The sequence below is a fragment of the Veillonella parvula genome, assembly GCF_042850485.1.
Classification (GTDB): domain Bacteria; phylum Bacillota; class Negativicutes; order Veillonellales; family Veillonellaceae; genus Veillonella; species Veillonella parvula_Q.
This window is the reverse complement of record NZ_AP031417.1, coordinates 1521783-1579453: the sequence shown is the minus strand read 5'-3', so window position 1 is coordinate 1579453 and position 57671 is coordinate 1521783. Positions and strand designations below refer to the sequence as shown.

Below are 57671 nucleotides of genomic sequence, written 5' to 3'. Positions count from 1 at the left end.
CCCTTCTGGGTCACCAAATCATTTAAAAGCGAACTTTCAAGAGTTTTATCATGGAACTCTGAAAGTTCGTTTTTATAATTAAAGACAATTTCAATGTGATCTTCATATATAGTTACATGATGAACAAAAGCCTCTATAATCCTAGCACGCCCACGTAGGGTGCTAGGATTTTCTTTTGCCATTTTTAGCAAAAAGAAACGGATATGATCTTCAGTAAGTTCTACAGGGATAATGGTATTTTCGAGGTTCGTTTTTATCTCAATTTGGTCTTTTAATTCTTGTTCGGTAGTTTCAATTCTGTGTTTTAATACATCAGAAATGAATCCATTTGCAATGGCTGTCATATAATTGTCTAATGATTTTTTCAAATCACGAATATGGGCGTCAATTATATCAATTTGTGCAACAGTTTCGCTTTGAAGATTTTTACCTGAGCTGGCAGCATATTTAGCTATTTTATTAACCACATTAGGTTTATTTAGTATCGCAAGGGTTTGGCTTATGACAATATCATCAAGGGCATCTCGTCTAATATTTTGAGCCTTACAAGCATTTTTGCGACGTCTATTGCTGCATACGTAATAATGGTGCAGGGCACCTGTTTTAGATGTACCCGTTGAGCCCACATAATTTCCTCCGCAACGTCCGCATTCTAGCTTTCCGCATAGTTGGTATAGCTCACTTCGATTGCCTTTCTTTTTAGCACGTAAATTTCGTTTGTGCTGTGCTTTTTCAAATATATTTTTATCTATGATAGGGGGAATAGCATTTTCTATGCGTTCTGATCCCCAAGAATAGACTCCTATATATTTTTCATTGCTAATAATGGCCTTAATGCTGTTTGTATTGAATGGCTTGCCTTTATGGGTTAGATGTCCATTTGCATTCATATAGGACGCCATTTCGCTAAGTGTATGACGTTGTAAATACATATCAAATAATTTACGTACAACATTGGCTTCATGTTCGTTGATTTCTAGCTGCCTATTATTAGATAATTTGTATCCATAGGGGACAACAGTGCCTACCCATTTACCCTGTAATACGTTGTCAGTCATTCCACGCATTACTTTTTGTGACAATTCTGCTGAATAATATTCGGCCATGCCTTCTAATACCGATTCAAGGATGATACCACTAGGGTCATCTTTAATATTTTCTTTAACGGATATAACTCGTATCCCATTTTTTCGTAACTTTGCTTTATATATAGCGCTATCATATCGGTTTCGACTGAATCTATCTAATTGATATACCAGCACATAATTAAAGGCTTGCTTATTGCTATCTAAGATCATTTGACGAAATTCTGGTCTATCATCCGTTTTAGCACTCAAAGCACGGTCTATATATGTATTTGTTATTGTGATTCCTTCACGCTCCGCATAGGCCATGCATTCTCTTATTTGGCCGTCTATAGATTCATCCCGTTGTTTGTCCGAGGAATACCGGGCATAAATAACACCTATTTGAGTAGTTTCGCTCATATGTTCGCTCCTTATGACAAATAAAAAAAGATAAGGCCTTGAACGTATAAGAACAAGACCTTATCTTTTTTGCGGCTAAACCGCTTATAATAATTTTAGTTTGAGGCTTAACCTCTTTGTTCTTATATTATAGATTTTTTGTATAAAAAAATCAACAAATTTGTCAATTTTTCTGTAGAAAATTACAACTTTTATTGCATTTTTTCTATTTTATACCGTGAATTTCCTTAATTGCTTGGCGGATTTTGTCCGTTACATGCTTCTCCACTCGCATATTAAAAAGGGCATCTTGTTTACATGTAGGGTTTTGAATTCGTATTTTGCTAACTGTGCGAACTTGTGAGGCCACAGCTACTGTACCTGAATTTAATCGTGCCACTTCTTTCATAATTATTTCGTGTTTAATTAACATTTTATGTGCACTTTCAATCTGTTCAGTGAGAGTGTGTAATTGAGATTTGGATAATGTTCCAACTTCGATATTTTCTAATCGCCTTACCTCTGCACTACATGTATCTAGTAATTTCCCTGCTGTGGAAAATAAAACTGTAAATAATTCAGATCCCAAATAAATGTCTGTTTTATATAATGTAGTTGGTTTTTCTTTATGTGGTTTCAGTGATCTTAGAGGCACAACGGTAACCATACCACTCTTGTTTGTGCTTGGACTTAATACTATTGCATAATGAAGTCCACCAAATTCATTACCTATTCCAAAGCCAAAATCTACTTTTACAATATGACCGGGTTGAAATGCTGGAAAATACTTAGCGTCGAAAGCCTCCTCTTGTTTTATGTATTGTAAATAATTACGTAACCAATAGTACATTAGGGCCGCTTTATGGTGATCTTGATTTACTAAGACAATCAAAAAAGTACGTATATCATTTGCTAGAGTTTTAATTTTATCAATTAAGGTAACCTTGTTTTCTGGCCTCTTTAAATCCATATAAATCTCCCTTTTATATGCTCCACTTGTGCCCGCATTTTAAGCATACGCCTTTTCGTTTGTTTTTACCATGAAATCCGGCAACCAATCCTATACCACTTGTTAATAATCCGCCAACTAATGCTTTGGTTCCGCTAAAACCCTGTTTATCAATTTCGATTTGTGTTGAATGGCATTTCGGGCACCGTATTTGTCCGTCATCAACGTTAATATTTATAGATAGGGGCTGGCCGCTTTGATATGCCATAACAATACTTTTTAATGATGAATCATTAAACATTTGGGTCGCTGCATTTGAGGATTTTAGCATGCCCGCTCCTGTAATTTTCTTAATCTCGTCAGCTGTTTCTATTGTGGCGGTAAATCCGGACTTTTCGAATAATCTAGTATCTAGTGCCACCTGTACTGCATTGAATGTTACCCCGTTAACCTCTTTTGGATACTCCGGCATAGATGGCATCTCATTCACTGGTTGTACATTCGGCAATGGAGCAGGTGGGGGATTACCCGTTACAGGTGTCCCACAATTAGAACAAAATTTTATATTATCATCTAGTTTAGAACCACAATTTGAACAATACATAAACATTTCCCCTTTATTAACGATGATGTCTTAATGATTCTATATAATTGACCTTATGCGGTGAATCATGATCTGCAAAATTAATATGGCTCAGTTCATGCAAATAAGTTTTTTGATTTTCTGCATGCGATAATTTTGCATTCAGTATTACTGTATAGGTATCATCTTCGTTTTTTCTAACATATCCCCCGCAGCCAGTCGGTAAATTTACTAGCTTAACTATAATCACTCGTAATCGTCCCCCCGCTCCCTTTGTAATAACGACTTCGTGATATTTATAATACTTTCCATCTCGCTTTTTGATAGGCTCCGTTTTGCGTCTAATAACAACCGCAAATCGGGGTCATTTTTTATTTCCTCCGCTAATTCCGCCACCTCCGGATCATAATAATATCCATCATCCGTAGTAGGGTGTTCACCCGTTAGGAGGTAATCGATAGAAACGTTGAAAACGTTGGCAATTAATTTAATCATTTCAGCAGAGGGCATTCTTGCATCTGTTTCCCAAAGTGAGATTGCTGAACGGCCTACATTTAATTTTTCACCAAGCTCATCGCCTGTTAAATGTTGAAATTTTCTTAATTGCTTGATGCGTTGGCCTAATGTTTTCATTTAGAACACCTCCTTAGGTTGATTGTAACAAATTGTAAACAAAAATAAAACTACTCATTGAAAACTTTTATAAAAAGTTTATTTGACTTGTTACTAATTGCAAACTATAATGAGGTCATAAGATGTTACAAAATGAAAACAAAAAAGGAGGTGAGATAATGTCATATAACAAGCTGGCTGTGTTTAGACGAGAGCTGAATTTTAGTCAGCAAGAAGTTGCAAATATGCTTTCTATTTCAAGAGCTGCATACTCTTTAAAAGAAAATGGACACCGCAAGTTTAGTCAAAAGGAAATGGGAATTATATTTACAAAGTTTAAAGAAAGATATCCTAAATTAAATATGCAAGATATTTTTTTAACTTAAAAGTTTACTAATTGAAACTATATTCAGGAGGGTGATATGAATTACAAAGCAGGTTGGGGCTTTAAAACCGTGAAAGAAATGCAATATAAACATTGTGATTTTCCACCGATGGATTGCATCAAGGATTATTACAAACGTACAGGGATGATTGTTGTTACTCACTGGGCTTATACCAAAAGCGAATTTGAAAAAATCGTCACAAAGATAGAAAAGGTAATCGTAGATATTAAAGAAGGAATTTACGATTACAATTACCCTACAAAGAGGTCAAAGCAAGAGACTCTTGAACGAAATCAAGAATACTTGCATCGACTGTACACTATTAAATTTGAACTTGATTTATAAAAGGAGGTGAACATTATGTCGTTAATCGATTTAGGCATGAATATTACGCTAATTACAGCATTAGTAGCTAGCATATTGTCATTATTGGGTATGTAAGGAGTGTAAAATGTCGAATTTAAAGAAAGATTTGAAGATGTCAGATGCTTTAACAATGCTTGGCGATTTACCACTTGGAACGCTGGATCAAATGAGTGATATCCGAGATACGCTCAAAGCATTTGGCAGAAATGATATTCAAATCATTATTACTGCTACGAATATTGATGTAAAACCAATCAATGCAGGTGGTGATTTTGAATGAGTTGGGATGTAAGGCCGTGGCTGGTTGAAGATATGATTGATTTTTTTAGCCAGCCCGGGATATTAGAAGAATTTGAAGAATGGAGGGAAGAATATCATGCAAATGGTGGACAGAACGGAAGCATTGAAATGGCGACATTACCGAATTACACAATATCGACGTCGCAGATCCGAGAGGCGGAATATGATGGCCCCTCAGCTTGCTGACATAGTTGAAGGCTTTATCTTTGGTACGTTGTTTATGTTGCTAGTATGGGGCATTGCATATTGGTGGGTAACCGGGGAGGCGTTAATTCGATGGTGAAACGTTGTTATCACTGTGGGTGTAAGCTTACCCCAAATATAACCTATAGCCTTTACAATACAGCCATTGGCAAAGTGGTTACTGTATGTAAAGACTGCCACTCCTCTCATTTACGAATGAGAGCTAAGCAAAGAAAAAGGGCTGCACTTGCTGGAACAAGCACAACCCTAGGTAAATAATAACCTAATCACATTATATCATAAGAAAATTTTAATAGGAGTAATATCATGAACCAATTTACAATCGAATTCAAAAATCCAAAAGATTTAGCAAAAAAAATTAGCGAGTACAACGAATTAATGAATGGATCTATTACAGAAGCTGAGCCTACTAAAAAAGCTAAAACAGCAGCAAGTACTTCCCCTAAAGAAGTAGTAACGCCACATTGTGATGTAGCTAAATTAACCTCAATGGAAGCCACTCCGGGTGAGCCTACAGAGATTAAGCAGCCTATTGTAGAAGAGGTAACCGACATTAAATCTGTTGAAAAAACAACAAATGATGCAAAATCAAAAGAAGATCCCGTAGTAGAGCAAGAACAGGTAGAAGTTAAGGAGCCCGCTCAGGATGCAGTTGAAGATGATAAAACTGCAAAGAAACAGGCCTTAATTGATAAGGCAAAAGAATGGTTATTAGCAGACCAAGCAAATCGATTAACACCATATATGGCGTTAATGGGCAAACATAAAGTACCGGGCAATAAAATTACAGTTGATAATTTAACAAAAGAATTAGCAGCTGAACTAATTACATTAATTGGTTAATTTTTGTTTAAGAAGGAGTATATACATGAACAATAAGAGCAATTACACACGAGTTGTGGAAATATTAAAGGCTGATAATAAAACATTGGAACGGGCGATGCAATTATCGCCTGAGGATGCTAATGAGTTCCAAGAGGCCCTAGATTACAATAATGCGGTTATTAAAGCATCACAATCTATTATTAAGGCTATTGATATAGTTAGTGAAGCCGATAAAAAGGCTGCAGCTAATGACAAGCAGGCTGGTGGAAAGAAGCGAGCTGCAGAGTTAAAAGAAAAAGCGAATAGTAAGCCTAATGATTCTACGCCAGCATCTGAACCAGCTAAAGCAGAAGTAAATACTGATATTGATATTAACGATTTATTTGGTTGATGCTATGGAAATATTGTATTCATTTGAAATTCCCAAATTACATGATAGTGTAGTTCGCTATCAGGGATGGCAAGCGCCCAAAACTGTAATCTATCATGCTGATTGTGACGCCTCATTCTCTGCTACATGGCCTGAATATTACCATCCGGGCAATGGGTACTGTACACGAGCACACTATTATGTATGTCCTTTCTGTGGGCATCGTTCCAATCCTTCTCGTGAACATGTAGGGCTTATTATTAATGAATCTGATGCAATTCCTATTGATATTAGATTCTCTATTGTTTCCTGTAAAGAATGGGTTGATCTTCAAATGCAAGGACATCAGGTTGTATTGATGGGCGACCAGCTCATCAAACAGCCTAAGCGCTTTTATCAAACTATCCGGTTTGATTTTAAAAATTTGAGGGTTCTTTTTATTGATGATGTAAAAGGTGAAAAGAAAGTCAAGATTTATGATTTAGAGCATATTTCAGGCACTACAAATAATCTATATGGATATGTTGGCATGCTGCATCAATGTAGAACTAGATCTGCAGCGATTAATTATGCTAAGCAATTTAGAATGTTGTTTAAAGTACTTCGTTTAGAGTTTGAAAAACGAATGTCAAATATTACCAATTACAGGGTTAAGGATGTATATCAAGCAACAGGAGTATCTAATGAGCATGGGTATGGTGCTGGAATGATTTTCAATATGGCATGGCGAATGGCATTTCCTGATGGTCCTGCATTAACAAAACCATTGTCCTTTCAACTTTGGGAATGGAGCAGAGCAGGTAATAAAGCCATTAACACTGATGTTATTAACTTAGGGCGCCGTTATCATTCGTTCTATGATGCTTTAATTATGGGGCATAACATAACAGATTTAAAGCCATTCATGCGTCGCTGGCTACATAAAAATCCGGGTTCAATCACAGCTTTTAAAGGGATTGTCATGTTAAGTGATGATATAAATGAGCAACGATTATTGTTAGATGTACTCAGCCGAAAACAACATGTCTTACTCAGAATATTTGATGATGCCCAAGCGTTAGTATTTTTGAAACGGTTTAGACAGGAATATAAAAATCAGCTTATTCCGTTTTTAAGCAACCATTTTGAATGGGACATTATAACTATGTATTCACAGTTAGACGCTGAAAACAAAGCATCATTCTGGGAAACACATCCCAAATTAAGGGATGTACATGATGAGCTGGTTAATATTCTAAATAAACAACGTTTTGAATATGTGGAGTTACTAAAGGCCGATGGATTAGCTGAAAAGTCAAACGGATTAGAATTCGTTATCCCTGAAACGGGGGCAGATTTAGTGAACATTGGTGTTGCACTTAAAAACTGTGTTAGATCTTACACGAATAAGATTCAGCAGGGGCAATGCATTATTGTGGGTGTTAAGAAAGCCAATAAATTTGTAGCTTGCTTGGAATTAAAACCCCTGAAAGGCAATGGGGCATTGCTAGTGCAAGCAAAATTATATGCTAATAAATCAGTGCATACTAACAAAACTATCAATAATAAGGTTCTTTCATGGGCGTATCGCCATAGAATTGCACCTAATACTTCGGATATTGATGTTAAATTGTTTGAAAAGCAGAAGGGAGCTTAATTATATGGCTTACAAAAAGGTGTTTGATGCTAATAAAGCCACTCGTGAGGAATGGTTAGAGTTTCGTAAGAGTGGTATAGGTGGCTCAGATATGGCCGCTATTCTAGGCCTAAGTAAATATAGATCCGCACTTGATGTGTGGATGGATAAGACTGGTCGGACAAAGCCATCTGAGGAAGATGGAAACCGATTTACATATTGGGGTACGAAGCTTGAAAGCATTGTTGCAGACGAATTCGCTATTCGTACCGGGTATAGTGTCAGAAATAATAATTTCACACTACAATCCGTTGAATATCCGTTTTTATTGGCGAATATTGATCGGGAAATTGTAGGAATTGATGCGGGGCTGGAGTGCAAAACAGCCTCCGCATTTAAAGTGGATGAATGGCAAGGGGACAGCGTCCCCGATGCCTATTACATTCAGTGTCAGCACTATATGGCTGTCACTGGTAAAAAGAGTTGGTGGATTGCTGCATTAGTTGGTGGCAATGATTATTATTATAAAGAAATCCCTCGTAACGATAACGTTATAGAAGCAATTATTGAAGCGGCGCAAGAGTTCTGGTCTTTTGTATTAACTGACACTATGCCAGCTATTGATGGATCTGATTCATGCCAAGAGGCATTGCGACAACTATATTCCAGCACTCAGCCTGAATCAGTTCAATTAGAAGATACCGCCGATATTTATGCTGAAGAGTATTTAAAGGCTAAGGCCGATAAAAAGGACGCTGAGGAACGGGCTAAAGAGGCTCAAAATAATCTATGCCAGCTATTAGCCAATAATGAAGTGGGCTATACCCAAAATCATAAAATCACATGGAAATATAAAAAGGCCATTGATGGATTTGATAAAAAAGGGCTGGCAGCAGATTACCCAGATATTTTTAGCAAATATGTAATTAAAAATGATCCAGTACGGAATCAATTCAGTTGTAAATAATGGAGGCTATATTATTATGACGGCAGAATGGCTTAAATCATTACTTGAAAAAGTCGATGATGATTATGAAGTTAAAATTTTAGATTTTCGCAGTGAATTAGAGCTAGATATTAGCAATGTGCGAATTGATCTTGATAATAAAGTAATCGTATTTGAGGAGGATATTAAATAATGGCGACAACTAAAGATGTAACACTAAAAACAAGCAAATTAACACCTGCAAAGCAGGATAATTCTCTTAAAGGTATGTTGTCAAACGACAATATTAAAAACCGATTCAACGAAATTCTTGGTAAAAATTCGGCAGCTTTTATTTCCTCTTTATTGGCAGTAGCTAATAATAACGAATTATTGATGAAGTCCGACCCAGCCACCATTATTGGTGCTGGTGCCACGGCGGCTGCAATGAACTTACCTGTAAATCAGAATTTTGGGTTTGCTTATATCATTCCGTTTCACAATGGAAAGACTAACCGTTATGAAGCTCAATTTCAGTTGGGCTACAAAGGCTATATACAACTAGCCATGAGAACCGGGCAATATAAGGCTATCAATGCCGCACCTGTATATGAAGGCGAAGTAAAGTGTGTTAATCGCTTTACAGGCGAATATGAATTCGGCGAACGTACCGGTAATGATGTGATAGGATATATGGCTTATTTTAAGCTCATCAATGGGTTTGAAAAGTTCCTATATATGGATATTGAGGAAATGCAAGCCCATGCTAAAAAGTACTCTAAAAATTATAAGGGCGGTACAGATCGATGGGGCTTAACTGACTTCCATACGATGGCTGTTAAGACTGTACTTAAACGATTACTAAGCAAATACGGTATCTTGTCCATTGAAATGCAAGGATCTAATGCGTTAGCTACTGCATTAGAAAATGATGGCGGTGTTATTACGATTGACAGTGAAGGTCATACGGTTACTGACTTTGATGGCGAAACATTAGATACGGCTGGTGATACTTTTATGGTTGGTAATGATATTGTTGATGCGGATACAGGGGAAGTAATTGATGATAATAACATCAATGAAATGTTTGATAAATAAGGGGGATATATGTTTTTACGGAGTGATGTATTTCACCGCTTATTACATAATAAGCAAATGACGTTACTGGATTTTATGAAAGAGGCGCATTGTTCGCCTCTAACACTTGTGAAGGCGTTGAGCGGTAAAGATGTGGTTCAATCTTCAACTCGATTTCGATGGGCACAGGCCTTGGGGTGCTCGGTTATGGATATATTTGTTACTAGATGGAAGTAGAGGGATGATGTTATGGCTAAGTTGACAAACTATTTTAGCCACGATGTAAGCGCATTAAGTGACCCTAAAATCATGATTATGATTTCGCTACATGGCATGGTGTCCTATGCGTGGTGGTGGATTTTAATTGAACGCTTGGCTGTTGAGGAAGATTGCAAACTTCCTTATAACAAATTCACCTTTGCTGGGCTTGCTATAGCGTTTCAAATCTCAGACAATTTGGCTTTTTGGAAGCAAAATATAGCAAATGCTAAGCAAAACGTAGCAAATATAGCAAGTGCTAATTTGCCAGATTTGGTAGAAAAATTTATACGATCATTAATTGAAGATTGTAATTTATTAGATACTGATGGCACATATTTTTGGTCTCCATCTTTACAACGTAGAACTGCAGAACGTTTAGCAAAAACCAATGCAATTTTGGAAAAACGTAGAGAGGCCGGGCGTTTAGGCGGTTTAGCAAAAGCTAGCAAATACTTAGCAAATGCTAAGCAAAATATAGCAAATGCTAGTGATGGGCATAGCAAAAATTCTAGCAAGCTAGCAAACCTGCCTAAAGAAAAGAAAGAAAAGAAAGATATTATATTCTATTCTACTGATGAGCACGACGAAGTGAAGCAAAACGAAGCAAATGCTTCAGATGATATTGACATAAATGATCTGTTTGAAAAGTCCGATACTAAATTAAATGATACTCAATCTAAGGTTTATAGAGTCTATATGAGCGAGATAGGAGAAATTAGTTCGGTTACTAAAGAGCGTATTGATGATTTAGTCGTTGACTTTGGGGCTAATGAGGTAGTTAATGCCATATCTATTGCTAGTGAGCGAGGTAAAGGCAGTATAGGATATATAACAGCCATTCTTAACAATAAGGTTAAAGAGGAGGTGATAAAGGGAAATGGAAGCAATAGACGTAGCAAAGGAAATAGAACGCCTAAGGCAAAATCAGATGGCTCGGATGTCGACTGGGAAAATGAAACAGGCGAATGGCTATGAGTTTTACAAACCTGAATATGCTCCACCTATTGTAATTGAACGTCAAAAAGATCTGAGTCGGTATGGAATTAAAGGTCGTTACAAAGATATGGATTTTGACAAACTCAAAGAACTTGGGGCACCACCAGAGGATAAAGAGGCTTATAACAATGCCTTTAGATATTCCTTACATTTGAGTGAACACATTCGAAATGGTAAGGGGTTAATACTTATGGGGCCAGTTGGAACTGGAAAGACTTGTATAGCTATTAGTATTTTGAGAACTGCAATTAATCAAGGGTACAATGGCTATTTAATTTCCATGACAAGTCTGTTTGATACGTTAATGGTTTTAAGTAAAGGGCCATCCGAACACTTCCTTAAATTTGAGAACATGATAAAAAATACACCGTTATTGGTGTTAGATGATTTTGGTGCAGAGTATTCTAGCGAATGGGTAAAGCAAAAAGTAACATCAATTATATCTGAACGTGTAGAACGAGAAAAATCAATTATTATAACATCTAATTTATCTATATCTCAAATCAAAAATTCGTATGATGGCAGGTTATATGACAGATTAAAAGGTACTTCGTTTGTACTTAGATTTTGCGGTAAATCTAAACGGGATCCGCTGGATATTTCAAAAATTTGAGGAGGGATAGAATGAAACCAAATGCCAAGATTTAGATAGAAGTTTTTGATAATGGTTACATTAAAGTTGGCGTAGAGGGCCAATTCACTGATTTAACAGTTGGATTTTGTGCAGGTGTTGCTCAGGTAGTTCAATTAGCATCCAAAAATGTCAATAAAACACCGGAAGAACTTTTAAATATTGTTACTGCTGAAATGCGTCGTGCATTAGGTAGCGTATTAAGTGAAAAAGAAAGGGTTACGCATTAAAAATGAATAAGCTTGTAATCTACGGCCGACCAGCAACAAAAAAGAATAGTTCGCGAGTTGTATACGCTGGGAAATATCCTCGTGTCTTACCATCAAAAGCCTTTGAGGAATATCAAGCATTAGCGCTTAAACAGTTGCAATTCTATCGTAAACGAGCGTACCATTCTGGCCCTGTGTCCTTACGGTGCCGCTATTATATGCCTAATTGGGCGCATTGGCCTGACTTGGTTGGTCTATTACAAGCTACATCAGATATATTGACTGAAGCTGGCATTATTGACGATGACATGTGGGTTGCAAACTATGATGGATCTGAAATAGTTGGAATCGATAAAGCGAATAGTAGGGTCGAAATTGAATTTATACCAGTAAAGGAGGGAACGATATTATATGAGTTGCGAGACAGGAGGAATACAAAAAGAGCCAAACGATAGCTGGTTCTTTACTGATGAGCAAGGAAAATGTATTGTGCTATCTCCGCCTAATTATGTTATTGAATGTGAGGACTGTTAGTGGTGATTTATAAAATACTAGATGCATGTTGCGGTTCTAAGATGTTTTGGTTGCAAAGACACTGTATATATGGATAAGAGAACATTAGATACAACGCTATGTGATGGTAGGAAGTTAATTGTTTCTCCTGACATATTAGCAGATTTCCGTAGTATTCCATTTGATGATGAAACATTCCATCTTGTTATCTTTGATCCACCACATTTATTGAAAGTTGGTGATACATCATTTTTAAAATTGAAATATGGAAGATTAGATACATCATGGAAAGAAGATATTAAGCAAGGTTTAGCTGAGTGCTGGCGAGTTTTAAAGCGGAACGGAACCATGATTTTTAAGTGGAACGAGGAACAAATCACATTGCCAATGGTAAAAACTTTATTACCATGTGAACCGCTAATTGGTCAACGCAGGGGTAAGACGATATGGCTAGTATTTTTTAAGGAGTGAGTTAATGACAGAGCGTGATATACAATCTATTCTTGGGGAACATCTATTTTTACAAAATATATGTATTCCTAATGTATTGATGTATCAAAAAGGCAAAAGGGAATATGAGGCCGATTTAATTTATTTCGGTAGAAATTCGAATTATCTTACCGAGGTAGAAATAAAAATAAGCATTCAAGACTTTAGGGCCGATTTTAAAAAAGTAACTTTTCACGATCACCCTAATGTTAGAAATTTTTATTACGCCATTCCGTCTTGCGTTTATGATAAAAACAAGGACGAAATTGATAAGAAGTTAAATATATGTGGTGCTGGTTTAATATTGATAGATGAGACAGCTGTTAAATGTTTTTATAAAAAATCTAAACCGAGAAACAATGCAGTTGAGCTAACCGATCAAGATAAAATTAATTATTTACGAATTGGATGTATGAAATGGGTTAATAGGTGGCATTAGCATGACAGTGAAAGAACTAAAAGAGGCGTTAAATAAAGTTAAAAATGATGATATTGAAGTAATCATATATGATGAAATGCTCGGCGGTAACGAAATTGAGTATGTCGTGCATCAAAAAGACGAGCCTGAATTTAATTTTAAAGAACGTGTCGAGTTAATGGTTGGATGTGAGGTTGAATAATGCATTTAACAGATGAAGGAAGAATACATTTTTTAAAATATCTATACCAAAATGGCAAGTTTAATTTCTTGTTTAAGATGAGTGCAAATGGACCGATTTGTATCTGTGAGAACGAGCCTAGGTTTGATAAAAATGAGAATTGCCTTGAATATTATGGACTTTACAAAGTCCTTGATAGCTACCAAGAAGATTTGGCAAAAGAGCTTTTGGGCGATAAATATTTTATGATTGATATTCGCAAAAAGCTGGGAATAGTTGACTGGGAAAACATTCCTATTGATACACCTGTTCGTGTATGGAATCATGCATCAACGACAAAAGAAAAAAGACATTTTGCAGGATATAAAAATGGGTATGTGTTAACGTGGTCTCATGGCGGGACTTCATGGAGTAGCCCAAAACATTGCGTAAGTGAATGGGATCATGCTGAGTTGGTGGAGCTATGAAAAGAGCAATATATATAGCGTTGGTTAAGCTACTAAAATTATTAGATAGCCGATACAACATATCTGATGAGATGATTCTTGCAGGTGCTGTGTCGGTATTGGATGAAACACAAAATATGCTTGAATATGAAGCTAAATTACAATTACAGTTCTTGGATGATTTGCAAAAAGAAACTGCAGAGGACTTTACTCCGATTAGAGGGTTTTTAACAGGGTTTCATAACAGATCCATTAATTGGTGCAAAAAGCAGCGTAATACATTAGCTACACAAAGCAAATTATAGGGGGGGTGTTAGAATTGGAACAGGCGCAGGCGATAACTGATATTGATGCGGTTGTCAAATTAGCCACTGAAACGGCTATAGAAATTTATGAGCAGCGGATTGAAAAAGACCATGCTAAAAAGCGGGAGCAGGCAAGAAAGAATACAAAAAAGCTATTAGCTGGGTACAATGAGCTTAAAGAGCATTGTGAAAATGCCATAGCTGACATTGAAAGCAGTGTTCCGACTGATCTGCAGTTACTTTTAACGGAGTTGTTTAACCGTAGAGGAGTATTGCGTGTTGAATCTATTCTCGCTAGCAAGCGTCGTACAGAATTGATATTAGAGCATGTCGATAATATGCTTGATGTATATCGAAAACAATGTAATTATCGCAATCAACCGTACTTTAAATCGCTTGTGTATTTTTACATTGATAAGCTAGATGTCGATGCTGTAGCTGACAAATTGAATGTTGAAAAGCGGACAGTATATCGCTATTTAGAACAGGCGGAGAACGACATGGCATTATTAATATGGGGAATCCAAGCAGTTTAATTGTATGCAATCAAAACTTGACAAATTGTCACAAAACTGTCATTTACATGTCATTATGGGTGTTTTATAATGATAGTGTCGATAAATTGTAAGTGGCTCCTAATAACGAAATCGACACGACTATATACACCTTCTTGCATACAGTTTTGTGAAAAGGACACCGAATCAGGTGTCCTTTTTTCATGCCTAAATTTACATGGTAGAGTACCCAAGAGGTCAAAGGGGACTGCCTTGAAAGCAGATAGACGTATAATGCGTGCGTGGGTTCGAATCCTACCTCTACCGCCATATATTAAATTATAGAAAGGGAATCATCATGAATATTGTTGAAATGCAACTATCAGAATTAAAGCCATATGATAATAATCCTAGGCATAATGATGTAGCGGTGCAACCGGTAGCCAATTCAATCAGAGAATTTGGGTTTAAAGTGCCTATTGTAGTTGATGCAGAAAATGTGATTATTGCAGGTCATACTCGATACAGGGCAGCTCAACAGTTAGGATTGGATACAGTTCCTTGTATTGTGGCCGATGATTTATCTCCGCAACAGGTGAAAGCATTTAGATTAGCCGATAACAAAGTATCTGAATTCGCTACGTGGGATCCTGATGCTATGATGGAGGAATTGCAAGGAATCCTCGAAATTGATATGTCGGAATTCGGGTTTTTAGATAATACAGAGGTCCTTGATGAGGTTGATGATACCTACACTACTGATATTAATATTCCTCAATACGAGCCGTCAGGCGAAGTAGTACCGCTCGAAAGCTGTATTGATGATTTAAAAACAGAAGCTTTGTTAATGGAGATTGAAGATAGCAATCTGAGCGATACGGAAAAAGATTTTCTAAGGAAAGCGGCTCAACGACATAATCAATTTAATTACAAGCGAATTGCTGAATATTATGCAAACGCTAGTGCTGAAATGCAGGATCTTATGGAACGGTCAGCATTAGTTATTATTGATTATGATGATGCCATTAAAAATGGGTATGTACAGCTATCTAGCAGCCTTGAAGAGATTTTAGGTGATGAAAATGATGGACAATAATTTTGCAGCATTTATTTTGAGTCATGGTCGAGCTGGTAACGTTAAAACATACCAAACTTTAATTAATCAAGGGTATACAGGTAAGATATACATCATAATTGATGATGAGGACGATATGCGCAACTCTTACATTGATAAGTATGGTGAAGATATTGTGCGTGTGTTTAGTAAAAAAGATGCCGCAGCATTTGTAGACCCTGCTGATCTTGAACCGGAATTAAAAGGTGTTATCTATGCTCGAAATTATTGTCATACTATTGCCGAAGAAATGGGACTTATCAATTTTTTAGTGTTGGATGATGATTACAACCTTTTTGCTCATCGATATGAGTGCAATGGTAAACTATTGTCATATACAACAAAACGACTGGATGACATTTTTATGGCTATGATAAAATTTTTAGACCAAACAGGTGCAATTACAGTAGCATTGGCACAAGTTGGCGATTATATTGGCGGTGTAGATAATGGTAACTTCAAAAAGAAGTTACTACGTAAAGCCATGAATAGTTTTTTCTGTCGAACTGATAGGCCTTTCAAGTTTTATGGCCGTATTAATGAAGATACAACTATGTATGTTCGATATGGTGAAACTGGACATTTAATATTCACGACGATGGATTTTATGTTAAATCAAGGCCAGACACAAAAGAATAAAGGGGGCTTAACAGAAATGTACCTCGATAGTGGTACTTATGTTAAGTCGTTCTATTCTGTTATGTATTCGCCTTCATGCGTTAAAGTTGCTGCAATGGGTGATAAGCATATGAGGATGCATCATCGTGTTAATTGGGATTGTTGCACACCTAAAATTCTCAATCAAAGGTGGAAAAAATCGAAAGGGGGTTAAGAGATGGCAAGAACTGGTAGACCGAAAAAAGTCATTAAGCAGGAACAGTTTGAAGCTATGTGTCAGATACAGGCAACACAGGACGAAATTCTGCTTGTGCTCGGTATTTCTGATAAGACGCTCAATGCTTGGTGCAAGCGAACATATGGAAAGACTTTCTCCGACATTTTTGCAGAAAAGAGAAGTGCGGGAAAGATAAGTTTACGACGTAAGCAATGGAAACTCGCTGATAGATCTGCAGCAATGGCAATATTTCTTGGCAAGCAGTTCTTGGGACAAAAGGACCAAACTGAAATGGAACTTAAAGCTCAGGTCAATAACCCTTTCGATGGTGTATCTACCGACGATATTAAGAAGTTGATAGGCCATGACTAAACAAGATAAAATCATAGTCCAAGCAAAAAGAGAACTCGCACGACGTGAGTTCTTTTATTATTGCCATCTGCTAGAAGGCGATTTTTATAGGACTGACCGCCAATATTTAGTAGAGCTATGTAATGCCTTGCAAGAGTTCTATGAAAGCGACATTTATAATGTGCTTATCGTAAATCTCCCTCCTCGTCACGGCAAAAGCCGCACCGCTCAGAACTTGGTTAAATGGGCATTTGGTAAAAATCATAAAGAAAAGATTATGACTGGCTCATATAATGCCACGTTGTCAAAGTCGTTTGCAAAGGGTGTGCGTGATTCTATTAAAGAAATAAAGGCAGATGATAATATCACCGTATTTTCAGACGTTTTTTGTGGTGTAGAAATCAAGGAGGGCGACGGTGCTGCGCATATGTGGTCGTTAAAAGATGGCTATAATAGCTATTTAGCGACCTCGCCTGATGGTTCATCTACTGGCTTTGGTGCTTCGCTTTTAATTATTGATGACATCATTAAAAATGCTGAGGAAGCACATAATGAAAATGTTAAAGAAGCTCACTGGAGCTGGTTCACCAATACGATGCTTTCCCGTTTAGAGGAAGGCGGAAAAATAATCATCATTATGACTCGCTGGGCAAGTGATGATTTAGCTGGTCGAGCCATTGAACATTTTGCTGATGATCCCAAATTTAAGCCTAAAGTTATCATGATGAAAGCCGTGCAGGATGATGGCACTATGTTATGTGATGACGTGTTATCAAAAGACAGCTACCTTTCTAAAGTCAGAGCAATGGGCGAAGATATTGCATCAGCTAACTATCAGCAAGAGCCTATTGATGTTAAAGGTCGTCTATATACATACTTTAGTACTTACAAGGATATTCCAAGAGATGATAAGGGATATCCTTTATTTTCTGCAGTCAAGGCATATGTTGATTCTGCTGATACTGGTGAAGATTGGCTGTGTGCTATTGTGTACGGCGTTTATAACGATAATGCTTATATATTGGACATTCTTTTTACTGATGCACCCATGGAGGTTACCGAAAGGAAAACCGCAGAACTATTACATCGTAACGGGGTAAATGTTAGTGATATTGAATCTAATAACGGTGGCCGTGGATTTGCTCGTAACGTTAAGCGAATTCTTAAAGATGAATATCCCGGCAATCGTACTAAGATTGTCACGTTCCATCAAAGCAAAAATAAAGAGGCTAGAATATTATCTAACTCTACACAAGTTATGGATTACGTATTATATCCTGAAAACTTTAAAGAACTATGGCCGGAATATTATTCGGCCATGTACAAATATCAACGTAAGGGGAAAAATGCTCATGATGATGCACCGGATGCAACAACTGGTGTTATTGAGCGGTTAAATGCTCCAGTTATTAAGTCCATTAATTCCGATATTTATTAGGAGGTTAATCTATTCATGTATATTAGTAGCGAACAGAAATATGCATACAAGCTTTTACATGATGCATATTATGGTTCTGGGCTATTCTCGTTAGGACGAGGATTAAAACAGCACCCAAGAGAGAGCCTATATAATTATAATTTTCGGAAGGCATTGTCTAGCTATTCCAATCATATTGCCCCTATTATTAATGCTAATGTTGACCCAATTTTTAATGATGAGATTAGACGTGAGTATAATCCTACAGCAAAATTTGATGTATTTTTAAAGAATGCCGATAGATTGGGAACATCATTACAAGAATATATCCAACAACAGGCTTTAATTGCAAAGCTATATGGCGTGGTTTATGTTATTGTTAACAACGTGGCTGAATTTGGTGCGAGTGTTGCCGACAATGTGAAGAATAGACGACTTCCTTATTTGCTATCTGTTGAACCTGCTGATGTAACTGGTTGGAAATTAGATAATGAGGGGCGTATTATTCGTTTTGAATATAAAGAGTCAATCATTGATGATAATGGCGGGACAAAGATTATTTATCATGAGTGGACTGACACCGCTTGGAGAATTCGAGATAAAGGGAAAGGCATTATTGCAGAGGGCGAGCATAATCTCGGCCGTGTGCCAGTAGTCCAATGGTTTGGTCGTAGTACTAAAAAAACTACAGTATTACCTCATCCAGAGTTTTACTCACTAGCACAAAAGAATTATCGCCTATATCATTTAGATAGCTTATTAACACAAATCCTTAATTCTCAAACCTTCTCTACTTTAACAATGCCTTCAGATGAAAGTGTTGGGGATCTAACCCTTGGGGTTAATAATGTATTGTTGTATCCGTCTGAGTCTAGTCATCCGCCAGCATATATTGCGCCGGATAAAGGACCAGCTGAGATTATTATGGAAGAAAAAGCCTCCGAAATTAAAGAGATGTACCGTATTGGTGGAGTTGATTCTGTAGTAGGGGTTCAGCAAGAAAAATCCGGCGTAGCAAAGCAATGGGCGTTTAAACGAACCAATCAAAGACTGGCAAATTTTGCAGTACAATGTGAGAATGCGGAAAAAGCAATTATTGAACTATATGAATTGTGGACAAATGAGCATTTATCCTATAAATGTGAGTATCCAAGAGACTTTGATATTAATGATGTAGCTGATGTATTATCGCAGGGGCAACAAGCATTAGATCTTGGCTTTAAATCTAAAACATATTATACGGAAGTTGTTAAAAGAGTTCTCGATGGATATATGCCAAACATCGATGACGAGGTTTATGACGATATCATTAAAGAAATTGAGGATTCAACACAACAAGATGTTCTTGATGTCACATATTCAAACAGTAGTGAGGGCGATGATGTAGATGAATAAGACTACAGAACAAACTATTCAGGATACCATAGATAAGTTTGAAAATGAAATTCGACGACTATTAGAAGCTGGTTATGCCCCACAAACTGCAGTACGAAAAGCGTATAATAAATACCCCGTTATGGATGCCATGCGGGGTATTTTAATATCTGAATTAATTCGTGAATGTGTTAAAGGATATGGGGTCGATATTGGTGTAACCGGTAATGCAATTAAAAGTGCTATTATAAAAGGTATGCCATATGATCTAAAAACGATTTCTAAGGCTATGCAAGATGCGTGGGCACCTGATGGCTTAAACTTATCTGAACGGCTACATAATGCGTCTAATCGTGTCAAAAACGATGTTGCAGAAGCAATATCCGATGCAATGAAGAAAGGGCAGGATACATTAACTACAGCAAAGGCTATATTCGATGGCTATGGTGGCAATTCTGTAATTTCAAAAGCTGATTTGCCTGATTTTTTGGAGAAGCTTCGCAAGTTGCCCATTCCATTGCCTAATGATGAAGCTGGGAAAGATATTCTTAAATATCAGCTTCGTAAAGTCCGTCGATTAGTTGAGCAAGAAACTACTCCGGGACTTAGAGCCGCATATAGTGAGTTGATTGGTGCTGTTGAAAAGAGCAATACAGCAGCTTTAAATCATGCCATATATGTTGCGACGCAGGAAAAGGCTCGTTATCATGCTGAACGTATCGCCAGAACTGAAAGGGCTCGTGCATATGCAGAGGGTGAGATTGCAAGGCATATGGATGATCCTGATGTAGTTGCATTTCAATGGAAATTGAGTACACGACATCCGGTGGTTGATATATGTGATGTATATGCAAATGCTGATTTATATGGACTCGGAAAAGGGATTTATCCTAAAAATAAATTCCCTCATTTACCCGCACATCCGCATTGCATATGTCGTATTAAGCCAATTATAGAAGGTATGATTGATACTGCATCAGCTAAGCCAAATATAGAAGCTGGAGGGCTAGCATACTTGAAGTCATTACCGAAGCGGGAGCAAGAGCGCATTTTAGGCGTAAATGGTCGCAATTTAGTAATGAATGGGCATGCATCATGGACTGAGGAAGCTAGGGGCTGGGATGGTGCCGTATTTAAAAGCAGGCTGCCTGTTATTGAGTCATTGAAAAATTATATTAAGAATGGAAAAATTAATATTGAAGATCTTTCAAAGCGTCGGGAGTTTGAAACAATAGATGACGTTAGACATCGTGTTATTGATTATATTAACTCACCATACTTTAATAGTAGCTATGTGATGCGGCAAAGCATGCATATAAAAGGTGGTAAGCTTTACGATAAAACACAAAATAAAAGCTATTATAACCACGAAATTCCTCATGCTGATGTTATAAAGGCCATACAGGAAGGAGTTTATAGTGGTATTAGGTTTACTCGAAAGGGCGATTGGAATCATAAAATAATGGTTGATATATCCCCTCATATTGGGTATGATGTAAATGCAAGGAGCGGAACAAAGCAGAAAACTAGCCTTGCAACTGTACATGTATCAGGAAAGGGTATTCATATAGTGCCGAAGGGAAGTGAACGGAAATGACAGAAGAACAACTTTATAAACGCTATAATGAGATTCGTTCAGAAGATGTAGAAGTCATATTCGTTGATGGCGACACTATGACTGGTAAATTAGATTCGTTTACATCAGGTGTGAATAATGAGCCTGATGAAGCATCAATATATGTTGACGAATATGAATTGTATGCCAGTGAAATCGCAGAAATACGAGAAATTTAAAACTTAATTTAACCAATCAAGCACTTGCTTATGCAGGTGCTTTTTTATTTGCCTTTTTAGTATCGCAGGCGAAAAAGAACGAGACCGCAGTCGTGTGGTGTGGCACACGAAAATAAAGCGAAGTGGGAAAGGTATATTTTACAGGAGGTCATACAGATGACAAAAGAGGAATTAATCAAGTTAGGATTAACAGAAGAGCAGGCAGAGGCGGTGACTAAGGATTATGGGGAGAATTATGTGTCCAAAAGTCAATTTAACGCCAAAAATGATGAGGCAAAAACGGCTAAGGCGGCAAAAGAAGCCTCCGAACGTTTGCTTGCTGAGGCGCAAGGCAAGTTAGAAAAAATTAACTCCACAGGGATTAAGGATGATGCCGGCATCGTTGCCATGCAAGAACGGATTAAAACCTTAGAAGATTCCGTAGAAGCCGAACGTAAAGCCCGTGAAGATGCTGATGCACAACGTATCCAATCCGAAATAGCTGCAGCAGTTGTAGATTCTTTAACAAAGCGAAATGCTATGGATCCAAAAGAATTTTCCAAATTGATTGTTAGCAAAATTAAGGTCAATGAAGATGGCACTTATGGATATGTTAAATCTGACGGAACCAGCGGAACTGTTGATGATTGCGTTGATGAATGGCTTAAAGGGAAAGACTATGCGATTAAAGATAGTCAAAAACGTGGAAGCGGTTCAGGAAACGGTGGCGCCGGTAATGGTGGGGAAGGCAACAAGCCTGCTGGATTAAAAGGGGCTGTAGCGGCAGCTATTGAAGCCCAACAATGTGAATAATTTATTTAATGGAGGTATTTAACTAATGGCAATTACATTAGCTGAAGCAAAACTTAACGTACAAGACGATTTGCAAATGGGGATTATTGATGAGTTCCGCAAATCGTCCTTTTTATTTGATAACTTAACTTTCGATGATTGTGTATCTCCTACAGGTGGTGGTGGCACGTTAACATATGGCTACACTCGTTTACTCACTCAACCTACAGCAGATTTCCGTGATATTAATTCGGAATATACTCCACAATCTGTTACTCGTAAACGTTATACCGTTGATTTGAAAGTATTCGGCGGTTCCTTTGATATCGACCGTGTAATCGCTAAGATGGGCGGTATTGTTGATGAAACTACCTTGCAAATTGAGCAAAAGGTAAAAGCTGCAGCTGCATTATTCAATGATACGGTTATCAATGGTGATTCAGGCGTTAATTCTAAAGCCTTTGATGGCTTGGATAAAGCGCTTTTAGGTTCTTCCACTGAATACACACCAACAGCAGCAATCGATTTATCTGATAGCGCTGCTATTGATACAAATTACAAATCATTCCTTGATCAACTTGATGAATTCCTTTTAGCCTTGGATGGTACACCATCTGCAATTATGGGTAATACCAAATTGATTGCTAAAATTCGTGCAGTTGCTCGTCGGTCTGCGATGTACTCTACTAAACTAAACGAATTCGGACAACAAGTTGAATACTATGGCGTAACTCCATTGGTTGATCTTGGTGCAAAAGCTGGTTCCAATGATCCTGTAATTGGCATTAACGGTCAGGGCGAAACATCATTGTATGTTGCTCGTCTTGGCATCGATGGCTTCCACGGTGTTTCTTTGGCTGGCGATAATGTGGTTAATTTGTGGTTGCCTGACTTCACCAACGCTGGTGCAGTTAAAAAAGGCGAGGTCGAAATGGTTGCCGCTGTTGCATTAAAAGCATCTAAGGCAGCAGGCGTATTCCGTAAAATTAAGGTTAAATAAGGAGGTCAATTATGCCGATTATTAAATCTCCAGTACCTGATTATACAGGTCAAACAGGTTCAGTTGTATTTGTGAATGGTGAAGGCTTCACCGAAGATGCCAACCACATTGAATGGTTTAAAGAGCACGGCTATGAAGTTGTGGAAGATAAACCTGTAAAGGAACCTAAAAATACAACCCCAAAGGCTGATAAAGAGCATAAGGATGAAAATCCTCCGGACAAAGATCCTGAGGATAAAGAGCCTAAGGATGAGGGCCCTGAGGATAAAACCTCCGGCAAGGGTTCCGGTAAAAAATAATTGCTATGAATAGCCGGGCTATATTTGAAAAGCGTATTCGTCAGGCTGTAAAAGCAAGCACTATAGATGTGAGAGAAACTGCGCAAGAACAACATAGATTTACCTCTCAAACAGGTAATCTTGAAAAGGCGATTGATTATCAAATTTCTAATAGTGGCATGCAAGGGGTCGTATTTCTTGATATTGATGTTGCGAAATATGGCCCTTTTGTGCATGAGGGAACGCCAGCTCATGTGATTAATCCACGATTCAAAAAGGTATTAAGATTTGTCCCTCGTGGTGGGAATGGCTTCGTGTTTGCTCGGAGGGTATTTCATCCGGGAACGGCACCTGATCCATTCTTATATGATGCGTTGGAAAATAATATACCAAACATTATTAATATATTTTCACAATATACAGGCCATGCCTTGGACGATGTGTCTCGTGGGTTAGTTAAAGACGAATATTCAATAACATTTAATATGTAAGGGGTTTTAAATATGCTATACAAATTTGAGGATATGGCGGAGCTATTTAATGATGAGTTACTAGGTGATGAAGTAACCGCCAATACTGTCGGAAAGGCAGAACAGTGGTTATATGCATTTGGTAATCGTCTAGGTGTAAAGCCGGATAAGATTATTCGTAGTTTTACAACCGATGAATTAGTACTTGCTTATATCTATCGTGAAGTATGCGTAAATAAAGCATTTGCATTGCCGGGTTCTTACAGCAATAACGGCTCAACAGACGACTTTTATTCTAAAAAATTAGAATATTATGAATCTCGTATCAAGCAATTAGAATCTCGTATCACACCTGAACAGCTAACTGGTAACCCTATTGAATATAAGGGCTATCGCTCAGTTGAAATATTTAGGGGGTGACATATGCAATGGTATGAATTAATGCAGCGCATACAAGATGTATTTAATGGCACTAATTTAGGTATTGATACTCGGCTAGGGCTTACAATACCACAGAATGCTGGAGTAACAGCCAATGGTGTTGTTATGATTGGTCGGGGGCAAGAGCAAAAAGATGATGATGTGCATTTAAAAGTTACATTGTATCTCGAAGCTTGGACTAAAACCGGCACAAAAGAATTCGATAAAGGATATCCACAATTAGTTGATCTCGAAAATAAGGTTGACGCTATATTATTAGCGTTCCGTAAAGCGTGTGGAGAGCTTAATGAAGATGTATGCGTATTAGATTGTGGATTTCAAATCGTTGATCTCCATGTCGTAAATAAAGTAGGCGACCATGATAGTATACGCCCATTATTGGGCACTCAGTACACTATTGAGGCACGCCTTTTTGATTTGAATGAAAGAGAGGATATATATTAATGCCAGAACCAGCAAAAAATTTAACTGCGTTAAAGCAAAGCAAAAAATCTCTTGTCGCTATGGGTAAAAATATATTGATCTACATCAATGTTGGTACCGATGAAACTACCGGTGCAAAATGGGAATTGTTGGGTGGTCAAAGAACGGGCGACTTGAATTTAAAAGCGGACTCTATTGACGCTTCTCATAAAGGTACAGGTGGTTGGAAAACTACATTACCGGGCATGAAAGAATGGTCCACCGAAGTTGAATCAATTTTGATGCTTAACGATGAAACTTTAAAAGTCGTATATCAGGCGTTCTTGAATGATGAACGCATTCATATTAAATATGAATATCCTGATAAATCATATGTTACAGGCTGGGCATCCATTACGGATAACTCTACGACTGGTGCACACGATGATGTGGCTACTCGTAAAATCACTCTTAACGGTGATGGTCCATTGTCTGAATTAAAAACCGTTTAATTTATAATCTCAGGAGGCTTTTATAATGAAACGAATCCCATGTGAATACTTTGGCGAAGGTGAAAAAATCTATTTTAATATTGGGCGCATTTTACAGCTAGAAGCTGTATTGAAAAAGCCTATAGGTCGTATTCTTCAAGATGGCTTAGGCATGACGGAGGTATTGGTTGCCTTTGAAATTGGGCTTGCGCACTACAAACGACGTTCCTCGATATTCTATCAAGAAAAAATTCAGGAAATGATGAACAATACGGACTTCAATTTCAATGAATTGATGATTACTGTACAAAAAGCACTCATCGCCAGTGGCGTTATGGGTAAACAGATTTATTATCAGGAGTTCCCTGAAGAAGCCACCGAGGAAGATAATGCAAACATTGAAGCTGAGGAGGCTTTAAACGAAAAAAACTAATAGAGGGGGCTGATGCCCCCTCTTTTTTTGAGTGGTATCGATTTAATGAAAAGAATGCATATGGAGTACTGCAATTAAAACCTTGGGAATATAAACGATTATCCGTTATAGAGTTTTATAAGCTATTAGAGGGCTATGAGGCTAGGGCAAGGCGGGAGCATAGTATTCAGGCATTCTTTTTTTCATTATTAGCTAATATGCAAATTGCTAAAGGCAAAAAAATTACCGTAGAGGATCTTATGAAACATATTTATCCACCTACGGAGCTTGACAGAATGAAAGAGGAAATAGAATTCAAACGTGAATGGATTGAATCGGGAGGGGGTGAAATCGAATAATGGCAGATAAACAAATTAATGTCAAAATTAATGGCACTTCCGCTGGGGCTGTGCAAGCTATTGATAGAGTCGGTCAAAAAGCTGATGAGGTTCTTGGCAAAAAGCTTGCAGAATTAGGCGAGAAAATGTCAAAAGGCCTATCCATTGCGGGAGCGGCTGTAGGTATAACAGCAGTTGCAACCGCTACGAAAGAGGCTGTAAAGGCTGGGGCTGAACTAAGTGATAAATATGCATTAATAAAAGCCCGCATCAATATGATTAATGACGGTACACAGTCAACTGCTGAAATTATGGACAAGGTATATGCAGCTGCTGAGCGTACTCGTGGATCATACCTTGATATGGCAGGCGCTGTTGGTAGGCTGGGGATCTTAGCAAAAGATGCGTTCTCTTCAAATGATGAAACCATTGCTTTCGTTGAACAGATGAATAAACAGTTTAAGATCGGCGGGGCATCGATTCAAGAACAAACCTCCGCTATGTATCAGCTCACACAAGCAATGGCAGCTGGTAAGTTACAAGGGGACGAATTTAGGTCCATCATGGAAAATGCTCCATTATTAGCACAAGCTATTTCGCAAGAAATGGGCTTGCCTATGGGCCAGCTAAAAGAAATGTCCTCACAAGGCTTAATTACAGCAGAGGTTATTAAAAATGCAATGTTTAATAGTGCCGATGAAACAAACGCTAAATTTGCTGAACTTCCTATGACTTTTGCAGAAGTAGGAAATGCAATTCAAAACCAAGCAATACAAGCGTTTCAGCCAGTATTGGAAAACTTGACGCAGATGACAGCAAATAGTGGTTTTAAAGAGGCATTAGATAATATCGGAGTAGTATTTCAAGGCTTGGCCGCTGTTGCTCGCGTTGCTATTAGTGGCATATCGGGAGCATTTAGTGCCGGAGTTATTGCTGCAAGGCTATTAGGGCAAACAGTACAGTCTATTGGATCTGTATTAACAGCCATTGGACCACCAGCTATAGCTACATTTGCTGGGATTACAACATATATGATTGCGTCTCGCATTGCTGCAGCTGCATTTACTAGCACAATAACCGTGCAAGGAGCTGCAATCGCCACTATAAATGCAGTTACAAAAGCTTGGGCGGTTACAACAGGTACGGTAAGGGCTGTATTTTTGGGAATAAGGACAGCTATTGCAACAGCCACAGCAGTTATGGGAGCATATAGGGCTGGAATATTGATTCTTAATGCTGCACAAGCTGCACATGCTGTTGGAGCGTTAGCGTCGGCAGGGGCAACGGCTGTATTTAATGCTGTATTAGCAGCCAATCCGATTGGTTTAGTTGTTGCAGTTTTAGCTGTATTAGTTGCTGCACTTGCTTCTAGTGAAATTGCCACTAATGGTTTTGGTGCTACTATGAAAAGCATATGGATGGGAATCGTCCATACAGTTACATGGGCTATTAATGGTATTCTCAGCATGATTAATGCGCTCATACGTGGCATTAATGCTGTTTCAGGTAAAATAGCGTCTGTATTCAATACGTCAGCAAGTAAAATTGATGAATTGAATTTGATTGATGCACAGGCGGCTGAAGATTTTGGCAATAATACTGCAGATTTATTCGGAAGTATTGGTGATAGCCTAAACCCTTCAACTGGTGGTGAAGTAGATTTTGGAAATGCTGGCGGCGATTATGGAACTGGTGGCAAAAAAGGGAAGAAGGGCAAAGGCGCTGGCAGTCACAAGGATGCTGAAAAAGAAGCAAAACGATTGCATCGTCAAATACTTGAATCGTGGACAGAGATGTTCGGGACCCGAGCTCAATTAGCGGAGCAATGGCGGGATAAGGAACTTGAAGAGTTAGAGAAATCTAAAGCAAACAATATCCACTATGAAGAGGATAAGCAAAAAATCATGGAAATGTATGCCCGCAAGCGTGAGGATGCGATGCATGAAGAGGCCAAGCGATTGCGTGAATTACAAAACTCTATCCGTGATATGAATGTTGCGTTTAAGTTCAATACTGCTGAACGTGATTCAACTGGGGCACAATCGCCACTAACTAAGTTAGCTAAAGATCAAGATGATGCGGTTAATTCGATTAAAGACAAATATCAGGAATTATCTGATAAATTTGCTGAAATGACGGAACGTGATAGGGCTGCATACATTAAGATGTTGCAAGATACTAACACGCCATATGAATTAGTGGGCAATCGTCTTACGTTTAAAGAGCGTGAAAATGCTGAATTAATGGCGATGAATGAAAACTTTGAAAATCAAAGACTTGATCTAATTCGTACAAGTGCTGAAGAAGAATGGGCAATTAAAGAAGCAATGCGTACACAAAATTTTGAAGCGCTACAACAGGCTTTGACTGATGAATACGTAGCGACCCAGCAAAATTATGAGTTGCGAAAACAGCTTCTTGAAGAGTACCAGCAAGCGGTTATGGACAGTCATTTTAATAGTCAACAGATGTTCTTTGATATGGCGAATGCAGGCATTGATAGTATGCAAGAGGGCATATCTAAATTGATACAGGGCACGCAAAGTTTAGAAAAAGCGTTTCAAAATATTGGGAATGCTATTTTAAAAACGATTGCGGATACTGTTGCCAAATGGATTGCGGCTCAATTACAACAGATGATCTTCGGTAAAATGATGGCTAGCCAAACGGCTGCAGCGAATAATGCTGCATTACAGGCGCAGTTACCGTTAGCAACTCAACTAGCTCAACAAATGGCAATGGCTACATGGGGCGCTAGTGCTACAGCCGGCATGGCTGCATGGAGTGCTGCATCGGCTACAGGTGCTGCGATGAGTTCTGTTGCATCACTAGCTGGACGACTTGGCAATATTGGTGGAGGCTTTGACATTGGAAGTGGTCCGCAAAAACTCGTACCAAATTTGAAGTTGGCAAGTGGTGGCCTAGCATATGGACGTACCTTTGCAGAGATTGGTGAAGGCAATTATCCGGAAGCAGTCGTTCCATTATCTGAACAGGTATTCGGACAAATTGGTGAAGGCATTTCAAAGGCTGGAGGCGGTGGCGATGTGCATGTACATGTCAATGCTATGGATGCTCAATCGTTTATGGGATGGCTTGAATCGTCAGGCGGTCAAACTATACGCCAATTTTTAGTAGATAATAATCGTGAATTTACATCAACAGCGGGGACGTGGTAATTATGGCAGAGTTAAAAAAATTCCCTAACATCAATACGTTTGCATGGGATTCAAGCAAAATGCAGCATTGGGATGTAAAAACTAAGCGGAGTGGATCCGGTAGATTACGTACAATGACTACTCAACAACTGCCACAATATACTATTTCCGCATCGTTTGCCGTATTGAATCAAGAACAGTACGAAACGATGATGGGTTTTTATGCCACTGTAAAAGGTGGCTTAACCCCGTTTTTATGGCTTGACCCTGAGGACCATACGCAAAAAGGCATTCGACTTGGGACCGGGGCCGAGAATGAATGGCAGGCTGTTCGTAAATTCGGTGATTATATTGAACCTGTTGCATATGTTGAAAACGTTAAGCTATATGCTGACGGTCAAGAGGTTAGATGCACCACTGACAAAGGGGTTATACGTCTAGCAAGTGGCCAGACCGTATCTCCTACCGCAATTATTACGGCTGACTATACATATTATTGGAAGGTCGTATTTAGTGGCGACTTTACAGCCGACTTGAAATATAGAAATGTTTATAAATCTAAACCGTTCAAATTAGTTACAGCATGGTGAGGTGATAAAGTATGAAGCACGTTGATGAAGTTCTTAATAGTCATCTCAATACGAATAAATCATTTGTTAGCTGTGATCTATATGAGCTGCAATTAGTGAGTGGAATCTCGTATTACTGGGCCGATACTGATGCTAATGTATCATATGGCGGTAAGTTATATCGAGGTGATGGTCCAATTATTACTCGGAACCAAATAAAAACACGCTCCGAAGTGGCCGTCGATAAATTAACTGTCAATATTTCTTGCAACAAGGATGACAAAATTGGTGGAGTTCCGATTATGGCGGTAGCTCATAATGGTGGATTCGATGGCGCCACTCTATCTTTAAAGAGAGCTTTTTTTGATGAGAAAAATCATATTATTGGGGTTGTTTCTTTGTTTACTGGAGAAGTTAATGTCAAACAGGGTGGTGGACTTACATTACAGCTTGATGTCAAATCAGTTGTGCAAAGGCTCAATACTGAGTTTCCGGGTAAGCGATATTATCCTCAATGCCCCTATAGCATTTATAGTTCTGAGTGTGGCGTAGATATTAAACAGTATCGAAAACGCATAAAAGTTGTATCAGTTCCGGCTACAAATACTATTACGATTGATTCCTCATTTAGCAATGGCTATTACAATGCTGGAGGTATTGAGTGGATAAATGGCCCTCTCGCAGGACAATCCACTCAAATTATGGATAGTCAGAATGGACGTATTCGATATATGACACCTGCCGATGCACAGCCACAAGTTGGCAATGAGGCCTATATATATCCGGGGTGTGCAAAAACACCTGAGGAATGTCGTTCAAAATTTAATAATTTTAATAGGAACAGGGCGACTCCATATGTTCCTTTAAAGGAGAGCATTCGATGAATATTATCAAACTACAGCGAGCAGATAGCGACAAGCCAAATACAAATGAAAGTACAGGCCAAAAAATCGCAAATGCTGCAATTAGGTGGCTTGGTACTCCTTATCAAAATAATGCGATGGTAAGAGGCGTTGGCGTTGATTGTGCGTATTTGCTAGTGGCTGCAGTTGTTGAATCCGGGCTTATGCCAAAGGATAAATTGAATATTGAGGATTACTCGAATGAGTGGCATTTGCACCATTCAGAAGAGAAATATCTCAAATATGTGGAACAGGTAGCCGATAAGGTGGATCTTGAAAATGACATACTTGAAATTGGCGACTTTTTACTCTATCAATTTGGTCGTTGCATTAGTCATGGCGCAATATATATTGGTAACGGGTTAGTTATCCATGCATTTGTTGATTACGGCGTAATATTCTCAAAGCTGGAAGATGTAATATTCAATGATAGTCGAGGGCGAAGCCGATTACGTGCCGTTTATCGATTCCGAGAGGAGGTGACACCATAATATGGGTTTTTGGCGCAGTCATAACTCAACTACAACAGCTGAGCGCATCAATGAATTTCAAATTAATAGTGCTTCGTATGGTGAAGTAGTTCCTGAAGTGTTAGGGACTACTCGACAATCCGGGAATGTAATTTATTATGACGATTTCACCGCTCACGAACATAAGTCTACTCAACGGACTGGTAAAGGTGGGGGCTCGAAACACACTAATATTACATATACCTACTCGGTAGCATGTGCTATTGGTTTATGCGAGGGGCCTATATCCGGTATCGGCAAAGTGTGGATTGATAAAGAAATATTTACATACCCACAAAGTGAAATCCAGCTTACTCTATTTGATGGTAGGCTAGGGCAGCAACCTTGGCCGTATGTAGTCAGCAAGCACCCTGAAAAGGCATTGCCATATAGTGGACTTGCATATATGGCTGGCGTTGTAGATCTTGGAGAGCGTGGGAGTTTGCCAAACTATAATTTTGAGGTCAAAGGCAAATTATTAGACACCGGTGATGGCATTGATGTGAATCCTGCAGATTACATTGTGCATATCTTAAAAGGGGTAGGTATTGATGCGTCTCAAATTGAGGGGTTAGATAATTACAGACGGTATTGCAGGGCGGCGGATATATTGATTTCTACACCCCCAAATGAAGGTGCAAAAAAAGCACAGGCCATAATTAATGAAATCGCAGAAATTACAAATGCGATTTTATTTTGGTCCAATGACCGTTTAAAAATCGTACCTCTTGCAGATGAGTCAATCCGTGACTGGGATCCGCATTTACAGGTTCAGTATGATTTGACTGCAGATGATTTAATTCCGGGAAGTGATGGGCAGCTAGTAATTTATAAGCGGAAAGACACCTCTGAATGTTACAATCAGGCAACGGTTGAATTTTTAAATCGTGCTAACAATTATGAGAAAGAAACAGTATCATTCGAGGTTGTGGCTGATGTACAAAAAAATGGAATGCGCCCGGCATCGACTAAGCAAGCTCATTATTTGTATACGAAAGCAAGAGCTCAGTATTATGCCGAGCAATTAGCAATGAAACGGCTATATAGTCGTAATCAGTATACATTCCATTTATCATGGGAATTTTGCAGATTGGAGCCCGGTGATATAGTGACCTTAACAGATGATATTTGTCAGTTAAATAAGCAAATTGTCATTATAACTGCTGTATCAGAGGCGGCAGATGGGCAACTTGAAATTACTGCAGAGGGGAAACCACCCGGCACATATGCTCCAGCTAAATATAACGTCCATGAGAATGAACGACCTTTCATTGATTATAATATCCCGGCTCCATCTGTTAATGACGTAGCAATATTTCAGACAGTTGGAGATGTTGGAGGAAATCAAGTATTCGTGGGCGTTAATGCTCCGGATAATTGGGGCGGTTGTTCTGTTTGGCTATCCGATGATAATCAACGTTATCGACAAATCGGAGAAATAACTCAACAGGCTCGTATGGGGCGTATGAAATATGGATTTAGCTCAACTAATGATTTTTGCAATATAGTTCTTAATCGAGGTGTGTTGCAGAACGGTACTCATATAGATGCTGAGCGTGGCAATACGCTATGCTGGGTAGGAGGTGAGGCATTGAGCTATGAAACAGTAGAAATGCATACGGATAATTGGTATACGCTGAAAGGGCTTGTGCGTGGACAATATGGCACAAAGGCGATTTCACACAATGCTAATGAGCGATTTATTCGTGTGGATGAAGCTATATTCAGAGCACCATATCGTCCTGAAGATGTTGGGAAAAAGATATACCTTAAATTCTCATCTCGTAATATGTTTGGTACTAATGAGCAAGGACTTGATGAAGTGCAAGCCTATGAATATACGATTACTCCTTACTATATCCCTGAGGTCAATGAATTAGCTTTATATACAAAGTATTACAAAATAGGCGACGGGGTGCTGTCATATGATGTAGTTGCTACATTTACTGCTCCGGATTTAAACACGTTTGATACTGCTGAAGCATGGTATCGCGAAGGGGCCGGCGAGTGGAAATATGGAGGCAATGGCAACGGGCAAATCGTTATTAGTGGGTGTGAACTAGGCCATACATATGAGGTTAAAGTTAAGGTCAAAGATTCTCATGGCAACTATTCACAGGGAATTACTAAAAGTATTCTCGTGCAAATGAAAAGTGATGTACCAAATACCCCGCAAGGTTTTTCAGTAACGTTTGGATCCGTAGCACAATTTAATTGGTTGGAAGTCCGCAATGCAGACATTGATTATTATGAATTGCGCACAAATCTTAATCCGGGACAATCCGATGGATTAATTGGACGTAGTAATAATACGACGTATGCTGGGATACTAACCGAGCGACAAGGAAAAGTATATTTATATGCCCACAATCCATCTAAAGGATATGGAGCACCCGCAAATGTCGAATATAACGTTCCTGTTCCTAAGGCACCTACAACATTTATTGCTAGAGCTGGCTTTGGTAGTGTAGGGGTACTTACAAATGCGATTCCAGCTAATTGTAAAGGGATGAATGTATATATTAATGAAACCGTGTATTTTTCAGCTACAAATGCAGTTACATTTCCATTGAATGTCGGTATATATCGAGTGCGGGTTGCCTTTGTTGATATTTTTGGTGAGGGTGCTAAAACGGCAGAACAGCCAGTAGCGATTTTGGAAAAGATTCCGAAAGAATTGCTTGATACTGAAAGCCTTGGACTGGATAAAATGGATAAAGCTATTGAATCCATGAAAAATGATGTATCAGCAGTTAAAAAGGTATCTGATGGCTTTGAATCCCGCCTCACGGATTTAGCAAATGGAACTACTAAATCAATAAGCGATATGAATAAACATATTGAAAGTCGATTTACACAGCTGTCAGATGGATTTGATGCACGTATTACGGAAGCATTGGGCGAAATCGATGGCGATAAATTAATCGCACGCATCAATTTGAGTAAATCAGGCACACGTATTGATGGGAAGCTATTCCATGTAACAAGTAAAACTGTATTTGATGCCAATGTAATTGCTAAAGGTATGATCCAAGCCAATGCAGTTACTGCGGAGAATATTGATACGCCATCTCTATCTGCTATTTGCGCAACTATTGGAACATTAAGAACTCGAACAACTGGGGCTCGGGTAGAAATTGAGGACAATTTAATCTCAGCTTATGACGAGGAAAATAACGTTAGAGTCAAGCTCGGGTGCTGGTAAATGGTAAAGGAGTATAAATAATGACACCTCATATCATAATATATGATAAAAATGGCAATATCATATTAAATCTAAAAGAACGTTTGACACGCATTGAAGGGCGTCAATATGTAAGTGCGGTGCCTAACGTTAAGAATACGATACGTGTTGAGGGACTGCAGTCCGGGCAAAAGGTGTGGGCTACAGCTATGGGGCAGTACCTAGTGGCAGAAGTTAAAGATGATGTTATTACATGGTACTTTTCTGTAACTCGTGAAACAGATTTATCCAATGAGCGGATTAACGGCTTTCAATATGAGGGGTGGGTTGTTTATGGAGTTTATTAATGTTAAAAACGAAGCTGGCGCAACTATTATTAATGATAGTTATGATAATTTAGTTTATCTCAGCTTACCGAAACAAAAAGAGGCTGTATTGTGGACTGGAAGCAATAGAGCAGTGTCAGCTGATGTATTAATTCCTACGCAACTTAAAACGTATACTCCATTAATGGTGCCAACTATGCTATATCAATACGGAAATGGTGGTTCAAACGCTATTCGTATAACGTATATTACTCAGCCAAATTATCATGGTGAGGCTCCACTTATTGCAATATCTGTTCCACAGGGATATGAATTCAAAGCACAATGGATATGTCGCAAAAGAGAGGGATTCATAGCCCTTATTGTTGATGTTGTTAAGGGTGGAGCAATAATTACACAAGAAATGATTAATGAGGTGAAAAATGGGATTAAGTTCTATTGTTTTGGATATTTCGAAGACGTAGTAGCCAATGCGAATACACCTCGCATCAGATTCGTTGATAAGGTAGGCAGTAGCAAACCCAATATAGCTTTGCAGGTTTTAGGAAAGCACAAATTCTTCAAAACAAGCTGGAAAGATGAATACAATATCAAAAATGATGTGATCTATGATAGCCGTATTCGATATTTAAGGGTAATTGACCAATATCATCAAGATTGGTACAGCACCTTGTCTAAGTATTCTCCTAATGAGCATACTAAAATGACTGTGCCATCTAAGTCATATGATTGTGATATTGCTGTAATTCCTATGTCGGTAATCGATGCTGCAGTATGGGGACCTAATATTACGAAAGGCGATAATCAATCACATACTGGTAGTGTATGGCAAACTGTTCATTTTACAGGTAAACGAAGTATCGAAATAAAATCTTATCAAAAAATTTATTGGGATACTGTAACACCATATCCTATGGGGTGTGCTGGGCAGACGGCTACTCAATATATGGTTGTCGATGTTACGGGCTATGATAAAGCATCAGGGATGCCATTTAATTAAAGAGGTGATCTATGAACACAATAAAAAATGTATCTGAAACGATACATATAGGTTCTGATTTTAGGCGCGCTTATATAGTGCAGGGGGATGTTGATCTAACAACCGCTACAGCTATTTGTAAAGTGCGTTCTCTAACAGGCAAATTGTTGGCAACAGCTGAATGCCATATTAGGGAGGATACAATTATTGTAACCATTAGAGGAAAAGATACATTAAAGATCTCAGACTCTATAAAAAAGGGTCAATATGATGTATTTATTGTTGGTAAAGATTATTCATATAAGTTAGTCATGGGCGATATTGAGTTCATCCATGATATCAGTTTACATTAAAGGAGAGCAAAAAATGGCTATAAAAGGAAGTGTGAGAGCACCATATGTAATTGAAGTTCATGTTCCTGAGACAATTAACGTGAATGTAAATATACCCGGATTACAGGGAAAACCGGGCGAGGGAATATATGACTTTGTCAAACGACATGGCTTTACAGGTACTGAGGAAGATTTTTATAATTCCCTTAAACCTCAACAGCCTGATTTAGCTGGAATCGTGGCGGACCTAAAAAGCAAAAATATTCTTGTTAATAGTGGCATGCTTGATGCGGTATTATCTGCTATTGTTCATGCGTTGGCTGAACAGCCTTATACTCCACTTACATTTAACGAACCAAGAAAAGGGGATACTGAAATTCGAGTATCCGGGCAAGATGGCTTTAAAGTTCGAGTGAGTGGCAGTGCAGAAGCTGTTGAAATTCAATCCGGAAGTGCAACTATTAAAATTCAGCCTTATGGCACAGATGATATATATCTTGAATATCTTAACTTAATTGAGCACGTCGTTGATACTGTTAAAATCAAAGGTCTTATTGAATTCAATCCGGAAACGGCTACAGAGATTTTACCTAAGCAATTCTATGGCCGTAGCGATTTGGAGGGTGAACTTACATGCCCGAATGTTGTTAAAGTTGGTGCATTAGCATTCGTCGGAACCGACCACAATATTATTAATTTGCCAAAGGCCACTGATATTGATAGGGATGCTTTCGCTAACAGTTCTCTTGCCGTAATCAATATCCCCGCATTTGTATGGGCAGATGATAACCTTGATTTAAAATCTTATGATCTCATTAGGGTTAATAAAATGACTGTTAGTGAGGAATCTCGCCCACCACGAAATGTCATGATGCAGAAAATTTCATTAGAGGTCTACAATCCAGATCACAGCAAAAAATGGAACCTTTATAGTGAAAAGTGGGAACAGGCATAATTCAATAATAGGGGAGAGTTGAATGAATACATTATTAGTATCTATTACTGATTTTATTCAGTTAGCTTGGGAGCGGCTCACTGATGGATTTGCAATTAAAACTGTAATGGCGATATTTGCTACTATTGGCATATGGCTTTTAGGATTAAAGCATGTTCAGGTGTTGGGAATTTTTATTTGTTTAGTGTTCATTGATTTGCTTACAAAGTGGGTGGCGATTGCATATCAGATGTTGTTAGATATGGGGGCGAGTCCGGAAAATATCAGAATGACAGATAAATACTGGGCGATTCCTGCTGCATTTGGGAAAGGGCTCATATCATCTAAGCATATGCGTAAGCCGTTTGGGGATAAAGTACTATCCTATGTATTGCTTACGTCAGCAGCATGGTGCTTTGATTATATGGCACAGCCCTATACGTTCGCCGTAACCCTTGTGTGGACGTATTTAGGTGGTACAGAATTAACCTCTATATTGGAAAATATGCGGGATGGAGGCAATCCGCTTGCGAGCAAATTATTGGATATAGTTAATGAAAAACTTGATTCTATTTTAAAAAGGAAATAATTTTTTTAGGCACTGGCATATATGCTGGTGCCTATCTTATTTAAGGAGGAAATGCATATGAAAATTGGTGAATACTTTGACGATTATGAATTTGCATGTCATTGCGACCGACATGGGGTTGATGCTGAGGGCCATCCAATTTTAGATCACATAATTGATAAGCGACTTGTCGATGTATTGGATAGAATCCGGGAACGGTTAGGGGTTCCGATTACAGTTAATAGTGGCTATCGATGCCCCGAACACAATGAAGAGGTTGGGGGCGTTTCTGATTCTCAGCATGTGTTAGGGACGGCAGCAGACATCACCTATGATGGTGTTGACGTTGACTATCTTGCAGAAATTGCCGAGGAATGTGGGGCCGATGGTATCGGAAAATACTACTATCAGGATTTTGTACACATTGATGTGCGGGGATATGCTGCACGTTGGGATGATTTATAATCGGAGGTTGAAATGAATGAAACATCAATCATTACTAAAATTAGAAATTTGTTTCAAAAGCCTATTGTTCGTGATATTTGTATTGTTGTTTTCATTGGTGTTTTCTTGTACAGTTTTTGCAGAACAGCCGAATATGTCTACACAAACTGGTTCGGACGAACCAACCATAACCGTGCCATTGACGCAGTGGAACAGGGTAAAAAATCAAACGAGTCAAACATTGAGCTTAATAGACGCATCCAATCTGAAATTGACCGAAGCACAATCCTTAACCATGAGGCAGAGCGACGAATTGAACAAATTGAAGTCTATCAACGAGAAGCAAGCGAACGAATTGATGAAAGCAAAGCAAGACTCAATGAAGCAAGAAGATTACTTGAATCAAACCAACAAATATTTAGAGATTGCGAACAAGGAAATCCAGCAATCAAAGAAAACGGAGGCTCGACTCCATAGACAACGGGATATATGGGCCGTTGTTGCTGGTGCAGCTACTTTAGGGGCCATAGTGGCTGCAGCTAAATAATACTATTATATATAAAGCCTGTTAGAATATTTTTGATGTTCTAACAGGCTTTATTTTTTTGCCTAAATAATATTATGCTTTCAATTTCTTGTCAGATAAATAAAATTCTAAGCTAATTGGATATTTTGAACGTCTAATTATACATACAAAGTTCGTATTTAGCTTAAAACGGTTCACCAAATTAAAGCATCACAGTAATGTGGTGCTTTTTTATGAGTTAATAATCTTTATTTAATAAACTAAGTTTTATTATTTTGCATGTGGCTGGTCTGATTCAGCTATAACGTTAACGACGATTTCTTGATCCGAAGAAATCTGATTCATAATGATAGGGATTGGCTGTTCGATGGCTTCAGCTATACTTTTAATTTGTCGCATTGCAACAGGATAAGGTGTCATTCCATCGCTTTGAAATAATTCTTCCAATTGGGTGATTTCTGCTTGACTTAGATTCGATTTATTTGCGAATTCTTCAACTGTCATATTATGTTGTTCGCGATAGCTTTTAATGATTTCACCGATATACATAATCGCCTCCACTTGAATTATATTAATACATTTTTATTTTATGTGAAAGTTCGATAAAACTCAAGTTAGATTGAAATGATACTTCATATTATTGATACATAATGGTTTTATATTATAAGATGAACATATAATGATACTGATATATATGGAAATGAAAAGAGGTTTGCTATGAAGACGAATAGAAAACAACTTTTAATTGTTTATATATGTTTAGCATTAGGGGCTTGGAGTGCTAGCGCTGGCATCAGCTTTAGTCAATCAAATAGAGATACGAATCAAACACGTCGAGATAATACGACAATACAGCATAATTCTGAAAAAACTGTTTATGATTCTGACCAAGGCAGTCCTGTTATTGCATCGTATTACAAAGATGGCAAAAAAAAGAAGAAAAAGAGCACTGCTACTGATGAGACTAAGCTTTCAGAGAAACAAAAAGCAACTAAAGAATTGAATGAACATTCTTGGGTAGAGGAAGCGGGAAAACATCCGTTACCGTATGAGGTTGTAGAAGGAAAAGCGGTCAGTGAAGAAGAGTTAGCCCACTGGTGGAAGGTTTTTAATGATCCCGTATTGGATAAATTAATTGATTTGACCCTTAAAAATAATCGGCAGTTAGAGGTAGCTCGTTCTCGAGTTAGACAAGGGCGGTTACAGCTGGGTATTGCTGAAGCACAGCGATTACCTTGGCTAGATGCTTCCGGTTCATGGTCGGCTAATAGAGGTCAGGGTGAATGGGATTCAGACCGAGAAGCGATAAAGAATTTACCTATATCTGATAAGATGACGAGAAATGTAGAAACCGGTAAATTGGGAATTGATGCGCTATGGGAAATTGATATATTCGGAAGACAAAAAGCAAAATCACGTGCTGCATCGAATTCGTTACAAGCATCACAGGCGGATTTATATTCCACCTGGGTATCTTTGAGCGCGGAAACCGCATTACAGTATATGTCGTTAAGAACTTTACAGGAGCAATTGCGCATAACAGAAGATGATGTGAAGCGTCAACAGGAAGCGTTGGAACTGATTAAGATAAATTATCAGTCTGGTATTATTAATGAATTACCTGTGCAACAGGCTACATATGCATTATCTCAGACTCAAGCGGAGATTCCTTCATTAAAGAAAAATATAGCTTCCACAATGGCTGCTCTTTCTATATTGACGGGAACAGTTCCAGGCGAGATTGACGGGTTATTGATGGAAAATACTTCATTACCTACGGTGGATCCACACATGTTTATCGGCATACCGGCGGAAGCTTTACGACAACGGCCTGATATTCAAGCGGCGGAACGACGTATTGCGGCGCAACAACAGAAAACCAAGGCTGCAAAGGCTGATCTTAAACCTAGATTTTCACTAAATGGCAGTATAGGCTTGGAGTCGTTGTCATCGGGAGGTCTTATTTCGGCTATCGGTAAAATGATAGGAATAGGACCATCTATCACTATGCCTATTTTCAATGCCGGTGCTATTCGTAAGAATATAAAAGTACAAACGGAAAAGGAACAGGAATACTTGGCACTTTACGAAGAGACTGTTTTGAAAGCTGTAGGAGAGGTCCGAAATGCGGTAACGGATGCATCTCAGGATCATATTAAGTCTGAGGAATTGAAATCTGCTGTAGAATCTGCACAGCAAGCGGAATCTTTGGCGCAAACCAATTTTGACTCCGGTCTTAGCGATTACTTAAGTGTTCTTGATGCACGAAGAAATGTATTGTCTGCAAGGCGGCAATATATCATGAGTCGGGGGCAAGAGTTTGCTGATACCGTTCGTTTATTCAAATCCTTAGGCGGTGGTTGGGAAGCCATGGACATGGATCAGGAGGCAGAGGCGGACTCGCATGCTAAGAAATAGTGTGAGAAACGGGGAATGATTATGAAAGAGAAACTTGATGTCCTTAAACGGTGGATGGCGAATAATAGAAAAAAGTGCGCAGGTATAATGATTGCCTTTCTAATAATTTTGGGTGGAGTAAGTTATTATGCTTATAATCAATACGAAGTGTACATGGCCTCTCATCATATTGTGTTGCAAGGCAATGTGAATCTGCGTGAAGTTAATGTTGCATTTCGGGGAAGTGACCGGATTGCCAGCCTTTTGGTGGATGAAGGTGCGGTGGTGAGCAAAGGGCAGATTTTGGGGTATTTACATTCTGATGAATTGAATCTTGCTGTACAGCAGGCTAAGGCTACCATTGCAGCACAGGAAGCTATAGTGGCCAAGTTGCAGGCAGGCAGTAGACCAGAAGAAATCGCTCAAGCATCGGCACGAGTTACATCTGCAGAAGCTGCGTTAGCTCAATCGAAACAGGAGGCAGAGAAGTTACAAAAATCCTATAATGCTTCAAATGGTAAGGCCGTTAGTCGACAGTCTGTAGATGATATACAGGCGAAGGTGAAAGTATCGGAAGCCAAATTAAACGAGGCTCAGCAAGCATACAATTTAGCTGTCGCAGGGCCAAGACAGGAAGATATAGCACAGGCCCAAGCCCAATTGGATGCGATGAAAAGCGAACTGGCCCGTCAGGAGTTCTTGTTGAACCAATCTGTATTAACGTCCCCGATAGACGGTGTTATAACGGCCCGATTATTACAGGTCGGTGATATGGCTTCACCGAATACACCTGTATTTAAATTGGCTGAGAATACTAAGAAATGGGTTCGTGTATATGTGAACGAACGGGATTTAGGAAAAATTTATAACGGTATGGATGCAAATGTGACGACGGATACCAATAAGAACGAACCGATTCACGGAACAATCGGATATATTTCTTCCGTAGCGGAATTTACACCTAAATCGGTAGAAACGGAGGATGTGCGTACTACACTTGTATATGAAGTGCGGGTATATGTAGATGATCCTGATAATCGTCTCCGTTTAGGAATGCCTGCCACTGTTTCCATTGATATCTAGAGGTGTGCAGTGAATGATGTATATGCAATCGAAGGGTCACAATTATATAAAGAATTCCCCCTTGTCGGAGCTGATCCTATAATAGCATTGGACCATTTGGATTTTAAAATCCGGAAAGGCTGTTTAACTGCGTTGGTTGGTCCAGATGGGGCGGGAAAAACGACTTTGATTCGTTTGATAGCTGGTTTATTGGATGCCACGGCTGGTTCTTTAGAGGTCCTCGGAATGGATGTGAAAGCACATTCACAGGCAGTTCAAGATAGACTCAGTTATATGCCTCAGAAATTTGGGCTTTATGAGGAATTATCCGTCAGTGAAAACATGAATCTCTATGCAGATTTACACGGTATTCCTTTGCATGTGAGAACGAAGCGGTTTGAAGAATTACTGCATATGACAGGGCTAGCCAAATTTACTAAGCGTCAAGCCGGTAAATTGTCAGGCGGTATGAAGCAAAAGCTTAGCCTAGCTTGTACATTGGTTCGTTCTCCGGAGCTTTTATTGCTCGATGAGCCTACCGTAGGGGTAGATCCATTTTCAAGGCGGGAGTTATGGGAAATCTTAGAGTCGTTAGTACGTACAGATGGAATCAGCGTACTTGTTAGTACTGCATACTTAGACGAGGCGGAGCGTTGTAAAGATGTTTTTGTCCTCAATAAGGGGCGGTTTTTAGCAACTGGGACACCGAATGAATTGACTCAAATGTCTGAGGGGCGATGCTTTCAGGTAAAAATTCCGAAGTCATTGAGCATGCGAAATGTACAGGCTGCATTGATGGATGATAGAAAATGCGTGGCAGATGCAGTTCCGGAGGCTGGTACCGTACGATATATAAAAACGAAAGAAATGCTTTCGATTCCTTGGCTTAGCGAGTACGGTATGGAGGAACAATCAGTTCAAAGCCGTTTGGAAGATACCTTTATGATGCTGTTAAAAGAGGATGAGTTTACTTCGAAACAGAGGACTTCCCTTTTAGATGCTATCGATATGGATTTGGATGAAAGTGCGATAGAGAAAGAACGAAAGCGTTTGTTGTCCCCAAATGAAATGGTTGAGCGTCCAATAGAAATTTCTGTATCTCATTTGGTGAGAACATTCGGTGATTTTACGGCGGTAGCTAATACATCATTTACGGTGCAGCGCGGAGAAGTATTCGGATTGCTTGGACCAAACGGAGCTGGCAAGACGACGACATTTCGTATGTTGTGTGGCTTATTACCTGTAACGAGCGGTGATTTACGCGTAGCTGGCGTTGATGTCGTTAAATCTCGTACGGCGGCAAGAAGCAATTTTGGCTATGTAGCGCAAAATTTTTCTTTGTATGGCAACTTGTCCGTTATGGAAAATCTGGAATTTTTTTCTGGTGTGTACGGTTTGTACGGTCAAAAAAAGGATGATCGAATAGAAGCTGTTATCAAGGAGTTTCGTCTAAATGATGTGCGCGATATGATAGCCGGTGATTTGCCTGGTGGTTATAAACAGCGCTTGTCCATGGCGGCTGCCTTAATGCATGAGCCAAAAATTCTTTTCTTGGATGAGCCCACAAGTGGTATTGATCCTCTTACGCGGCGTAATTTCTGGCGACAGATTACTTCTTTATCAAAGCGAGGAACAACGATTATTATTACGACTCATTTTATGGATGAATCGGAATACTGTGACCGTATTATGATTCAGGATGCAGGGAAACTCGTTGTACTGGGAACACCTGATGAAGTTAGACGGATTGCCGGCGATGAGAATTGTACTATGGATGAAGCGTTTATCTCCGTCATACTGGAAAAACGGGAACAGGAGGATAACGTATGAACGGATTTATAAGACGGTTTTCCTCATTGGTATACAAGGAGACCTTACAAGTATTGCGCGACCCTAGCACTATTTTGTTGGGTGTTGTGCTACCTATACTACTTATCATCCTCATCGGCTCAGGGGTTACTTTGGATGTTAAACACGTGCCGATAGCAGTGGTTATGGAACGGCAAGATTCTATGACCCAGAGTGTGTATGACTCCTTATACGGCTCTGAGTACTTTCAACCTATAGCGGTTCGCGATAGAAAAACGGCGGAATTATTGATGGAAAAACGAAAGGTAGATGCCATATTGGTGATTCCACAGGACTTTTCTGATCAAATTATGCGTGGACAAGGGAAAGTGCAGGGGATTTACTATGGTGTCGATACTTCGGTAGCGATGAGTATAGAAAGTTATGTAAACTCAGCTATTAACTTATGGGCCGTTAAGAATATTCCGTTTATGCTACGTGGTGGATATATAACAATGAACCCTCGCATGTGGTTTAATGAGGCAAATACAAGTACCTGGTTTTTGATTCCTGGACTCATCATGATTATCATGACGATTGTATCCGTTTTTCTTACGGCTGTCGTTATGGCTAGAGAATGGGAACGTGGTACTTTTGAGGCTTTATTCGTTACACCAGTTAAGCCTATTGAAATTATTTTGGCTAAGGTAGTGCCTTATTATGTATTGGCCATGTTGGGGCTGTTGTTTTGCCTCGGTGTTTCGTATTTCTTTTATGAAGTACCTATGCGTGGTTCCTTATGGATCATCTGCATCGTGTCCACATTGTATTTGATTGTTTCTTTAAATATGGGACTACTTATATCTGCGTTTACGAAGAAACAGTTCTTAGCTTGTCAAATGGCATTACTCACCAGTTTTTTACCAGCTTTAATATTGACGGGTTTTTTATTTGATCCACACTCACAACCTGTGGTGATTCAATATATTTCACGGCTTTTACCTCCTACATATTTTTTAGAATTATTGAAATCATTGTTTCTCGGTGGAAATAACTGGTATTTGATCATTAAAAATAGCGTTGTATTATCTGGGTTTGCTATTTGCTTTACAATATTGACGATTTATATTACGCGGAAGAAGGTGGAATAATGAATTGGCGCCTGTACTGGAACCAAATTGTTGCTATTATATGGAAAGAGCTATTAGCCACCTTCAAAGATCCGAAAACTCGTATAATCTTACTGTTACCGGTTCTTATTCAAGGGTTCCTTTTCGGTTATGCCGCAACCTATAATCTCAACAAGGTTCCCTATGTATTGATTGATGAAAGTCATACGCAGACCGCAGCTGCATTAGAATCGACTATTAATTCATCCGGTGTTTTTGAACTGTATCAATCTGCGAACTCTCCGGATATAATCGCACCATTAATAGACTCCAACAAGGTTATTATGGCGGTTATCATACCTCAGGATTTTGAAGAAAACTTAAAGCATAAACAACCTACATCTATTACTGTTATTGTAAATGGAACGAATACAATGACTTCAGGTCTTGCCGCAGCCTATATGGGGCAAATCATTTCTCAATTCAATCAGACTTGGTTAGGTGTTGAGCATAAGGGAATCACGATTGAATCTCGTACCTGGTACAATGAAAATCAGCAGTCTTCCTGGACTTTTTTGACAGGTCTCGTTATATTGATCAGTATGACACAAGTTATCATGCTGGGGGGCTTATCTGTGGCGAGAGAACGAGAGCAGGGGACCTTTGATCAATTATTGGTGACGCCCGTATCATCTATGCAAATTTTGATTGCAAAGTCTATACCACCCATGATAATAGGACTGTTTCAAAGTACTGTATTGTTATTAATAGCCATGTTTTGGTTTAAAGTTCCATTTCGGGGCAATATATTTCTTGTGTATGCCGTGTTGTTTACGTTTATAAGTAGTAGCATTGGATTGGGATTATCTATTTCGGCTATTGCAAAAAATATGCAGCAAGTTCTCGTATATGTTTTTGTCTTTCTTTTTCCACTAGCCTTATTGTCCGGATTAATCACACCTGTACATAATATGCCGAAAATATTGCAATATCTTACATATGGAAATCCTATGCGGTTTTCTGTTGAGGCAATGCGCAGAATTTATCTAGAAGGTGCAGGATTGACGGATATTTGGTTTAACTTTATTCCTATGATTATATTAACTATTGTTACTATGTCAATGGCGGGGTGGTTGTTTAGAAATCGTGTGGGATAAGTTTGTTTTCTAGCTAGTTGAATTATTAATTTCTGTTATAACAATACGGCAGAACTATATAGCTTTTTTTTATTAATAAATATGCTTTTGACGTATTGACGAAATGAATTTAGACTGTTAGAATAAAAGCATAGAAAACATCATATTTGGGAATAGGTGCTGAAAAGCATAATAGAGAAGCCGGTTAAAGGCCGGCACGGTCCCGCCACTGTATGGTCGAGCGAGTCTAAATTAAGTCACTGGGAAACTGGGAAGGCTAGATGAGCGATGACGCCGAGTCAGGAGAACTGCCTATTCAACATTCACCATTTGACCTACGAGAGATAGGGAGGAGAAGTTAATAGCTCCTTTTTACGTACCCGTAAAAAGGATTTTTTAGTTCTATTGAATCTAAATTGCATTATATTTGATTTAGATTTTAGTTCTATACGACCTAAATGTCGTGCTATGGTCATGGTGGATTACCTTTTTGGTATTACCAGCATGACATATGTTATGACTGTTAATATATTTTATGGTAAATGTAGGGCATGCATTTATTCATCATCATCCTAAAAAAGAGGCTGACCCAGGGTTCTAGTAGTTCGGATTCTGGGTCAGTCTCTTTTTATTTTGCAAATATTAATTATCGGTAAGACCTTTTAGATTGAGACCTGTAGAGTTAAGGTTTAGATGAGGCGTTAAGCATTAATAGATATACAATTATTAATAGATATACAATTGTAGAGTTAAGATTTTTTAGTTTTAGAATTTGTTTTAGGTTTACGTAAATCATAAGGTTTAGATAGTTATTTTCCTTGGAATTTATTTTTAGATATATGGATTTTAAGTCATTTATAAAAAAATGATTGACGATGAATTCCATACATGATATTATTATTTCAGTTGAGACGCGGGAGTGGCGGAATTGGCAGACGCACCAGACTTAGGATCTGGCGCCTTACGGCGTGGGGGTTCAAGTCCCTTCTCCCGCACCAACTTTATTGCACCTATTGCACCTTTAGAGGTGTATTTTTTTTGCCTAAATTAAGTATTAACGTGGATATTTATATCGATAAACACATACAATTTGATAGGAAGATAGGTACAGATTTAACTACTACGTTATATGTTATAATAAATGAGTTAGAACTATTTAATTAATACAATCATAGTAATACTATATGGTGCAGTATGGATAATACATTAACAAAACTGCTTTCACAGAACCCATCCTTTGTGGATGGGCTAAACGCATTTCAGCGTAAGGGAAAGTCAGTCATATATGGTCTTAGTGGATCTCAAAAAGGTTTCCTCTTAAGCCAAGCTTTTTCTGCAGGTCTTAAAAAGCCTGTAGTCATCGTAGTCCATGATAAGGATCATAAGGAGATGTGGGAGCGAGATTTAGCTTTCTTTTGGCCTAATGTGCCAGTCCAATCATTTCCTATAACAGATCATGTAGACTTTACAACTGTAGCACGTAGTCTTGAAGACCAAGGTGCACAAATGCGAGCTTTAGCATTATTAGCATGGCAAGAGCCGGCAGTAGTCATTGCCAATGCTGAAGAGGCTACACAGTATGTTGTATCTCCTCATTATTTAAAGGGGCAATCGTTACATTTTGCTTTAAATGATGCGATTGAACGTGATGTAGTCCTTGAACAGCTCGTAACAATTGGATATGAACGCGTAGACCAGGTGGAACAACGTGGTCATTTTGCCGTGCGGGGGGATATCTTAGATATATATCCTGTTAATAGTGAGCATCCGATTCGTATTGAATTCTTTGGCGATGAAATCGATACATTGCGTTTCTTCTCCGTTGAGAATCAACGCTCTATTGAGCAAATCGAATCCTATACGGTAACTCCTTTCTTTCTTGGTAAAAGTGATGCGGAAAGTACTTTATTATCTTATGTGAAAGAGGGCACTCTGATTTATGATGAGCCAGGTCGTATTCAAGAAGCATTAAAGAAATTCCTTAAGGAAGATCCTACACATCGGAAAAATCATTGTGATTGGAATGAACTACAACGCACTGTAGATTCTATGAATCAAGTGGCTTTCACATTTATGCAACAACGCTCTATCGGACTTGCAGGATTTAATCCTATTGGTATTCAAGGGAAGACGATGACGAGCTTTGAGCGTCAAATTCCCCTATTAACAGATGAAATAAAGCAATGGCATCGTTTAAATCACCAAGTGGTACTAGTATTAAATAATCAGCAACGACGAGAAGGTATTGAGCGTGCCCTTGAATGGGAAAATATTGCATTTACTCATAGTGATACATGGATAGCAAAGCCTAACACTGTCGTTATTTTAAAAGGATTATTAACAGATGGTTTTGAATTGCCCAATAGCCATCTCGTAGTTGTCGTAGAAGGTAATATTTACGGACAACAAAAGCGCAAGCTTCGAAATAAGCCTAAAAAGGGCCAAGAGATCAATTATTTCACCGATTTAACACCTGGTGACTATGTAGTACATAGTATGCATGGTATCGGCAAGTATATTGGTCTCAAAACAATTGAAACGGAAGGCATTCACCGCGATTATATTGAGATTGCTTATGCTGGAACGGATAAACTGTTCTTACCAGCTAATAATTTAGATCAACTGCAAAAATATATTGGCAATGAAGGTGATGTGCCACGTATTAATAAGATGGGTGGTCGTGATTGGAGCAAGGTTGTTACAAAGGCAAAAAAATCTATTGATGATTTAGCAGATAAGCTCGTTGAGATATATGCACAACGAGAAATCACAGAAGGTTTTGCATTTTTGCCAGACCAACCATGGCAGCAAGAGTTTGAAGATGCATTCCCATATGAGGAAACGGAAGACCAATTACAGGCTACCGCAGAGATTAAAGAATCCATGGAAAGACCTGTTCCTATGGATCGCCTGCTCGCTGGTGATGTAGGATTTGGTAAAACGGAAGTGGCTATGCGCGCCATTTTCAAGGCCGTTATGAGCGGAAAACAAGTGGCAGTACTTGTACCAACTACGGTTTTAGCACAGCAACATTTCCAAACTTTTTTGAATCGCTTTGCTCCATTTGGGGTGAAAGTAGATGTGCTTAATCGATTCCGAACTACATCAGAGAAAAAACAAATTCTTAAAGGCGTAGAGGATGGATCTATTGATATTCTCATTGGAACCCATTCATTACTTAACAAAAAGGTGGTATTCAAAGACTTAGGAATGCTTGTTGTAGACGAGGAGCAACGTTTTGGGGTAGCACAAAAAGAAAAGTGGAAAGAGTGGGCTAGCAATATCGATGTACTCACTTTGAGTGCTACACCGATTCCGCGGACTTTACATATGTCCCTCGTTGGCGTTCGAGAAATGTCTGTTATCAATACTCCGCCAGAGGAGCGATTGCCTGTTCAAACCTATGTGGTGGAATACGATATGAATCTCATAGCAGATGCTATCAAACGAGAACTTGCAAGAGGTGGACAGGTCTATTTCGTATATAACCGTGTCGCATCCATTAATCACATGGGAGAACTATTAGAATCCGCATTGCCTGGCTTGCGTTATGCTTTTGCTCATGGACAGATGACAGGCCGTCAAATTGAGGAGATTATGACCGATTTCTATGAAGGTCATTATGATGTGCTCTTGTCCACGAGTATCATTGAAACCGGCTTAGATATTCCTAACGCCAATACTATCATCATTTATGATGCGGATCGTTTAGGTTTATCTCAGCTATACCAAATGCGAGGGCGTGTAGGCCGTTCTCGTAGACGTGCTTATGCATACTTTATGTATCGTCCAGATAAAATACTTTCAGAGACAGCTGAAAAGCGTTTGAAAGCCATAGAGGAGTTCACTGAGCTCGGCGCAGGATTTAAGTTAGCCATGCGAGATTTAGAGATTCGCGGTGCCGGTAATCTATTAGGTTCACAGCAACATGGTAATATCGCATCTGTCGGCTTTGGCATGTACGTGAGTATGTTAGAAGAGGCGATTGCAAAGGCTCAAAATAAAGAAGTTGAGCGAGATGTATCCATTGATCCAGCTATCGATTTAGAGGTAGATGCGTTTATTGACGATGCGTATATCAAAGATAGTGCTCGTAAGATTTCTGTATACCAACGATTGTTACATATTAAATCTAAAGAGCAACTCGACGATATGACGGATGAGCTCATTGATCGCTTCGGTACACCAACCGATCCAGTAGACCGTTTGTTGCGCATTGCTCAAATTAAGGAGCAAGCACGTCTACTGGGCATTAAGAGTATCGTCCGTAGAGATAAGCAACTCACTATCCATTGGCATGACGATTCTAAAATGGCCGATTGGGATATGGGGGCTGTACCAGAAGATTTATGGAAAAAAATGAAGTTTATGGATACCAAACCAGCCACATTATATGTAAGCCTTAATGGTATGAAAGGTTCTATTTTGACCATTACGGAAGCGGTGATAAAGGCTCTTAGCCACAAGTCACCGACTAAGGAGGGCCTATGAATCGATTTTTAAAGGGTGCCATGATTTTAACCTTAGCTGGTATTATCGTGAAGGTCATCGGTGCGTTTAGTAAAGTTCTTATCGCACGGATTTTAGGTGGTGAAGGGATTGGCCTATATATGATGGCCTATCCAATCTATCAAATTATCGTTAGTATTTCTGCTGCAGGTATTCCTGTAGCCATATCTATTATGATTGCGGAAAAGCTTGCTAATGATGATATGCGAGGCGTACAACAAGTATTTTTTGTATCATTAAGGGTACTCGCTATTTTAGGCTTTGTGTTCAGTTTGGCCTTATATGGTAGTGCACAATGGCTCGTAGACAATCAAATCATCACCGATCCACGTGCTTTAATTGCTATTCAGCTATTATCTCCAGCCATTTTTGTAGTGACTATCCTAAGCTGTTTTAGAGGGTATTTCCAAGGTTTCCAATATATGGTGCCTACTGGTACGAGTCAAGTATTTGAACAGATCTTTCGCGTGTCTTCTATGGTAGGTTTGGCATACTACTTCATTGATCGAGGACTTCATTTGGCGGCAGGTGGTGCGACCTTTGCTACATTCCCAGGCGTATTGGCGGGGTTACTTGTATTAATTTATTTTTACTACCGACAACGCAATATTCGAGAAAAAATGTTTTCACAACAGAATCCTAATGCCATTTGTGAAAGTAACGGCACCGTAGTTAAACGATTGTTTAGTCTTGCCATACCGGTTTCTATGGCGAATATTATGCTTCCGATGGTATCGCTCATTGATACATTTATCGTTCCAAAACGATTGATGGATATTGGATACTATCTCAATGAAGCAACCACACAATTTGGTTATCTGACGGGTATGGCAACATCTCTGATTGGGTTGCCGATCATTCTAACTACATCCTTAGCCGCTAGTCTTGTACCAGCCGTATCTGAGGCACATACTCAAGGTGATGTACATCGCATCGTGAAACGGGCGGAAACGGCGATTAAAATTGCTAATATGTTTACGATTCCAGCCTGCATTGGACTTTGTGTACTAGCTACGCCAATATCACAACTAATATATGCAACACCTCATGCAGGGCCTGTTATTGCTGTTATTAGCTTGAGTATTGTGTTCCTCGGTTGGCAGCAGGTTACTGCAGGTGTTTTACAAGGGTTAGGAAGGACAGTAATTCCTATGGTGTCGATTTTTATCGGCTTATTAGTGAAGACATTCTTAGATTATGAATTGACAGGCAGTGTTGAGTTGGGCATTAATGGTGCAGCTTGGGCGACGAATTTAAACTTTGCTATTGCAGCGCTTATTAACTATATTTTTGTAAAAAAATATGTAGGTTCGGTACTCAACACATTAGAGTTATTAAAAATAATAGTATCTGCCATGGCTATGGGCGGTGCTACACAAGTCATCTATGTGAGCACTGTTGATTTATTAGGCAATGGTGGCGCTGTGGCTGCAGCAATTGTAGTGGCTATTTTTGTATATGGTTTATCGTTATGGCTTACTAAAGCTGTCGTAAAAGATGATATTTACCATTTCCCAATCATAGGCAAGCGCTTACAAGCTCGACGCAATAGGGAGGAAGCAAAGCTATATGAAGAACAATATTGATATTCAACCTTTAGTCGATGTAGTGAAAACTTTGCGTGCACCAAATGGCTGTCCTTGGGATCAAAAGCAAACGCATGAATCTTTACGCCGCTATTTTATAGAAGAGACTTACGAGGTAGTAGATGCCATTGATAATAAAGATATGCCAAATCTTCGTGAAGAGTTAGGTGATGTATTATTGCAAGTTGTCTTTCACAGTCAATTAGCAGAGGAGGCTGGTCATTTTACACTTCAAGATGTAATTAATGATGTTGCTGAAAAAATGATTCGTCGTCATCCTCGTGTTTTTAATCCTGAAAAAGATGAAAAGTCATACACTTGGGATGAATTAAAGGCACAAGAAAAGAAAAATATTCAAAATTCTGTATTGGATGGTGTATCGAAAAGTTTGCCTGCTTTAGTGGCGGCTTATAAGCTCCAAGAAAAGGCCGCGAAGCTAGGATTTGACTGGGATGAGCTTGATCCTGTTTGGGCTAAAGTTTCCGAAGAAATGGAGGAATTTAAGGAGGCTATTGATCAAAATGATAGAGAAAATATGGAAAAAGAAGCAGGAGATGTGCTTTTTTCCTTGATTAATCTATTCAGATGGTATAAAATAAGCGGTGAAAATGCACTAAATCGCACAAACACAAAGTTCCGACAGCGTTTTTTACATGTAGAAGCTTGTGTTAACCAAAGCGATCGCTCATGGGAAGACTTTTCATTAGCTGAGCTGGATGCTTTTTGGGAGGAGGCTAAAGTGCAGGAAAAGTAACCTAGAGGTTTATACACTTCTAAGGTATTGTAATTTTAAGGAGGTTTTGTCATGAACAAAACAGAATTAATCGCAAGTGTTGCACAAAAAACTGAATTAACTAAAAAAGATGCTGAAAAAGCAGTAAAAGCTGTATTTGACACAGTAGCTCAAGAATTAGCAGCTGGTGGTAAAGTACAAGTTATCGGCTTCGGTACTTTCGAAGTTCGTGAACGCGCAGCTCGTGAAGGCCGTAACCCACAAAACGGTAAAACTATCACAATTGCAGCTTCCAAATCTCCTGCATTCAAAGCTGGTAAAGGTTTGAAAGAACAAGTTAACGCTGCAAAAGCTAAAAAACGCAAAAAATAATCCATATTGGATGTGAAAGAGACCTTTCGAGGTCTCTTTTTTTTATCTATTTATGGTATAATGCACAGAGAAAGGGTGCATTATGAATAACGAAACATCAAGGAAGGTTCTCATCGTGTCCGCCTCAATCGGCACTGGACATATGCAAGCCGCAAGAGCCATAGAAGAATATTGGAAAGAAAAAGAGCCACAAGCATCAATTACTCATGTTGATTTTCTTGATACAGAAACTATGTCTGTAGAGCATTTAATTAAGGGTACCTATATAAAGATGATTGACGTATTCCCCATGCTCTATGATATGATTTATCGCGTATCGAAAGGGGAAAAACGAGGTACCATTATGCAAACCGCATTGTCGTACCTACTTAAAAGCCGCATGCTTAAACTAGTACAACAAGAAGAGCCAGATGTAATGGTTTTTACACATCCATTTCCTTGTGGGGCGGCATCGATTTTAAAGCGTCAAGGTCATATAGATGTACCACTAGTAGCTATTATGACAGATTTTAGTAGTCATCAGTTTTGGCTCTATCCACAGATTGATGTTTATTATGTTGCAACAGAATCTATGGTACCTGAAATGGTGGCTTCAGGTATCGATGAATCTCGTATTCATGTATCTGGCATTCCAGTGCGTCGATCTTTTTTCCGTGATGCTATTGAAGAGTATACCTTAGAGGAACCTGTGAAAGTACTTGTTATGGGTGGTGGCTTGGGTTTAGGCTCTCTTGAGACGGCTTTAAAACATCTAGATGAAGTAAATGGTATTGGTGAAATTACCGTTGTAGCTGGACAAAATACGTCTCTTTATGAATCGTTAGTTATCCTTAGTGAATCTATGAAGACGAAGACCACCGTATATGGTTATACCACTAATATTTCTGAGCTCATGAAATCATCGTCTTTGCTCGTCACAAAACCTGGTGCATTGACCTGTATGGAGGCTGTTACAATCGGATTGCCAATGGTATTCTTTAATGCTATCCCAGGGCAGGAAGAGGCAAATGCAGAATTATTAGAGCAACGAGGTTGTGCCCGCTGGGCTCGTGATATTCACAACTTAGAAGATGTGGTAACTGCACTGTTAATTAATTCTCCGCGACTACAACAAATGTCTGAGCGTGCTCGCGAATGGCATGTGGATGGGGCTGCTGATATCGTAAATAGTCTCATTGAAATCTTAGATGCTAGTACACAAGATGAACTCGTAAAAGCTGAAGAGGCTCTTAGCTAATCAGCGTAAAAAAAGCGATGACCTAAAGGGCCATCGCTTTTTTCTATTGATATTGTTCAATATGTTCTTGTCGAAGTTTTTGTAAAGTAGCCAAAAAAGCATCTGTACTTTCGGCACCATCCAATAAATCTTTTAATTGGTAGGAGTCATTAAGGGTAACACTCCATTGGAAGGAGTCATTATCGTCGTATACGTTGAATACGATTGGTGTCTCTAAGTCCTCTAGCATATAGCCGTCGTCATCGGACACAGTTGCATAAGTGCCATCCTCTAAGAGCTCAGTAAATAATGTGTCATACCCATCAATGTCGATAAGTTCAAAGTTGATACTTTCATAAAAGTCTAAAACCATATCCGTCGCCATGTGGACCTCCTCATGAATATATATGTTACGTTTATTCTACTGAGGGTGCCTGTTACTGTCAATGGTAATGTGTAGTATAATAAATTACAGAATTACAAAATAGGAGCGGAATATGAACGTTATTAGTTTACAGAACATAGAGAAATCATATGGCACAAGGCTACTGTTTAAAGAGGTGAGTATGACTTTTACCACGGAAAAACGATTAGGTCTTGTGGGCATCAACGGAACGGGTAAGTCTACATTTCTAAAAATATTAGCAGGACAAATGGAAGCTGATAAAGGCACCATTGAGCGTAATGGTAAGGCTAGCATTTATTACTTAGCGCAGACACCTGATTTTGATGCAGAAGCTACTTTGCTTGAGGCCGTTCTTGATGGAAATCATCCTCGGTTGCAAACGGTAAAAGCCTTTGAACGTATTAGTCGTGAGTATCGCCAAATGCAAGAGTCTGGTAAAGACGATGCTAAAATATCTCGTAACTATATGAATGCATTGGAGCAAATGGATCAGCAAGACGGGTGGCAGGTAGAGCAAGAGGCGCGCATTATTTTATCTAAATTGGGCTTTCCTGATGTGGAGCAAAAGGTAGCTATGTTATCAGGAGGACAAAAGCGTCGTCTTGCATTGGGGCAAGCATTGCTATATCCATGTGATCTTTTATTACTAGATGAGCCGACTAACCATTTGGATGAAGATAGTATTGATTGGCTAGAGTCGTATTTGAGTGTACGTCAAGGAGGATTATTAATCAGTACCCATGATAGATATTTCCTCGATTCCGTATGTAATGGTATTTTAGAGCTATCAAATCGTCATATGTATCAATACGATGGCAATTATGAAGAATTTATTGCCTTGAAAGCAGATCGAGAGGCTCGTGAAGCTGCTACGGAAGAAAAACGACGTCAATTTTTAAAACGAGAAATCGAATGGGTACGTCGTGGTGCTCTGGCTAGAACTACAAAACAAAAGGCTCGTCTTGACCGTTACGAAAAATTAAAGAATATGGAGAAAACCCGTCGTCCGGATCAAATGGATCCTATTGCGCTGAAGACACGTTTAGGAAAAACCATCTTTGATATTGAGCATTTAGAGTTTTATTTTGATGAACGTCCTATGATTAAGGACTTTACCTATCACGTGGTACGCCATGATCGTATTGGTATCGTTGGCCCTAATGGTGTTGGTAAGTCTACCTTTATGAATATCCTTGATGGCACCTACGAAGCGACGCGTGGAACTATCGGTAAAGGTGAGACCGTTCGCATCGCTCACTTTAAACAAGAGTTGCCAGAATTTGATGAAGATATGCGCGTCCTCGATTATATCCGTGAGGACCACTCTTATATGGTACTCGGTGATGGATCTACATTGAGTGCAGGACAAATCCTTGAGCGATTCCTTTTTACCCCAGAATTACATGGTGTACCGATTCGAAAACTCTCTGGCGGGGAACGTCGTCGTTTATACCTCTTAAAATTGTTGATGAGCGCCCCTAACGTATTATTGCTGGACGAACCGACGAATGATCTTGATATTCCAACATTGGAGGTATTAGAGGATTTCCTTGACTCCTTTAGTGGCGTCATCATCACCGTTTGCCACGATCGGTACTTCCTAGACCGCGTAGTGGATAAACTGTTTGTCTTTACCGGCGATGGGCATATTGAAATCGTTCATGGCTCGTATTCTGACTACAAAGATGCTCTTGATGAAAGTAGTGGCAGCAAGCGCCCATTCTATATGCCAAATGATAATATACCGGCTAATTCCAAAGCGGTACGAGTTGTAGAAGGTGGAGAGGCTGATAGCGATGACTCTGTTGATAATCAATCTAATAGGGTAGATACCCTTGGAAATGATAATGTTGTAGCTGGTGATGAAACAGATACTTTCAAAGAAATACCAAAGAAGGGTCTCAATAAAGCAGAAGAAGCGGAGTATGCCAAAATTATGGATGAATTGCCTAAGCTAGAACATTTAGTGAAGGGCCTCGATGTTATGATAAGCCAAGTGGCTACTGATTATGAAAAAATGCAGTCACTGATGGAGGAACGAGAAGAAACACAGACTCAAATAGATGCGCTCACTGAACGGTGGATGGAATTAGAGGAACGCCTATAACTCCTTTTATCATGCTATTTTTTAATATCTGCTATGCAAAGGAATTACGTGTAAGTTTATTGATAAAACTCACAATGTATAGTATAATTTCTACGATTAACGATAACAACGTTACCTAAGTAGGAGGAACTCATGAGTAAGTACCAATTTTTAGACCGTCGTGTGCCAATTGAAGACGGAAATATTGCATTAGTACAAGATTTAACTAAATGTAAAAACTGCTCCTTATGTCGTAAAGCTTGTGCTGTAGACATGGGTGTATTTGATTATTATGATTTAACAACAAATGGGGATCATCCAATTTGTATTCATTGTGGTCAATGTGCATCTATTTGCCCATTCGATTCCATTAATGAACGTTCTGAAATTGATGAAGTAAAAGCAGCTATTGCTGATCCTAATAAAATCGTCATTTTCCAAACTGCGCCTGCCGTACGTGTTGGTTTAGGCGAGGAATTTGGCCTTGAGGCTGGTACGTTTGTAGAAGGTAAAATGGTGGCTGCTCTTCGTAAATTGGGTGGCGACTATATTCTCGATACAAACTTTGGTGCGGACATGACTATCATGGAAGAAGCATCTGAGTTATTAGAACGCGTTATTAATAGTGATGCAGTATTGCCTCAATTCACATCTTGTTGTCCTGCTTGGGTTAAGTTTGCGGAAACATTCTATCCAGAATTCTTGCCAAACCTATCTACGGCTAAGAGCCC

64 protein-coding genes, 3 tRNA genes, 1 pseudogene and 1 riboswitch (3 of these 69 running past the window's edge) are annotated in these 57671 nt (G+C 38.9%); of the genes and pseudogenes, 62 read left to right on the top strand and 6 right to left on the bottom strand.

All coding sequences use genetic code 11. The features are described from left to right. Positions 1-16, top strand: a tRNA-Arg gene (locus tag ACGHIY_RS07160) (it extends 61 nt beyond the left edge of the window). On the opposite strand, the gene ACGHIY_RS07155 is transcribed toward ACGHIY_RS07160, so the two are convergent. From ACGHIY_RS07155 to ACGHIY_RS07140, 4 genes are all read right to left on the bottom strand, one after another. Beyond that, on the bottom strand, positions 1-1487 hold the 5' portion of the coding sequence (locus ACGHIY_RS07155; RefSeq protein ID WP_390525436.1) for a recombinase family protein. It extends 22 nt beyond the left edge of the window; only the first 1487 of its 1509 coding nucleotides appear in the window; the start codon lies at positions 1485-1487; its stop codon lies off the left edge, out of view. The two genes, ACGHIY_RS07160 and ACGHIY_RS07155, sit on opposite strands and share 38 nt — an antisense overlap. Positions 1488-1692: 205 nt before the next feature. Then, on the bottom strand, positions 1693-2436 hold the full coding sequence (locus ACGHIY_RS07150; RefSeq protein ID WP_390525435.1) for a type II toxin-antitoxin system PemK/MazF family toxin: 744 nt from the start codon (positions 2434-2436) through the stop codon (positions 1693-1695). A gap of 13 nt (positions 2437-2449) precedes the next feature. After that, positions 2450-3019 (bottom strand): zinc-ribbon domain-containing protein, encoded by a 570-nt coding sequence (locus tag ACGHIY_RS07145; protein WP_390525434.1) that lies wholly within the window; start codon positions 3017-3019, stop codon positions 2450-2452. A gap of 225 nt (positions 3020-3244) precedes the next feature. Beyond that, positions 3245-3631, bottom strand: coding sequence for a helix-turn-helix domain-containing protein (locus ACGHIY_RS07140; RefSeq protein WP_008601738.1), 387 nt, complete (start codon positions 3629-3631; stop codon positions 3245-3247). A 122-nt stretch (positions 3632-3753) separates the two neighbouring features. Between ACGHIY_RS07140 and ACGHIY_RS07135 the strand changes: the two genes are divergently transcribed. The 47 genes from ACGHIY_RS07135 to ACGHIY_RS06905 all read left to right on the top strand — a co-directional run bounded on the left by ACGHIY_RS07135 (position 3754) and on the right by ACGHIY_RS06905 (position 38561). Beyond that, positions 3754-3996 carry a helix-turn-helix transcriptional regulator gene (locus ACGHIY_RS07135; RefSeq protein ID WP_039965104.1) on the top strand — a complete coding sequence of 81 codons (243 nt, stop codon included), beginning with the start codon at positions 3754-3756 and terminating at the stop codon, positions 3994-3996. A 36-nt stretch (positions 3997-4032) separates the two neighbouring features. Continuing rightward, a complete protein-coding gene (locus tag ACGHIY_RS07130) occupies positions 4033-4341 on the top strand; it encodes a hypothetical protein (protein WP_390525433.1) in 309 nt (102 codons plus the stop codon). A gap of 106 nt (positions 4342-4447) precedes the next feature. After that, positions 4448-4642 (top strand): hypothetical protein, encoded by a 195-nt coding sequence (locus tag ACGHIY_RS07125; protein WP_390525432.1) that lies wholly within the window; start codon positions 4448-4450, stop codon positions 4640-4642. Beyond that, positions 4639-4848, top strand: a complete 210-nt coding sequence (locus ACGHIY_RS07120) for a hypothetical protein (RefSeq protein WP_390525431.1) — start codon at positions 4639-4641, stop codon at positions 4846-4848. The genes ACGHIY_RS07125 and ACGHIY_RS07120 overlap by 4 nt, the downstream gene beginning before the upstream one ends. A gap of 324 nt (positions 4849-5172) precedes the next feature. Beyond that, positions 5173-5709 carry a hypothetical protein gene (locus tag ACGHIY_RS07115; protein ID WP_390525430.1) on the top strand — a complete coding sequence of 179 codons (537 nt, stop codon included), beginning with the start codon at positions 5173-5175 and terminating at the stop codon, positions 5707-5709. Positions 5710-5734: 25 nt separating this feature from the next. Then, positions 5735-6082 (top strand): hypothetical protein, encoded by a 348-nt coding sequence (locus ACGHIY_RS07110; protein ID WP_316138867.1) that lies wholly within the window; start codon positions 5735-5737, stop codon positions 6080-6082. A 4-nt stretch (positions 6083-6086) separates the two neighbouring features. Beyond that, a complete protein-coding gene (locus ACGHIY_RS07105) occupies positions 6087-7697 on the top strand; it encodes a PcfJ domain-containing protein (protein ID WP_316138866.1) in 1611 nt (536 codons plus the stop codon). Positions 7698-7701: 4 nt separating this feature from the next. Then, positions 7702-8643: a YqaJ viral recombinase family protein gene (locus tag ACGHIY_RS07100; protein ID WP_390525429.1), complete on the top strand. Its 942-nt coding sequence runs from the start codon at positions 7702-7704 to the stop codon at positions 8641-8643. A gap of 16 nt (positions 8644-8659) precedes the next feature. Further along, a complete protein-coding gene (locus ACGHIY_RS07095; protein WP_390525428.1) occupies positions 8660-8815 on the top strand; it encodes a hypothetical protein in 156 nt (51 codons plus the stop codon). Next, positions 8815-9699 carry a recombinase RecT gene (locus ACGHIY_RS07090; protein WP_390525427.1) on the top strand — a complete coding sequence of 295 codons (885 nt, stop codon included), beginning with the start codon at positions 8815-8817 and terminating at the stop codon, positions 9697-9699. The genes ACGHIY_RS07095 and ACGHIY_RS07090 overlap by 1 nt, the downstream gene beginning before the upstream one ends. 228 nt (positions 9700-9927) lie before the next feature. Continuing rightward, on the top strand, positions 9928-10914 hold the full coding sequence (locus ACGHIY_RS07085; protein WP_390525426.1) for a Lin1244/Lin1753 domain-containing protein: 987 nt from the start codon (positions 9928-9930) through the stop codon (positions 10912-10914). After that, a complete protein-coding gene (locus tag ACGHIY_RS07080; protein ID WP_390525425.1) occupies positions 10892-11548 on the top strand; it encodes an ATP-binding protein in 657 nt (218 codons plus the stop codon). Before ACGHIY_RS07085 ends, ACGHIY_RS07080 begins: the two co-directional genes overlap by 23 nt. A gap of 250 nt (positions 11549-11798) precedes the next feature. Beyond that, a complete protein-coding gene (locus tag ACGHIY_RS07075) occupies positions 11799-12230 on the top strand; it encodes a hypothetical protein (RefSeq protein WP_293909489.1) in 432 nt (143 codons plus the stop codon). Between the two features lie 148 nt (positions 12231-12378). Further along, the gene (locus tag ACGHIY_RS07070) at positions 12379-12759 is read left to right on the top strand and encodes an SAM-dependent methyltransferase (RefSeq protein WP_390525424.1); all 381 of its coding nucleotides are present in this window, start codon (positions 12379-12381) and stop codon (positions 12757-12759) included. Between the two features lie 4 nt (positions 12760-12763). Beyond that, positions 12764-13216, top strand: coding sequence for a hypothetical protein (locus ACGHIY_RS07065; RefSeq protein WP_390525423.1), 453 nt, complete (start codon positions 12764-12766; stop codon positions 13214-13216). Position 13217: 1 nt separating this feature from the next. Beyond that, positions 13218-13397 carry a hypothetical protein gene (locus ACGHIY_RS07060; RefSeq protein ID WP_390525422.1) on the top strand — a complete coding sequence of 60 codons (180 nt, stop codon included), beginning with the start codon at positions 13218-13220 and terminating at the stop codon, positions 13395-13397. Beyond that, positions 13397-13843, top strand: coding sequence for a hypothetical protein (locus tag ACGHIY_RS07055; protein WP_390525421.1), 447 nt, complete (start codon positions 13397-13399; stop codon positions 13841-13843). Before ACGHIY_RS07060 ends, ACGHIY_RS07055 begins: the two co-directional genes overlap by 1 nt. Further along, positions 13840-14127: a hypothetical protein gene (locus tag ACGHIY_RS07050; RefSeq protein WP_390525420.1), complete on the top strand. Its 288-nt coding sequence runs from the start codon at positions 13840-13842 to the stop codon at positions 14125-14127. Before ACGHIY_RS07055 ends, ACGHIY_RS07050 begins: the two co-directional genes overlap by 4 nt. Before the next feature lie 14 nt (positions 14128-14141). Next, entirely contained in the window at positions 14142-14663 is a 522-nt protein-coding gene (locus ACGHIY_RS07045) for a DUF1492 domain-containing protein (RefSeq protein ID WP_390525419.1), read from the top strand. Positions 14664-14861: 198 nt separating this feature from the next. Next, positions 14862-14951: transfer RNA gene (locus tag ACGHIY_RS07040), tRNA-Ser, on the top strand. 28 nt (positions 14952-14979) lie between these two features. After that, on the top strand, positions 14980-15717 hold the full coding sequence (locus ACGHIY_RS07035; RefSeq protein WP_390525418.1) for a ParB N-terminal domain-containing protein: 738 nt from the start codon (positions 14980-14982) through the stop codon (positions 15715-15717). Then, entirely contained in the window at positions 15704-16567 is an 864-nt protein-coding gene (locus tag ACGHIY_RS07030; protein WP_390525417.1) for a hypothetical protein, read from the top strand. The genes ACGHIY_RS07035 and ACGHIY_RS07030 overlap by 14 nt, the downstream gene beginning before the upstream one ends. Positions 16568-16570: 3 nt before the next feature. Then, entirely contained in the window at positions 16571-16942 is a 372-nt protein-coding gene (locus ACGHIY_RS07025) for a hypothetical protein (protein ID WP_390525416.1), read from the top strand. Further along, positions 16935-18359: a phage terminase large subunit gene (gene terL / locus ACGHIY_RS07020; RefSeq protein WP_390525415.1), complete on the top strand. Its 1425-nt coding sequence runs from the start codon at positions 16935-16937 to the stop codon at positions 18357-18359. Before ACGHIY_RS07025 ends, terL begins: the two co-directional genes overlap by 8 nt. A 15-nt stretch (positions 18360-18374) precedes the next feature. Next, on the top strand, positions 18375-19733 hold the full coding sequence (locus ACGHIY_RS07015) for a hypothetical protein (protein ID WP_390525414.1): 1359 nt from the start codon (positions 18375-18377) through the stop codon (positions 19731-19733). Beyond that, a complete protein-coding gene (locus tag ACGHIY_RS07010; protein WP_390525413.1) occupies positions 19726-21309 on the top strand; it encodes a polymorphic toxin type 50 domain-containing protein in 1584 nt (527 codons plus the stop codon). The genes ACGHIY_RS07015 and ACGHIY_RS07010 overlap by 8 nt, the downstream gene beginning before the upstream one ends. Beyond that, entirely contained in the window at positions 21306-21506 is a 201-nt protein-coding gene (locus ACGHIY_RS07005) for a hypothetical protein (RefSeq protein ID WP_316060900.1), read from the top strand. Before ACGHIY_RS07010 ends, ACGHIY_RS07005 begins: the two co-directional genes overlap by 4 nt. A 156-nt stretch (positions 21507-21662) precedes the next feature. Then, positions 21663-22298: a hypothetical protein gene (locus ACGHIY_RS07000; protein WP_008601669.1), complete on the top strand. Its 636-nt coding sequence runs from the start codon at positions 21663-21665 to the stop codon at positions 22296-22298. Between the two features lie 25 nt (positions 22299-22323). Next, positions 22324-23277: a major capsid protein gene (locus tag ACGHIY_RS06995; protein ID WP_101928775.1), complete on the top strand. Its 954-nt coding sequence runs from the start codon at positions 22324-22326 to the stop codon at positions 23275-23277. A gap of 11 nt (positions 23278-23288) precedes the next feature. Then, positions 23289-23576, top strand: a complete 288-nt coding sequence (locus tag ACGHIY_RS06990; RefSeq protein WP_390525412.1) for a hypothetical protein — start codon at positions 23289-23291, stop codon at positions 23574-23576. Positions 23577-23581: 5 nt separating this feature from the next. Then, entirely contained in the window at positions 23582-24046 is a 465-nt protein-coding gene (locus tag ACGHIY_RS06985; RefSeq protein ID WP_390525411.1) for an HK97-gp10 family putative phage morphogenesis protein, read from the top strand. Between the two features lie 12 nt (positions 24047-24058). After that, on the top strand, positions 24059-24445 hold the full coding sequence (locus tag ACGHIY_RS06980) for a hypothetical protein (RefSeq protein ID WP_390525410.1): 387 nt from the start codon (positions 24059-24061) through the stop codon (positions 24443-24445). A 3-nt stretch (positions 24446-24448) separates the two neighbouring features. Beyond that, positions 24449-24910 carry a hypothetical protein gene (locus tag ACGHIY_RS06975; protein ID WP_008601659.1) on the top strand — a complete coding sequence of 154 codons (462 nt, stop codon included), beginning with the start codon at positions 24449-24451 and terminating at the stop codon, positions 24908-24910. Beyond that, positions 24910-25380 (top strand): phage tail tube protein, encoded by a 471-nt coding sequence (locus tag ACGHIY_RS06970; protein WP_008601657.1) that lies wholly within the window; start codon positions 24910-24912, stop codon positions 25378-25380. Before ACGHIY_RS06975 ends, ACGHIY_RS06970 begins: the two co-directional genes overlap by 1 nt. A gap of 25 nt (positions 25381-25405) precedes the next feature. Next, complete coding sequence (locus ACGHIY_RS06965) at positions 25406-25792, top strand: hypothetical protein (RefSeq protein WP_316138847.1); 387 nt, start codon at positions 25406-25408, stop codon at positions 25790-25792. A 337-nt stretch (positions 25793-26129) separates the two neighbouring features. After that, on the top strand, positions 26130-29288 hold the full coding sequence (locus ACGHIY_RS06960) for a tape measure protein (protein WP_390525409.1): 3159 nt from the start codon (positions 26130-26132) through the stop codon (positions 29286-29288). A 2-nt stretch (positions 29289-29290) separates the two neighbouring features. After that, a complete protein-coding gene (locus tag ACGHIY_RS06955) occupies positions 29291-29857 on the top strand; it encodes a DUF2460 domain-containing protein (protein WP_039965085.1) in 567 nt (188 codons plus the stop codon). An 11-nt stretch (positions 29858-29868) separates the two neighbouring features. Further along, the gene (locus tag ACGHIY_RS06950) at positions 29869-30720 is read left to right on the top strand and encodes a DUF2163 domain-containing protein (protein ID WP_287551594.1); all 852 of its coding nucleotides are present in this window, start codon (positions 29869-29871) and stop codon (positions 30718-30720) included. Then, a complete protein-coding gene (locus ACGHIY_RS06945) occupies positions 30717-31229 on the top strand; it encodes an NlpC/P60 family protein (protein WP_390525408.1) in 513 nt (170 codons plus the stop codon). Before ACGHIY_RS06950 ends, ACGHIY_RS06945 begins: the two co-directional genes overlap by 4 nt. Position 31230: 1 nt before the next feature. After that, a complete protein-coding gene (locus ACGHIY_RS06940; RefSeq protein ID WP_390525407.1) occupies positions 31231-34452 on the top strand; it encodes a phage tail protein in 3222 nt (1073 codons plus the stop codon). 20 nt (positions 34453-34472) lie between these two features. After that, entirely contained in the window at positions 34473-34778 is a 306-nt protein-coding gene (locus ACGHIY_RS06935; protein ID WP_390525406.1) for a hypothetical protein, read from the top strand. Next, complete coding sequence (locus ACGHIY_RS06930) at positions 34723-35757, top strand: hypothetical protein (RefSeq protein ID WP_390525405.1); 1035 nt, start codon at positions 34723-34725, stop codon at positions 35755-35757. Before ACGHIY_RS06935 ends, ACGHIY_RS06930 begins: the two co-directional genes overlap by 56 nt. Positions 35758-35768: 11 nt before the next feature. After that, complete coding sequence (locus ACGHIY_RS06925) at positions 35769-36089, top strand: hypothetical protein (RefSeq protein ID WP_101928784.1); 321 nt, start codon at positions 35769-35771, stop codon at positions 36087-36089. Positions 36090-36102: 13 nt separating this feature from the next. Further along, positions 36103-37023 (top strand): lysyl-tRNA synthetase, encoded by a 921-nt coding sequence (locus ACGHIY_RS06920; protein ID WP_390525404.1) that lies wholly within the window; start codon positions 36103-36105, stop codon positions 37021-37023. A 22-nt stretch (positions 37024-37045) separates the two neighbouring features. Beyond that, positions 37046-37591, top strand: coding sequence for a phage holin family protein (locus ACGHIY_RS06915; RefSeq protein WP_008601644.1), 546 nt, complete (start codon positions 37046-37048; stop codon positions 37589-37591). 21 nt (positions 37592-37612) lie between these two features. After that, complete coding sequence (locus ACGHIY_RS06910; RefSeq protein ID WP_390525403.1) at positions 37613-38035, top strand: YcbK family protein; 423 nt, start codon at positions 37613-37615, stop codon at positions 38033-38035. A 133-nt stretch (positions 38036-38168) separates the two neighbouring features. After that, positions 38169-38561 (top strand): hypothetical protein, encoded by a 393-nt coding sequence (locus tag ACGHIY_RS06905; RefSeq protein ID WP_390525402.1) that lies wholly within the window; start codon positions 38169-38171, stop codon positions 38559-38561. A 249-nt stretch (positions 38562-38810) separates the two neighbouring features. Here the strand turns inward: ACGHIY_RS06905 and ACGHIY_RS06900 are convergent, their stop codons facing one another. After that, entirely contained in the window at positions 38811-39089 is a 279-nt protein-coding gene (locus ACGHIY_RS06900; RefSeq protein ID WP_118091644.1) for a helix-turn-helix transcriptional regulator, read from the bottom strand. 168 nt (positions 39090-39257) lie between these two features. Between ACGHIY_RS06900 and ACGHIY_RS06895 the strand changes: the two genes are divergently transcribed. The 12 genes and pseudogenes from ACGHIY_RS06895 (at position 39258) to ACGHIY_RS06840 (ending at position 54469) form a co-directional block, all read left to right on the top strand. Beyond that, complete coding sequence (locus ACGHIY_RS06895; protein WP_118091645.1) at positions 39258-40958, top strand: efflux transporter outer membrane subunit; 1701 nt, start codon at positions 39258-39260, stop codon at positions 40956-40958. Between the two features lie 153 nt (positions 40959-41111). Beyond that, complete coding sequence (locus ACGHIY_RS06890) at positions 41112-42020, top strand: efflux RND transporter periplasmic adaptor subunit (RefSeq protein WP_239649293.1); 909 nt, start codon at positions 41112-41114, stop codon at positions 42018-42020. Positions 42021-42131: 111 nt separating this feature from the next. Then, a pseudogene (locus ACGHIY_RS06885) lies at positions 42132-42479 on the top strand (ATP-binding cassette domain-containing protein); the annotation flags it as partial. Then, a complete protein-coding gene (locus tag ACGHIY_RS06880; protein WP_390525772.1) occupies positions 42468-43829 on the top strand; it encodes an ATP-binding cassette domain-containing protein in 1362 nt (453 codons plus the stop codon). The pseudogene ACGHIY_RS06885 and the gene ACGHIY_RS06880, both read left to right, overlap by 12 nt. Next, the gene (locus ACGHIY_RS06875) at positions 43826-44938 is read left to right on the top strand and encodes an ABC transporter permease (RefSeq protein WP_390525401.1); all 1113 of its coding nucleotides are present in this window, start codon (positions 43826-43828) and stop codon (positions 44936-44938) included. The genes ACGHIY_RS06880 and ACGHIY_RS06875 overlap by 4 nt, the downstream gene beginning before the upstream one ends. Continuing rightward, entirely contained in the window at positions 44938-46053 is a 1116-nt protein-coding gene (locus ACGHIY_RS06870; protein ID WP_390525400.1) for an ABC transporter permease, read from the top strand. Before ACGHIY_RS06875 ends, ACGHIY_RS06870 begins: the two co-directional genes overlap by 1 nt. A 137-nt stretch (positions 46054-46190) precedes the next feature. After that, a riboswitch (cobalamin riboswitch) is annotated at positions 46191-46363 on the top strand. Positions 46364-46945: 582 nt separating this feature from the next. Further along, a tRNA-Leu gene (locus tag ACGHIY_RS06865) sits at positions 46946-47030 on the top strand. 196 nt (positions 47031-47226) lie between these two features. Then, positions 47227-50523: a transcription-repair coupling factor gene (gene mfd / locus ACGHIY_RS06860; RefSeq protein ID WP_287532901.1), complete on the top strand. Its 3297-nt coding sequence runs from the start codon at positions 47227-47229 to the stop codon at positions 50521-50523. Continuing rightward, complete coding sequence (locus tag ACGHIY_RS06855; protein WP_390525399.1) at positions 50520-52127, top strand: polysaccharide biosynthesis C-terminal domain-containing protein; 1608 nt, start codon at positions 50520-50522, stop codon at positions 52125-52127. The genes mfd and ACGHIY_RS06855 overlap by 4 nt, the downstream gene beginning before the upstream one ends. Beyond that, positions 52111-52881, top strand: coding sequence for a nucleoside triphosphate pyrophosphohydrolase (gene mazG / locus ACGHIY_RS06850; protein WP_287541435.1), 771 nt, complete (start codon positions 52111-52113; stop codon positions 52879-52881). Before ACGHIY_RS06855 ends, mazG begins: the two co-directional genes overlap by 17 nt. Positions 52882-52932: 51 nt before the next feature. After that, the gene (locus ACGHIY_RS06845; protein ID WP_004696710.1) at positions 52933-53232 is read left to right on the top strand and encodes an HU family DNA-binding protein; all 300 of its coding nucleotides are present in this window, start codon (positions 52933-52935) and stop codon (positions 53230-53232) included. Positions 53233-53314: 82 nt separating this feature from the next. Then, positions 53315-54469, top strand: a complete 1155-nt coding sequence (locus tag ACGHIY_RS06840) for a glycosyltransferase (protein WP_227065694.1) — start codon at positions 53315-53317, stop codon at positions 54467-54469. A gap of 43 nt (positions 54470-54512) precedes the next feature. Here ACGHIY_RS06840 and ACGHIY_RS06835 read toward each other — a convergent pair whose 3' ends face one another. Then, a complete protein-coding gene (locus ACGHIY_RS06835; protein WP_390525398.1) occupies positions 54513-54833 on the bottom strand; it encodes a hypothetical protein in 321 nt (106 codons plus the stop codon). A gap of 112 nt (positions 54834-54945) precedes the next feature. Here ACGHIY_RS06835 and ACGHIY_RS06830 point away from each other — a divergent pair, with 112 nt between their 5' ends. Next, a complete protein-coding gene (locus ACGHIY_RS06830; RefSeq protein WP_390525397.1) occupies positions 54946-56961 on the top strand; it encodes an ABC-F family ATP-binding cassette domain-containing protein in 2016 nt (671 codons plus the stop codon). Positions 56962-57093: 132 nt separating this feature from the next. Then, a protein-coding gene (locus ACGHIY_RS06825) for a [FeFe] hydrogenase, group A (RefSeq protein WP_008601602.1) crosses the window boundary here: on the top strand, positions 57094-57671 show its beginning. The gene runs 892 nt beyond the window's last position; 578 of the gene's 1470 nt are visible here — the first part of the coding sequence; it begins with the start codon at positions 57094-57096; the stop codon falls past the right edge of the window.

Bases quoted from the DNA above. Each gene is read 5' to 3' on its own strand.
- ACGHIY_RS07150 (WP_390525435.1), bottom strand. From the start codon at position 2,436: ATGGATTTAAAGAGGCCAGAAAACAAGGTTACCTTAATTGATAAAATT.
- ACGHIY_RS07145 (WP_390525434.1), bottom strand. From the start codon at position 3,019: ATGTATTGTTCAAATTGTGGTTCTAAACTAGATGATAATATAAAATTT.
- ACGHIY_RS07140 (WP_008601738.1), bottom strand. From the start codon at position 3,631: ATGAAAACATTAGGCCAACGCATCAAGCAATTAAGAAAATTTCAACAT.
- ACGHIY_RS07135 (WP_039965104.1), top strand. From the start codon at position 3,754: ATGTTACAAAATGAAAACAAAAAAGGAGGTGAGATAATGTCATATAAC.
- ACGHIY_RS07130 (WP_390525433.1), top strand. From the start codon at position 4,033: ATGAATTACAAAGCAGGTTGGGGCTTTAAAACCGTGAAAGAAATGCAA.
- ACGHIY_RS07125 (WP_390525432.1), top strand. From the start codon at position 4,448: ATGTCGAATTTAAAGAAAGATTTGAAGATGTCAGATGCTTTAACAATG.
- ACGHIY_RS07120 (WP_390525431.1), top strand. From the start codon at position 4,639: ATGAGTTGGGATGTAAGGCCGTGGCTGGTTGAAGATATGATTGATTTT.
- ACGHIY_RS07115 (WP_390525430.1), top strand. From the start codon at position 5,173: ATGAACCAATTTACAATCGAATTCAAAAATCCAAAAGATTTAGCAAAA.
- ACGHIY_RS07110 (WP_316138867.1), top strand. From the start codon at position 5,735: ATGAACAATAAGAGCAATTACACACGAGTTGTGGAAATATTAAAGGCT.
- ACGHIY_RS07105 (WP_316138866.1), top strand. From the start codon at position 6,087: ATGGAAATATTGTATTCATTTGAAATTCCCAAATTACATGATAGTGTA.
- ACGHIY_RS07100 (WP_390525429.1), top strand. From the start codon at position 7,702: ATGGCTTACAAAAAGGTGTTTGATGCTAATAAAGCCACTCGTGAGGAA.
- ACGHIY_RS07095 (WP_390525428.1), top strand. From the start codon at position 8,660: ATGACGGCAGAATGGCTTAAATCATTACTTGAAAAAGTCGATGATGAT.
- ACGHIY_RS07090 (WP_390525427.1), top strand. From the start codon at position 8,815: ATGGCGACAACTAAAGATGTAACACTAAAAACAAGCAAATTAACACCT.
- ACGHIY_RS07085 (WP_390525426.1), top strand. From the start codon at position 9,928: ATGGCTAAGTTGACAAACTATTTTAGCCACGATGTAAGCGCATTAAGT.
- ACGHIY_RS07080 (WP_390525425.1), top strand. From the start codon at position 10,892: ATGAAACAGGCGAATGGCTATGAGTTTTACAAACCTGAATATGCTCCA.
- ACGHIY_RS07075 (WP_293909489.1), top strand. From the start codon at position 11,799: ATGAATAAGCTTGTAATCTACGGCCGACCAGCAACAAAAAAGAATAGT.
- ACGHIY_RS07070 (WP_390525424.1), top strand. From the start codon at position 12,379: ATGGATAAGAGAACATTAGATACAACGCTATGTGATGGTAGGAAGTTA.
- ACGHIY_RS07065 (WP_390525423.1), top strand. From the start codon at position 12,764: ATGACAGAGCGTGATATACAATCTATTCTTGGGGAACATCTATTTTTA.
- ACGHIY_RS07060 (WP_390525422.1), top strand. From the start codon at position 13,218: ATGACAGTGAAAGAACTAAAAGAGGCGTTAAATAAAGTTAAAAATGAT.
- ACGHIY_RS07055 (WP_390525421.1), top strand. From the start codon at position 13,397: ATGCATTTAACAGATGAAGGAAGAATACATTTTTTAAAATATCTATAC.
- ACGHIY_RS07050 (WP_390525420.1), top strand. From the start codon at position 13,840: ATGAAAAGAGCAATATATATAGCGTTGGTTAAGCTACTAAAATTATTA.
- ACGHIY_RS07035 (WP_390525418.1), top strand. From the start codon at position 14,980: ATGAATATTGTTGAAATGCAACTATCAGAATTAAAGCCATATGATAAT.
- ACGHIY_RS07030 (WP_390525417.1), top strand. From the start codon at position 15,704: ATGATGGACAATAATTTTGCAGCATTTATTTTGAGTCATGGTCGAGCT.
- ACGHIY_RS07025 (WP_390525416.1), top strand. From the start codon at position 16,571: ATGGCAAGAACTGGTAGACCGAAAAAAGTCATTAAGCAGGAACAGTTT.
- terL (WP_390525415.1), top strand. From the start codon at position 16,935: ATGACTAAACAAGATAAAATCATAGTCCAAGCAAAAAGAGAACTCGCA.
- ACGHIY_RS07015 (WP_390525414.1), top strand. From the start codon at position 18,375: ATGTATATTAGTAGCGAACAGAAATATGCATACAAGCTTTTACATGAT.
- ACGHIY_RS07010 (WP_390525413.1), top strand. From the start codon at position 19,726: ATGAATAAGACTACAGAACAAACTATTCAGGATACCATAGATAAGTTT.
- ACGHIY_RS07005 (WP_316060900.1), top strand. From the start codon at position 21,306: ATGACAGAAGAACAACTTTATAAACGCTATAATGAGATTCGTTCAGAA.
- ACGHIY_RS07000 (WP_008601669.1), top strand. From the start codon at position 21,663: ATGACAAAAGAGGAATTAATCAAGTTAGGATTAACAGAAGAGCAGGCA.
- ACGHIY_RS06995 (WP_101928775.1), top strand. From the start codon at position 22,324: ATGGCAATTACATTAGCTGAAGCAAAACTTAACGTACAAGACGATTTG.
- ACGHIY_RS06990 (WP_390525412.1), top strand. From the start codon at position 23,289: ATGCCGATTATTAAATCTCCAGTACCTGATTATACAGGTCAAACAGGT.
- ACGHIY_RS06985 (WP_390525411.1), top strand. From the start codon at position 23,582: ATGAATAGCCGGGCTATATTTGAAAAGCGTATTCGTCAGGCTGTAAAA.
- ACGHIY_RS06980 (WP_390525410.1), top strand. From the start codon at position 24,059: ATGCTATACAAATTTGAGGATATGGCGGAGCTATTTAATGATGAGTTA.
- ACGHIY_RS06975 (WP_008601659.1), top strand. From the start codon at position 24,449: ATGCAATGGTATGAATTAATGCAGCGCATACAAGATGTATTTAATGGC.
- ACGHIY_RS06970 (WP_008601657.1), top strand. From the start codon at position 24,910: ATGCCAGAACCAGCAAAAAATTTAACTGCGTTAAAGCAAAGCAAAAAA.
- ACGHIY_RS06965 (WP_316138847.1), top strand. From the start codon at position 25,406: ATGAAACGAATCCCATGTGAATACTTTGGCGAAGGTGAAAAAATCTAT.
- ACGHIY_RS06960 (WP_390525409.1), top strand. From the start codon at position 26,130: ATGGCAGATAAACAAATTAATGTCAAAATTAATGGCACTTCCGCTGGG.
- ACGHIY_RS06955 (WP_039965085.1), top strand. From the start codon at position 29,291: ATGGCAGAGTTAAAAAAATTCCCTAACATCAATACGTTTGCATGGGAT.
- ACGHIY_RS06950 (WP_287551594.1), top strand. From the start codon at position 29,869: ATGAAGCACGTTGATGAAGTTCTTAATAGTCATCTCAATACGAATAAA.
- ACGHIY_RS06945 (WP_390525408.1), top strand. From the start codon at position 30,717: ATGAATATTATCAAACTACAGCGAGCAGATAGCGACAAGCCAAATACA.
- ACGHIY_RS06940 (WP_390525407.1), top strand. From the start codon at position 31,231: ATGGGTTTTTGGCGCAGTCATAACTCAACTACAACAGCTGAGCGCATC.
- ACGHIY_RS06935 (WP_390525406.1), top strand. From the start codon at position 34,473: ATGACACCTCATATCATAATATATGATAAAAATGGCAATATCATATTA.
- ACGHIY_RS06930 (WP_390525405.1), top strand. From the start codon at position 34,723: ATGAGCGGATTAACGGCTTTCAATATGAGGGGTGGGTTGTTTATGGAG.
- ACGHIY_RS06925 (WP_101928784.1), top strand. From the start codon at position 35,769: ATGAACACAATAAAAAATGTATCTGAAACGATACATATAGGTTCTGAT.
- ACGHIY_RS06920 (WP_390525404.1), top strand. From the start codon at position 36,103: ATGGCTATAAAAGGAAGTGTGAGAGCACCATATGTAATTGAAGTTCAT.
- ACGHIY_RS06915 (WP_008601644.1), top strand. From the start codon at position 37,046: ATGAATACATTATTAGTATCTATTACTGATTTTATTCAGTTAGCTTGG.
- ACGHIY_RS06910 (WP_390525403.1), top strand. From the start codon at position 37,613: ATGCTGGTGCCTATCTTATTTAAGGAGGAAATGCATATGAAAATTGGT.
- ACGHIY_RS06905 (WP_390525402.1), top strand. From the start codon at position 38,169: ATGTCTACACAAACTGGTTCGGACGAACCAACCATAACCGTGCCATTG.
- ACGHIY_RS06900 (WP_118091644.1), bottom strand. From the start codon at position 39,089: ATGTATATCGGTGAAATCATTAAAAGCTATCGCGAACAACATAATATG.
- ACGHIY_RS06895 (WP_118091645.1), top strand. From the start codon at position 39,258: ATGAAGACGAATAGAAAACAACTTTTAATTGTTTATATATGTTTAGCA.
- ACGHIY_RS06890 (WP_239649293.1), top strand. From the start codon at position 41,112: ATGGCCTCTCATCATATTGTGTTGCAAGGCAATGTGAATCTGCGTGAA.
- ACGHIY_RS06880 (WP_390525772.1), top strand. From the start codon at position 42,468: ATGAAGCAAAAGCTTAGCCTAGCTTGTACATTGGTTCGTTCTCCGGAG.
- ACGHIY_RS06875 (WP_390525401.1), top strand. From the start codon at position 43,826: ATGAACGGATTTATAAGACGGTTTTCCTCATTGGTATACAAGGAGACC.
- ACGHIY_RS06870 (WP_390525400.1), top strand. From the start codon at position 44,938: ATGAATTGGCGCCTGTACTGGAACCAAATTGTTGCTATTATATGGAAA.
- mfd (WP_287532901.1), top strand. From the start codon at position 47,227: ATGGATAATACATTAACAAAACTGCTTTCACAGAACCCATCCTTTGTG.
- ACGHIY_RS06855 (WP_390525399.1), top strand. From the start codon at position 50,520: ATGAATCGATTTTTAAAGGGTGCCATGATTTTAACCTTAGCTGGTATT.
- mazG (WP_287541435.1), top strand. From the start codon at position 52,111: ATGAAGAACAATATTGATATTCAACCTTTAGTCGATGTAGTGAAAACT.
- ACGHIY_RS06845 (WP_004696710.1), top strand. From the start codon at position 52,933: ATGAACAAAACAGAATTAATCGCAAGTGTTGCACAAAAAACTGAATTA.
- ACGHIY_RS06840 (WP_227065694.1), top strand. From the start codon at position 53,315: ATGAATAACGAAACATCAAGGAAGGTTCTCATCGTGTCCGCCTCAATC.
- ACGHIY_RS06835 (WP_390525398.1), bottom strand. From the start codon at position 54,833: ATGGCGACGGATATGGTTTTAGACTTTTATGAAAGTATCAACTTTGAA.
- ACGHIY_RS06830 (WP_390525397.1), top strand. From the start codon at position 54,946: ATGAACGTTATTAGTTTACAGAACATAGAGAAATCATATGGCACAAGG.